The sequence below is a fragment of the Nonomuraea cypriaca genome (assembly GCF_015645445.1).
GTDB lineage: Bacteria > Actinomycetota > Actinomycetes > Streptosporangiales > Streptosporangiaceae > Nonomuraea > Nonomuraea cypriaca.
Genome location: NZ_JADOGI010000026.1, coordinates 1 through 55,660, shown reverse-complemented (window position 1 = coordinate 55,660; position 55,660 = coordinate 1). Strand labels below are relative to the sequence as shown.

General features: G+C 69.1%; 67 protein-coding genes and 1 tRNA gene (1 of these 68 cut by a window edge). 58 read left to right on the top strand and 10 right to left on the bottom strand.

Features of this window, described 5'->3' with window-relative positions; genetic code table 11:
• The 9 genes from ITP53_RS11565 to fxsT form a co-directional block, all read left to right on the top strand.
• Positions 1–597: the 3' end of a metallophosphoesterase gene (locus ITP53_RS11565; RefSeq protein WP_195895353.1), read on the top strand. The gene continues 651 nt to the left of window position 1, outside the view; only the last 597 of its 1,248 coding nucleotides appear in the window; its start codon lies off the left edge, out of view; it ends in the stop codon at positions 595–597.
• A 55-nt stretch (positions 598–652) separates the two neighbouring features.
• On the top strand, positions 653–1,207 hold the full coding sequence (locus tag ITP53_RS11560) for a helix-turn-helix transcriptional regulator (RefSeq protein WP_195895352.1): 555 nt from the start codon (positions 653–655) through the stop codon (positions 1,205–1,207).
• A gap of 141 nt (positions 1,208–1,348) precedes the next feature.
• Entirely contained in the window at positions 1,349–3,394 is a 2,046-nt protein-coding gene (tmk, locus tag ITP53_RS11555) for a dTMP kinase (RefSeq protein ID WP_195895351.1), read from the top strand.
• Between the two features lie 63 nt (positions 3,395–3,457).
• Positions 3,458–4,630: a DNA polymerase III subunit delta' gene (locus ITP53_RS11550; RefSeq protein WP_195895350.1), complete on the top strand. Its 1,173-nt coding sequence runs from the start codon at positions 3,458–3,460 to the stop codon at positions 4,628–4,630.
• A 220-nt stretch (positions 4,631–4,850) separates the two neighbouring features.
• Positions 4,851–5,675: a PSP1 domain-containing protein gene (locus ITP53_RS11545; protein WP_407941224.1), complete on the top strand. Its 825-nt coding sequence runs from the start codon at positions 4,851–4,853 to the stop codon at positions 5,673–5,675.
• Positions 5,676–5,943: 268 nt separating this feature from the next.
• Positions 5,944–6,120, top strand: a complete 177-nt coding sequence (locus ITP53_RS11540) for a hypothetical protein (RefSeq protein WP_195895348.1) — start codon at positions 5,944–5,946, stop codon at positions 6,118–6,120.
• A 25-nt stretch (positions 6,121–6,145) separates the two neighbouring features.
• Complete coding sequence (locus ITP53_RS11535; protein WP_328814370.1) at positions 6,146–8,530, top strand: FxsB family cyclophane-forming radical SAM/SPASM peptide maturase; 2,385 nt, start codon at positions 6,146–6,148, stop codon at positions 8,528–8,530.
• 230 nt (positions 8,531–8,760) lie between these two features.
• The gene (locus tag ITP53_RS11530; RefSeq protein WP_328814369.1) at positions 8,761–9,987 is read left to right on the top strand and encodes a TIR-like protein FxsC; all 1,227 of its coding nucleotides are present in this window, start codon (positions 8,761–8,763) and stop codon (positions 9,985–9,987) included.
• The gene (fxsT, locus tag ITP53_RS11525; protein ID WP_195895346.1) at positions 9,968–13,861 is read left to right on the top strand and encodes an FxSxx-COOH system tetratricopeptide repeat protein; all 3,894 of its coding nucleotides are present in this window, start codon (positions 9,968–9,970) and stop codon (positions 13,859–13,861) included. The genes ITP53_RS11530 and fxsT overlap by 20 nt, the downstream gene beginning before the upstream one ends.
• A 20-nt stretch (positions 13,862–13,881) precedes the next feature.
• On the opposite strand, the gene ITP53_RS11520 is transcribed toward fxsT, so the two are convergent.
• Positions 13,882–14,751, bottom strand: coding sequence for an alpha/beta fold hydrolase (locus ITP53_RS11520; RefSeq protein ID WP_195895345.1), 870 nt, complete (start codon positions 14,749–14,751; stop codon positions 13,882–13,884).
• A gap of 204 nt (positions 14,752–14,955) precedes the next feature.
• Here ITP53_RS11520 and ITP53_RS11515 point away from each other — a divergent pair.
• Positions 14,956–15,029: transfer RNA gene (locus ITP53_RS11515), tRNA-Thr, on the top strand.
• 23 nt (positions 15,030–15,052) lie between these two features.
• Here ITP53_RS11515 and ITP53_RS11510 read toward each other — a convergent pair.
• From ITP53_RS11510 to ITP53_RS11500, 3 genes are all read right to left on the bottom strand, one after another.
• Positions 15,053–16,633: a phage integrase central domain-containing protein gene (locus tag ITP53_RS11510; protein ID WP_195895344.1), complete on the bottom strand. Its 1,581-nt coding sequence runs from the start codon at positions 16,631–16,633 to the stop codon at positions 15,053–15,055.
• A gap of 24 nt (positions 16,634–16,657) precedes the next feature.
• The gene (locus ITP53_RS11505) at positions 16,658–17,062 is read right to left on the bottom strand and encodes a hypothetical protein (protein WP_195895343.1); all 405 of its coding nucleotides are present in this window, start codon (positions 17,060–17,062) and stop codon (positions 16,658–16,660) included.
• Positions 17,063–17,199: 137 nt separating this feature from the next.
• Positions 17,200–17,640, bottom strand: a complete 441-nt coding sequence (locus ITP53_RS11500) for a hypothetical protein (protein WP_195895342.1) — start codon at positions 17,638–17,640, stop codon at positions 17,200–17,202.
• A gap of 257 nt (positions 17,641–17,897) precedes the next feature.
• Between ITP53_RS11500 and ITP53_RS11495 the strand changes: the two genes are divergently transcribed.
• The 18 genes from ITP53_RS11495 to ITP53_RS11410 all read left to right on the top strand — a co-directional run bounded on the left by ITP53_RS11495 (position 17,898) and on the right by ITP53_RS11410 (position 29,746).
• Positions 17,898–18,482 carry a helix-turn-helix domain-containing protein gene (locus ITP53_RS11495; RefSeq protein WP_195895341.1) on the top strand — a complete coding sequence of 195 codons (585 nt, stop codon included), beginning with the start codon at positions 17,898–17,900 and terminating at the stop codon, positions 18,480–18,482.
• 73 nt (positions 18,483–18,555) lie between these two features.
• Positions 18,556–18,930 (top strand): hypothetical protein, encoded by a 375-nt coding sequence (locus ITP53_RS11490; RefSeq protein ID WP_195895340.1) that lies wholly within the window; start codon positions 18,556–18,558, stop codon positions 18,928–18,930.
• Complete coding sequence (locus tag ITP53_RS11485; protein ID WP_195895339.1) at positions 18,927–19,097, top strand: hypothetical protein; 171 nt, start codon at positions 18,927–18,929, stop codon at positions 19,095–19,097. The genes ITP53_RS11490 and ITP53_RS11485 overlap by 4 nt, the downstream gene beginning before the upstream one ends.
• Positions 19,094–19,735, top strand: coding sequence for a hypothetical protein (locus tag ITP53_RS11480; protein ID WP_195895338.1), 642 nt, complete (start codon positions 19,094–19,096; stop codon positions 19,733–19,735). Before ITP53_RS11485 ends, ITP53_RS11480 begins: the two co-directional genes overlap by 4 nt.
• On the top strand, positions 19,732–20,787 hold the full coding sequence (locus ITP53_RS11475; RefSeq protein ID WP_195895337.1) for a YqaJ viral recombinase family nuclease: 1,056 nt from the start codon (positions 19,732–19,734) through the stop codon (positions 20,785–20,787). Before ITP53_RS11480 ends, ITP53_RS11475 begins: the two co-directional genes overlap by 4 nt.
• Complete coding sequence (locus ITP53_RS11470; protein WP_207755852.1) at positions 20,787–21,572, top strand: ERF family protein; 786 nt, start codon at positions 20,787–20,789, stop codon at positions 21,570–21,572. The genes ITP53_RS11475 and ITP53_RS11470 overlap by 1 nt, the downstream gene beginning before the upstream one ends.
• Positions 21,573–21,693: 121 nt before the next feature.
• The gene (locus ITP53_RS11465; protein WP_195895336.1) at positions 21,694–22,206 is read left to right on the top strand and encodes a hypothetical protein; all 513 of its coding nucleotides are present in this window, start codon (positions 21,694–21,696) and stop codon (positions 22,204–22,206) included.
• A 40-nt stretch (positions 22,207–22,246) separates the two neighbouring features.
• Positions 22,247–22,510, top strand: coding sequence for a hypothetical protein (locus ITP53_RS11460; RefSeq protein WP_195895335.1), 264 nt, complete (start codon positions 22,247–22,249; stop codon positions 22,508–22,510).
• A complete protein-coding gene (locus tag ITP53_RS11455) occupies positions 22,507–23,052 on the top strand; it encodes a RusA family crossover junction endodeoxyribonuclease (RefSeq protein WP_195895334.1) in 546 nt (181 codons plus the stop codon). The genes ITP53_RS11460 and ITP53_RS11455 overlap by 4 nt, the downstream gene beginning before the upstream one ends.
• Positions 23,045–23,581 (top strand): hypothetical protein, encoded by a 537-nt coding sequence (locus ITP53_RS11450; protein WP_195895333.1) that lies wholly within the window; start codon positions 23,045–23,047, stop codon positions 23,579–23,581. Before ITP53_RS11455 ends, ITP53_RS11450 begins: the two co-directional genes overlap by 8 nt.
• A gap of 121 nt (positions 23,582–23,702) precedes the next feature.
• A complete protein-coding gene (locus ITP53_RS11445; RefSeq protein ID WP_195895332.1) occupies positions 23,703–24,848 on the top strand; it encodes a hypothetical protein in 1,146 nt (381 codons plus the stop codon).
• A gap of 264 nt (positions 24,849–25,112) precedes the next feature.
• Complete coding sequence (locus ITP53_RS11440; RefSeq protein WP_195895331.1) at positions 25,113–26,333, top strand: hypothetical protein; 1,221 nt, start codon at positions 25,113–25,115, stop codon at positions 26,331–26,333.
• Positions 26,334–26,338: 5 nt separating this feature from the next.
• Complete coding sequence (locus ITP53_RS11435) at positions 26,339–26,887, top strand: zinc finger domain-containing protein (protein WP_195895330.1); 549 nt, start codon at positions 26,339–26,341, stop codon at positions 26,885–26,887.
• A 153-nt stretch (positions 26,888–27,040) separates the two neighbouring features.
• Positions 27,041–27,259, top strand: coding sequence for a hypothetical protein (locus ITP53_RS11430; protein WP_195895329.1), 219 nt, complete (start codon positions 27,041–27,043; stop codon positions 27,257–27,259).
• Between the two features lie 131 nt (positions 27,260–27,390).
• Entirely contained in the window at positions 27,391–27,966 is a 576-nt protein-coding gene (locus tag ITP53_RS11425; RefSeq protein ID WP_195895328.1) for a hypothetical protein, read from the top strand.
• On the top strand, positions 27,963–28,790 hold the full coding sequence (locus ITP53_RS11420) for a hypothetical protein (protein ID WP_195895327.1): 828 nt from the start codon (positions 27,963–27,965) through the stop codon (positions 28,788–28,790). Before ITP53_RS11425 ends, ITP53_RS11420 begins: the two co-directional genes overlap by 4 nt.
• A 97-nt stretch (positions 28,791–28,887) precedes the next feature.
• Complete coding sequence (locus tag ITP53_RS11415; protein WP_195895326.1) at positions 28,888–29,274, top strand: hypothetical protein; 387 nt, start codon at positions 28,888–28,890, stop codon at positions 29,272–29,274.
• A 145-nt stretch (positions 29,275–29,419) separates the two neighbouring features.
• Positions 29,420–29,746, top strand: coding sequence for a hypothetical protein (locus tag ITP53_RS11410; protein WP_195895325.1), 327 nt, complete (start codon positions 29,420–29,422; stop codon positions 29,744–29,746).
• Positions 29,747–29,818: 72 nt separating this feature from the next.
• On the opposite strand, the gene ITP53_RS11405 is transcribed toward ITP53_RS11410, so the two are convergent.
• Positions 29,819–29,956 carry a hypothetical protein gene (locus ITP53_RS11405; protein WP_195895324.1) on the bottom strand — a complete coding sequence of 46 codons (138 nt, stop codon included), beginning with the start codon at positions 29,954–29,956 and terminating at the stop codon, positions 29,819–29,821.
• 260 nt (positions 29,957–30,216) lie between these two features.
• Here ITP53_RS11405 and ITP53_RS11400 point away from each other — a divergent pair, with 260 nt between their 5' ends.
• Both ITP53_RS11400 and ITP53_RS11395 read left to right on the top strand, forming a co-directional pair.
• Positions 30,217–30,999 (top strand): DUF4352 domain-containing protein, encoded by a 783-nt coding sequence (locus ITP53_RS11400; RefSeq protein ID WP_195895323.1) that lies wholly within the window; start codon positions 30,217–30,219, stop codon positions 30,997–30,999.
• Positions 31,000–31,265: 266 nt separating this feature from the next.
• Positions 31,266–32,234 (top strand): hypothetical protein, encoded by a 969-nt coding sequence (locus ITP53_RS11395; RefSeq protein WP_195895322.1) that lies wholly within the window; start codon positions 31,266–31,268, stop codon positions 32,232–32,234.
• A gap of 294 nt (positions 32,235–32,528) precedes the next feature.
• On the opposite strand, the gene ITP53_RS11390 is transcribed toward ITP53_RS11395, so the two are convergent.
• The 3 genes from ITP53_RS11390 to ITP53_RS11380 form a co-directional block, all read right to left on the bottom strand.
• The gene (locus ITP53_RS11390) at positions 32,529–33,161 is read right to left on the bottom strand and encodes a hypothetical protein (protein WP_195895321.1); all 633 of its coding nucleotides are present in this window, start codon (positions 33,159–33,161) and stop codon (positions 32,529–32,531) included.
• 265 nt (positions 33,162–33,426) lie between these two features.
• A complete protein-coding gene (locus ITP53_RS11385; RefSeq protein ID WP_195895320.1) occupies positions 33,427–33,819 on the bottom strand; it encodes a hypothetical protein in 393 nt (130 codons plus the stop codon).
• 130 nt (positions 33,820–33,949) lie between these two features.
• Positions 33,950–34,276: a hypothetical protein gene (locus ITP53_RS11380; RefSeq protein ID WP_195895319.1), complete on the bottom strand. Its 327-nt coding sequence runs from the start codon at positions 34,274–34,276 to the stop codon at positions 33,950–33,952.
• 195 nt (positions 34,277–34,471) lie between these two features.
• On the opposite strand from ITP53_RS11380, the gene ITP53_RS11375 reads away from it, so the two are divergent.
• From ITP53_RS11375 to ITP53_RS11360, 4 genes are read left to right on the top strand one after another with little or no spacing between them, the layout of a single operon-like run.
• Complete coding sequence (locus tag ITP53_RS11375; protein ID WP_195895318.1) at positions 34,472–34,705, top strand: hypothetical protein; 234 nt, start codon at positions 34,472–34,474, stop codon at positions 34,703–34,705.
• A 15-nt stretch (positions 34,706–34,720) separates the two neighbouring features.
• Entirely contained in the window at positions 34,721–34,873 is a 153-nt protein-coding gene (locus ITP53_RS11370; protein WP_195895317.1) for a hypothetical protein, read from the top strand.
• A complete protein-coding gene (locus ITP53_RS11365; RefSeq protein ID WP_207755851.1) occupies positions 34,870–35,949 on the top strand; it encodes a DNA cytosine methyltransferase in 1,080 nt (359 codons plus the stop codon). The genes ITP53_RS11370 and ITP53_RS11365 overlap by 4 nt, the downstream gene beginning before the upstream one ends.
• Entirely contained in the window at positions 35,946–36,674 is a 729-nt protein-coding gene (locus tag ITP53_RS11360; RefSeq protein WP_195895316.1) for a methyltransferase domain-containing protein, read from the top strand. The genes ITP53_RS11365 and ITP53_RS11360 overlap by 4 nt, the downstream gene beginning before the upstream one ends.
• Positions 36,675–36,721: 47 nt before the next feature.
• Here ITP53_RS11360 and ITP53_RS11355 read toward each other — a convergent pair whose 3' ends face one another.
• Together ITP53_RS11355 and ITP53_RS11350 are read right to left on the bottom strand one after the other, a co-directional pair.
• Entirely contained in the window at positions 36,722–37,024 is a 303-nt protein-coding gene (locus ITP53_RS11355; RefSeq protein ID WP_195895315.1) for a hypothetical protein, read from the bottom strand.
• An 80-nt stretch (positions 37,025–37,104) separates the two neighbouring features.
• Complete coding sequence (locus ITP53_RS11350; RefSeq protein WP_207755850.1) at positions 37,105–37,380, bottom strand: hypothetical protein; 276 nt, start codon at positions 37,378–37,380, stop codon at positions 37,105–37,107.
• Between the two features lie 105 nt (positions 37,381–37,485).
• On the opposite strand from ITP53_RS11350, the gene ITP53_RS11345 reads away from it, so the two are divergent.
• The 24 genes from ITP53_RS11345 to ITP53_RS11230 form a co-directional block, all read left to right on the top strand.
• Positions 37,486–38,016 (top strand): helix-turn-helix domain-containing protein, encoded by a 531-nt coding sequence (locus tag ITP53_RS11345; RefSeq protein WP_207755849.1) that lies wholly within the window; start codon positions 37,486–37,488, stop codon positions 38,014–38,016.
• Positions 38,013–39,302 carry a PBSX family phage terminase large subunit gene (locus ITP53_RS11340; RefSeq protein ID WP_195895313.1) on the top strand — a complete coding sequence of 430 codons (1,290 nt, stop codon included), beginning with the start codon at positions 38,013–38,015 and terminating at the stop codon, positions 39,300–39,302. Before ITP53_RS11345 ends, ITP53_RS11340 begins: the two co-directional genes overlap by 4 nt.
• Entirely contained in the window at positions 39,299–39,574 is a 276-nt protein-coding gene (locus tag ITP53_RS11335; RefSeq protein WP_195895312.1) for a hypothetical protein, read from the top strand. Before ITP53_RS11340 ends, ITP53_RS11335 begins: the two co-directional genes overlap by 4 nt.
• Positions 39,571–39,855 (top strand): hypothetical protein, encoded by a 285-nt coding sequence (locus tag ITP53_RS11330; protein WP_195895311.1) that lies wholly within the window; start codon positions 39,571–39,573, stop codon positions 39,853–39,855. The genes ITP53_RS11335 and ITP53_RS11330 overlap by 4 nt, the downstream gene beginning before the upstream one ends.
• 12 nt (positions 39,856–39,867) lie before the next feature.
• A complete protein-coding gene (locus ITP53_RS11325) occupies positions 39,868–40,017 on the top strand; it encodes a hypothetical protein (protein WP_195895310.1) in 150 nt (49 codons plus the stop codon).
• Positions 40,018–40,033: 16 nt separating this feature from the next.
• Complete coding sequence (locus ITP53_RS11320) at positions 40,034–41,644, top strand: phage portal protein (protein ID WP_195895309.1); 1,611 nt, start codon at positions 40,034–40,036, stop codon at positions 41,642–41,644.
• 43 nt (positions 41,645–41,687) lie between these two features.
• Positions 41,688–43,991, top strand: coding sequence for a phage minor capsid protein (locus tag ITP53_RS60220; protein ID WP_195895308.1), 2,304 nt, complete (start codon positions 41,688–41,690; stop codon positions 43,989–43,991).
• A gap of 44 nt (positions 43,992–44,035) precedes the next feature.
• The gene (locus ITP53_RS11310) at positions 44,036–44,374 is read left to right on the top strand and encodes a hypothetical protein (RefSeq protein WP_195895307.1); all 339 of its coding nucleotides are present in this window, start codon (positions 44,036–44,038) and stop codon (positions 44,372–44,374) included.
• 330 nt (positions 44,375–44,704) lie between these two features.
• The gene (locus tag ITP53_RS11305) at positions 44,705–45,454 is read left to right on the top strand and encodes a hypothetical protein (protein WP_195895306.1); all 750 of its coding nucleotides are present in this window, start codon (positions 44,705–44,707) and stop codon (positions 45,452–45,454) included.
• A gap of 8 nt (positions 45,455–45,462) precedes the next feature.
• Positions 45,463–46,509, top strand: coding sequence for a major capsid protein (locus ITP53_RS11300; protein ID WP_195895305.1), 1,047 nt, complete (start codon positions 45,463–45,465; stop codon positions 46,507–46,509).
• 2 nt (positions 46,510–46,511) lie between these two features.
• Entirely contained in the window at positions 46,512–46,742 is a 231-nt protein-coding gene (locus tag ITP53_RS11295; protein WP_195895304.1) for a hypothetical protein, read from the top strand.
• 64 nt (positions 46,743–46,806) lie between these two features.
• Positions 46,807–47,211: a head-tail connector protein gene (locus ITP53_RS11290; protein WP_195895303.1), complete on the top strand. Its 405-nt coding sequence runs from the start codon at positions 46,807–46,809 to the stop codon at positions 47,209–47,211.
• The gene (locus ITP53_RS11285) at positions 47,211–47,543 is read left to right on the top strand and encodes a hypothetical protein (RefSeq protein ID WP_195895302.1); all 333 of its coding nucleotides are present in this window, start codon (positions 47,211–47,213) and stop codon (positions 47,541–47,543) included. The genes ITP53_RS11290 and ITP53_RS11285 overlap by 1 nt, the downstream gene beginning before the upstream one ends.
• Positions 47,544–47,560: 17 nt before the next feature.
• A complete protein-coding gene (locus ITP53_RS11280; protein ID WP_195895301.1) occupies positions 47,561–47,911 on the top strand; it encodes a hypothetical protein in 351 nt (116 codons plus the stop codon).
• Positions 47,908–48,333: a minor capsid protein gene (locus ITP53_RS11275; RefSeq protein WP_195895300.1), complete on the top strand. Its 426-nt coding sequence runs from the start codon at positions 47,908–47,910 to the stop codon at positions 48,331–48,333. Before ITP53_RS11280 ends, ITP53_RS11275 begins: the two co-directional genes overlap by 4 nt.
• A gap of 8 nt (positions 48,334–48,341) precedes the next feature.
• Positions 48,342–48,818: a phage tail tube protein gene (locus ITP53_RS11270; protein ID WP_195895299.1), complete on the top strand. Its 477-nt coding sequence runs from the start codon at positions 48,342–48,344 to the stop codon at positions 48,816–48,818.
• On the top strand, positions 48,815–49,240 hold the full coding sequence (locus tag ITP53_RS11265; RefSeq protein WP_195895298.1) for a hypothetical protein: 426 nt from the start codon (positions 48,815–48,817) through the stop codon (positions 49,238–49,240). The genes ITP53_RS11270 and ITP53_RS11265 overlap by 4 nt, the downstream gene beginning before the upstream one ends.
• A 20-nt stretch (positions 49,241–49,260) precedes the next feature.
• On the top strand, positions 49,261–49,449 hold the full coding sequence (locus ITP53_RS11260) for a hypothetical protein (protein ID WP_195895297.1): 189 nt from the start codon (positions 49,261–49,263) through the stop codon (positions 49,447–49,449).
• Between the two features lie 19 nt (positions 49,450–49,468).
• Positions 49,469–51,982 (top strand): phage tail protein, encoded by a 2,514-nt coding sequence (locus ITP53_RS11255; RefSeq protein ID WP_195895296.1) that lies wholly within the window; start codon positions 49,469–49,471, stop codon positions 51,980–51,982.
• A 12-nt stretch (positions 51,983–51,994) separates the two neighbouring features.
• Positions 51,995–52,255: a hypothetical protein gene (locus ITP53_RS11250; RefSeq protein ID WP_195895295.1), complete on the top strand. Its 261-nt coding sequence runs from the start codon at positions 51,995–51,997 to the stop codon at positions 52,253–52,255.
• Positions 52,256–52,804, top strand: a complete 549-nt coding sequence (locus tag ITP53_RS11245; protein ID WP_195895294.1) for a hypothetical protein — start codon at positions 52,256–52,258, stop codon at positions 52,802–52,804.
• Positions 52,804–53,238 carry a hypothetical protein gene (locus tag ITP53_RS11240; RefSeq protein ID WP_195895293.1) on the top strand — a complete coding sequence of 145 codons (435 nt, stop codon included), beginning with the start codon at positions 52,804–52,806 and terminating at the stop codon, positions 53,236–53,238. The genes ITP53_RS11245 and ITP53_RS11240 overlap by 1 nt, the downstream gene beginning before the upstream one ends.
• 66 nt (positions 53,239–53,304) lie before the next feature.
• Positions 53,305–55,146: a LamG-like jellyroll fold domain-containing protein gene (locus tag ITP53_RS11235; protein WP_195895292.1), complete on the top strand. Its 1,842-nt coding sequence runs from the start codon at positions 53,305–53,307 to the stop codon at positions 55,144–55,146.
• Positions 55,147–55,165: 19 nt separating this feature from the next.
• Positions 55,166–55,660: hypothetical protein (locus tag ITP53_RS11230; RefSeq protein ID WP_195895291.1), on the top strand; the 495-nt coding region annotated here is incomplete at its 3' end.

The following is a 55,660-nucleotide window of genomic DNA, read 5'->3' as shown; positions in this document are numbered from 1 at the left end:
GAGGCCGACGTCGTGGCGATCGTGGGCGACCTGGTGGACGGGTCGGTGGCGGACCTGGGGCCGCTGGCGCGGCCGCTGCGGAGCCTCGAATCCCGTTACGGTGCCTATTTCGTGACCGGTAACCACGAATACTTCGCGTCAGGCGGGCACCTCGAATGGATCGAGGAGTTGCGCGAACTCGGCGTACGCCCCTTGCGAAACGAACGCGTGGAGATCAGGCATCAGGGCGCCGTACTCGACCTGGCCGGGGTGAACGACCTCAACGGCGAGTCCGTGGGCGACGGCCCCGACTTCGGCAAGGCGCTCGGCGGCCGCGACACCAGCAGGTCCACGGTGCTGCTCGCGCACCAGCCGGTCCAGGTCGACCAGGCCGCGCGCCACGGTGTCGACCTGCAGCTCTCCGGACACACGCACGGCGGGCAGATCGCGCCGTTCAACTTGGTGGTGGGGTTGCAGCAGCCGGTCGTGGCCGGGCTGGCCACCATCGGCGGGGTGCGGGTCTACGTGACGAGGGGCGCCGGGTTCTGGGGTCCGCCGGTACGCGTCGGGGCTCCGCCGGAGATCACGATCCTGGAGTTGCATTCCGCGATCCGGTAGTCACGCAACGCCATCTGGGCGTAGTATCCCTCTGGATACCTTTGGAGGTGGGGGCATGGTCTCTTCGCCGGCGGAGCGGGTGCTGCGGGCGGACGTCGCCTTCTGGGCCAAGCGCGGCGGGCTGCTGTTCAAGCAGGCCAGGCATGCCGCGAGTCTCAACCAGAAGGCCCTGGCCAGTGTGAGCGGCACGTCCAGGACGACCTTGTCGGCCTATGAGCACGGCAGGAAGTCGCCGACGCTGGAGACCGCGGGGCGCATTCTGGACGCGGCGGGGTTCCGGCTGGTGCTGGAGCCGAAGGTCCAGTTCACCGCCCTGGTGCGGGACGGCAGGACCTTCCACGTGCCAGACCGCCTGCCCCGGCTGCCGGTCGCCGCCGCGCTGAGGGCCGTGCGGCTGCGCGAGCGGAGCTACGACCTGGGCGATCGGGCCGAACGAAGGGCGGCGTACGCGTTACTGCTCATCGAGGGCGGCCCCGAGGAGTTGCTCGGCCACGTCGACGGCGTGCTGCTGGCGGAGCTGTGGGACGAGCTGGAGCTGCCGCCGGACATCCGTGCCGAGTGGGAGCCATTGGTGGAAGAAGCCCGGCATGGGGCTGGAGTTGGGAATTGATGATGTTTTCTGGGGCCTATTCGAGGTCGCTAACCTGCGCGCGAGGCCACGGACGTAATACCCTCAGCGGCGAGCAGCCGGGAATATCCGGCTCGTCGCTTGTCTACCCGCTTCTGGCCGACACCTGGATACGCTGAAAACATGACTGCCCTTGGCCGACGCCGACCCACCCATGTGCTGGCCAACGCGCCGTTTCGACGGCTCTGGACGGCCATGTCGGTGTGCAGTCTGGGTGACTGGCTCAACATCCTGGCGCTGACCGCCCTCGCGGGAAATCTCACCCGGGGCGACGACTATCGGGTGCAGTCGCTGGCCATCGGTGGTGTCTTCATCGCCAAGATGCTGCCCGCCGTGCTGCTCGGGCCGCTCGCGGGCGTGTTCGCCGACCGGTTCGACCGGCGGCTGACGATGTTCGTCTCCGACCTCGCCAGATTCGCCGTGGTGCTGTCGATTCCGCTGGTCAACAGTTACCAGTGGGTGATCGTCGCGACCATCCTGGTCGAGTGCGTCAACCTGTTCTGGGTCCCGGCCAAGGACGCCACGGTGCCCAACCTGGTGCCCAAGTCGCAGCTGGAGTCGGCCAACCAGCTCAACCTGATGGTGACGTACGGCAGCGCGCCGATCGCGGCCATGCTGTTCGCGGCGCTGTCCGTGGCGGGCGACCTGGCCACGGGCATGGTGCCGTTCCTGTCCGGCTGGGACGCCACGGGGCTGGCCCTTGTCGTCAACGCCTGCGCCTACCTGGTGTCGGCCTTCCTGATCTTCACGCTGCGTGACATCCCGAAGCGAAACGGCGCGATCTCGACGCCCTCGGTGCTCAAGCAGGTCGTCGAGGGCTGGCGGTTCGTCGGCGGCAACCGGCTGGTGCGCGGCCTGGTGATCGGCATGCTGGGGGCTTTCGCCGCCGGCGGCGCCGTGGTGGGCGTGGCGAAGATCTACGTACAGGCGCTCGGCGGTGGCGACGCGGCCTACGGCGTCGTGTTCGGCGCGGTGTTCGTCGGCATGGCGCTCGGCATGTTCTTCGGGCTGAGGCTGCTGCGGGAGCTGTCGCGGCGGCGGCTGTTCGGCCTGGCCATCACCGTCGCGGGGCTGGTGCTCGTGGCGACCGCGCTGGTGCACAACCTGGTGATCGTGGTCATGCTGACCGTGTTGCTGGGCGCGTGCGCGGGGATCGCCTGGATCATCGGCTACACGCTGATCGGGCTCGAGGTCGAGGACGCGCTGCGCGGGCGGACGTTCTCGTTCCTGCAGTCGACCGCGCGGGTGACGCTGCTGTTCGTGGTCGCCGCGGCCAACCCGGTGGCGGCGATCTTCGGCATGCACGTCCTGGAGTTCGGCGAGTTCGCCTACCGGTTCGACGGCTCCAACCTGGTGCTCCTGATCGGCGGGGTGCTGGCGATGTCGGTCGGCGTGCTGGCGCTGCGCCACATGGACGACAGGAAGGGCGTCTCGCTGTCCGCGGACCTGATCGCGGCGGTGCGCGGGGAGCGGTTCCCCAGGCAGGCGGCCGAGCACGTGCCTGGGTTGTTCGTGGCGTTCGAGGGCGGCGAGGGGTCGGGCAAGACGACCCAGTCGCGGCTGATCGCCATCTGGCTGCGCGACCAGGGCTTCGACGTGGTCCAGACGCGCGAGCCGGGCTCGACCAAGGTCGGCATGCGGTTGCGCGCCATCCTTCTCGACGCGGCCGAGCGCGGGCTGACGGCGCGCGCCGAGGCGCTGCTCTACGCCGCCGACCGGGCCGAGCACGTGGAGAAGGTGATCCGGCCGGCGCTCTACCGAGGCTCGCTCGTGGTCACCGACCGCTATGTCGACTCGTCGCTGGCCTACCAGGGCGCCGGGCGGGCGCTCGACCCCGGCGACGTGTCCAAGGTCAACGCGTGGGCGACGGGTGGGCTGGTGCCGCACCTGACCGTGCTCATCGACACGCCGCCCGAGGTGGGGCTGACCCGGCTGGGCGGGGCTGCCGACCGGATCGAGGCCGAGCCGCTGGAGTTCCACGAGCGCGTACGCAAGGAGTTCCGCGCGCTGGCGGCCGCCGCGCCCGAGCGCTACTTCGTGGTCGACGGCACGCTGCCGTCCGACGAGATCACCCGGCGCATCCAGGACCGCATCCGCGAGATCCTGCCCGACCCGGTGCCCCGCGAGTCCGAGGACGCCACGGGCACGATGCCCGCCATCCGCGACTAGTTGTCGTGCTGGTTGCCGCCGCCCCTGTGCGTCGTTGGGCCGAGTGCAACTAGCCTTGGGCTCGTGACGGTTTTCGATGACCTCGTGGGGCAGGACCAGGCGACGGCCGTGCTGTCGCGGGCCGCTGCGGCGGCGGGCGAGGTCGTCGCGGGCGGGCGCGGCGCCGGGATGACGCACGCGTGGCTGTTCACCGGTCCGCCGGGCTCGGGCCGGGAGGAGGCCGCCCGCGCCTTCGCCGCGGCGCTGATGTGCCCGGACGGCGGCTGCGGCCACTGTGACCAGTGCCACCAGGTGCTGATCGGCTCCCACCCCGATCTGGAGTCCGTACGCCCTGAGGGGCTGTCCTACAGTGTCCGGCAGACCCGTCAGCTGATCCTCAGAGCGGCCGGGGCGCCGACGCAGGGCCGGTGGCGGGTGATCCTCTTCGAGGACGCCGACCGGGCCACGGAGTCCGCCGCGAACGCCCTGCTCAAGGCCATCGAGGAGCCGCCGCCACGTACGGTGTGGCTGCTGTGCTCGCCCGCCCCCGACGATCTGGTGACCACCATCAGGTCCCGCTGCCGCCTGGTCACCCTGACCACGCCGAACACGGAGGCGGTCGCCCACGTGCTCGCCACGAGGGACAGCGTGCCGTGGGAGATGGCCAGGTTCGCCGCCCAGGCCGCTCAGGGGCACATCGGGCGCGCCCGCGCGCTGGCCATGGACGAGGGCGTCAGACGGCGGCGGGAGGCCGTGCTGGGCATCCCACGCTCGCTGACCGGGGTGGGCGAGTGCGTCTTCGCCGCCGAGCGTCTGGTGAAGACGGCCGAGGAGGAGGCCGCCGCCGCGACGGCCACGCTCAATGAGAGCGAGACCTCGGACCTGCGCAAACTGTACGGCGAGGGGTCCACGGGGAAGGGCCTCAACCGGGGGCTCGTACGTGGTGGGGCCGGGGCGCTGAAGGAGTTGGAGGACCGGCAGAAGTCGCGGGCCACCCGGATCAAGCGGGACTCGCTGGACGCGGCGTTGCTGGAGTTGGTGTCGTTCTATCGGGACGTGCTGGCTCTGCAGTTCGGAGCGGTGGTCGAGTTGGCCAACGACAACATCCGGTTCGATCTCGACCAGCTGGCCAAACGGTCGACGCCCGAGGACACCTTGCGGCGGATCGATGCGATCATGCAGTGCAGGGAGCGGCTGGCGGTGAGCGTCAACCCACAGATCGCGGTTGAGGCGATGATGCTGGCGTTGCGTTCCTGACTTCGCTCGGTGCGAACACGGCCACGAGCACACTGGCCACCCGCTATGGGTTGTCGTCCCTCGACGAGGGCAAGGTGTGCCTGGCGAGCATGTGTTTCGGCGTCAACATCCGCACCCGCACCCCCTGACCTTGGGTGGGTGAAGGCACGTAATGTGGCAAACGAAGGCCGTAAGACCCCCTACGCCGTCAGGAGGCGAGCTCGAGCCCATGGGAATGATCATGGCCGTGAGCTTCACCCGCTACGGAAGGCTTTACTACCTCGATCCCGGCGCGCACAGCCCGAAGGTGGGCGACAAGGTGCTTGTCCCGACCGACTCGGGGCCGGAGGTGGCCGAGTGTGTGTGGGCGCCGCAATATACGAGTGAGGACATCGATGGGCTGCCGGTGTGTGCGGGGCCGGTGTCTGAGGAGCAACTCGCGCGCGACGAGACCAACAAGCGCCGCCGGGCGGAGGCCCGTAGCGTGTCCAAACGTTTGATCAAGCGACATACGCTGCCGATGAAGGTGGTCGGAATCGACTACCTTGACCAGGAAAATGTCTATACGGTCTATTTCTCCGCACCGCATCGGGTCGACTTTCGCTCCCTGGTCCGCGACCTGGCCCGCAATCTCCGGGCCAGGGTGGAGTTGCGGCAGATCGGGCCCAGGGACGAGGCGCGACTCCAGGGTGGCATCGGGCCCTGTGGGCGCGACCTGTGCTGCGCCACCTTCCTGAAGGATTTCGAGCCGGTCTCCGTGCGGATGGCCAAGGATCAGGACCTGCCGGTCAACCCACTGCGGATCGCCGGGGCGTGTGGGCGGCTCATGTGCTGCCTGAAGTACGAGCACCCGCTCTACCAGGAGTTCCGGGCCTCGGCGCCGCGCGTGGGAGCGAACGTGGACACTCCGCAGGGGGCCGGGACCGTGGTCGGTCACAACGTGCCGTCCGACTCGGTGGTGGTCCGGCTGAATGACGGCGGGCGCAGGTGCGCTTGTCCTTCGGCGTCCGTGTGCTCCCCGCGCAAACAGCACGATGCACGGTACGGTGGCGAGGCAGGAAGCTAATTGCAAAATCGACGCATATAGCGGGCGTCCAGTTTACCGGGTTCCGCCATTTTGAGGTGTCGGTTGCGTCACGATAGCGTAACTGGGCTATCTCATTTCGAGACAGCCTGGCACTGTGATTGACATAATGAGGCGCTTCATGGCAACGGTCTCGCCAGGGGTCTTGGCAATGGCTCGAAGACATCATCGATAATGCGGGGACGTTTCGTGTTGCGCGCCAAGGCCTTGTCCGCCTTGCCGTCATTCAACGCGAATTAGGAACGATCCGATGATCATTGCTGAGGGCGAGGAGCTGGCCTCTGAGGTCAGGGACCTTCGCGACGTTTCTTTTGGGGATATTCATACCCAGGAGAGCAAGGTGATGGCAGATGTTTTGCGGCGGATGATGCCGCAGAGCTCTGACGCGCCTGCTGTGCCCATCGCGGCCTTCGGTAATTACATCTAATCGCGGACAGGGATGGCTGAGTGGGGTGATCACTCCTTTCCAGCAGTTCGTGCTCAAAGTGCACAGCCGATGCGATCTATCGTGTGACCATTGTTATGTATACGAGCATGCCGATCAGAGCTGGCGCAGTCGTCCCCGTGGCATAAGCCTGCAAATCGTCGACCAGGTGGCGGCCCGCATCGCGGAGCACGTGAAACAGCACGACGTGCGTGACATCCACGTCGTGCTGCACGGTGGGGAGCCGCTCCTGGCGGGTCACGAACGGCTGGCGGGCATCGCCGACGCCTTGCGTGGCGCGCTCGACGGGATCTGCCGCCTCCATCTGCACATCCAGACCAACGGCGTGCGCCTGGACGACCGGTTCTGCGATCTGTTCGCCGAGCGCGAGATCTCCGTCGGGATCTCACTGGACGGCGACCGGGCGGCCAACGACCGCCATCGCCGCTACGCGTCGGGCAAGAGCTCGTACGACCAGGTCATCCGGGCGGTCGAGCGGTTGCGGGCGCGGCCGGAGATCTACGGTGGGTTGTTGTGCACCATCGACGTGGCCAACGACCCGATCGCGGTCTACGAGGCGTTGCTGGAGTTGGGGCCGCCCCGCATCGACTTCCTCCTGCCGTACGCGACCTGGGACACGCCGCCCGCGCGCCCGTCCCCGACGGCCTACGCCGACTGGCTGATCGCGATCTTCGACCGCTGGGACGCCGACGGGCGGCCCATGCCGATCCGGCTGTTCGAGTCCATCGCGCGAACGGTCAAGGGCGGGGCGAGCCTGTCCGAGTCGATCGGCTTGGAGCCCAGCTCGATGGTCGTGATCGACACCGATGGCTCGTACGAGCTGGTCGACTCGCTGAAGGTGACCTACGACGGGGCGCCGGCGACCGGTTACGACGTCTTCCTGCACACCCTCGACGACGTGGCGGTCCATCCCAAGACGCGCGAGCAGCAGCGCGGGCTGGAGGGACTGTCGGACACGTGCCGGCGCTGCCCGGTCGTACGCAGCTGTGGCGGCGGCCTCTACACCCACCGCTACCGGGATGGTTCGTTCGACAATCCCAGCGTTTACTGTGAAGACCTGTTCAAGCTGGTGACTCATCTCGGGAATGCGACCAAGATGTCCACGCACGCGATTCCGTACGCCAGCCTGGACGCGCTCGCCACCGGGTTCGGTGATGCCGCCGACATCGAGCTGCTGGCGGACGCGCAGCGCAGCCTGCGCCGCGCGCTGATCGCGGCGCTGCGCCCGCTCGCCCCGGCGGGGGTGTGGGAGCTGCTGACCGACCTCGACACCCACCACCGCGACGTGCTGGAGTCCGTGCTGGCCCACCCCTATGTCCGCTCCTGGGCGGTGGACTGCCTACAGGGTGAGCGCCAGGCCGGGCCAGGTGGCCGCACGGAGCCCCGGTCCTCCGAGCGCCAGGCCGGGCTGGATGCGGGCCACGCCGGGCAGGGGCCGGTCAGGCGGGGCATGGGTCACGTCGAGCGGGGTGCAGATCTGGCCGGGCGGGGCGTTGAGCAGGCTGGGCTGGGGGTTGAGCGGGGGCGTTATTTGGCGAACGTGGTTGCCGCTGCGGCGGTGCGTGCCGGGCGGGATCTGACGTTGCCCGTGGTGGTCGTCGATGGGGCGGCGTACCTGCCGACCGTGGGGACGTTGCGCGGGCTCGATGGCGACAGTGTGACGCTCGTGGTGCGGGCGGGGCGGATCGTGGCGGACGCCGGGGCGGAGTGGCAGCCGGTCAGGACCTTGGCCAGCGGCGACTACTCCGTCGTGCTCGAGGATTCCGATCCGCATCGCGACAGCCACCAGTGGCCGGCCGCCGGGCGGCTGGACGAGGCGGTCGTCGCCGCGTGGCAGGCGTCGTTCGAGCAGGCGTGGCGGCTCATCGAGAAGGAATATCCGCAGTACGCGCCCGGCCTGCGCGGCGGGCTCAGCACGCTCACGCCCCTCGCCCAGGCCCCGCCTGGCCAGGACGTGAGCTCGACAGCGCGGCACGCCTTCGGAGCCGTCGCGGCGGCCCTGCCCGACGGCCCCGCGACGCTCGCCCTGCTGATCATGCACGAGTTCCAGCACGTCAAGCTGGGTGCCGTCTTCGACCTGTTCGACCTGTACGACCGCGCCGACACGCGGCTCTACCACGCTCCCTGGCGGCAGGATCCGAGGCCGTTGGAAGGGCTGTTGCAAGGCACGTACGCGCACATCGCCGTGACGGACTTCTGGCGGACGCGGCGGCACACCGTCGAGGGTGCCGAGCTGGAGAAGGCGCAGGAGGAATACCTCCGCTGGCGCGGGCACACGCTGGCCGCCACGGAGACCCTGGTCGGCTCGAAGGCCCTGACCGCGCTGGGCGAGCGATTCGTCGGCCGGATGCGGGAGACGCTGGCCTCCTGGCCGGTCGACGCACGCCGTTAGGCAGGCGCCAGGTGCACACGCGCCGTGCACACGCGCCGCCACGTCGGTCGTGCGTGGCTCAGGTTGGGCGTGCGTGGCTAACGGGCTGGGATTTGCCATTGCTGGAAATGTCTTTATAAGCGACCGAAAACAAGGGTCCGGCCGATGTGGCAATGGCGGGAATCACCTATGGAGCACTTCCTCTGACTTGTTCGGATGTATAGTGAATCGTCCCGGAGGGGAGGAGGTCGATGCCGGAAATGTCGGCTTCCGGAGGAAGTGGTCAGGTTCCGTATTTCTTCCTGAGCTATGCGCATACCCCTGCGGACGAGACCATAGGCGGCGGCGACCCCAACAAGTGGGTATACCGATTCTTCGACGCCTTGTGCCACGACCTCATCCAAATAACGAGCCTGCCAAAAGCCTCGGATGTGGGATTCGTCGACCGCGAATTACGTTTGGGAAATCAGTGGCCGGGCGAGGTGTCCAGGGCGCTCGCCACCTGCCGCGTCTTCGTGCCGCTCTACTCCCCGCGCTATTTCGGCAGCGAGCATTGCGGCCGCGAATGGTCGGCCATCCAGATGCGGCTGGCCGCCCACATGTCCGACCCGCCGCCGGTCATCATGCCCGTCGTGTGGTTCCCCGTCGGGGACGACGACCTGCCGGAATGCGCCAGCAGGATCCAGTACAGCCAGGACGGCCTGTGGTCGAGGAACCACAGCACCGGCCTGTACGGCCTGATCAAGGTCCAGTCGCGGCGGGACGCGTACCGGAAGGCGATACTCGAGCTCGCGCGGCGCATCAAGGCGGTCGCCGAGTCGTCTCCGTTGCTCGAGGCGCATGATCTGCCCGACTACACCACGCTCTCCAACGCCTTCGCCGACTACAAGGTGTCCAGGAGGATAAAGGTGACGGTGGTGGCGCCGCACCTCGGTAATCTTCCTGAAGGGCGAAATCCGTACTACTACGGGATGACGGCCCAGGAATGGAATCCGTACCGGCACGAGGACAATCCGCGGTCGGTCGTCTCGCATGTCGCGGAGTTCGCTCGCGGGCAGGGATTCGCGACCGAGACGGCCGCTCTCGGCTTACCGGGCGAGCCGCCTGACGCGCCGGGCATGGTGCTGGTGGATCCGTGGGCCGCCGACCGGCCCGAGACGTACGAGACGTTGCGGAAGTTCGGTGACGAGGGGGCGCGCTGGTTCCCCGTCGTCGTGCCGTGGAATATGGCGGACGCGCAGACGAGCGACGCCGAGCCCCGCCTGCGGCGCTCGCTGGGCGAGGCCATGACGGGCGGTGAGGGCGACCCGGCCATCCACGACGTCACCTCGCTCCGCGCCCTGCGACACGACATGCCGAAGATGCTGGCGGTGGCGTCCAAGCGCTTCCTGCAGACGGCCCAGGTGTACCCGCCGCCGGGGCCTGTGGTCAGACGACCTCGATTGATGGAGCCTGGCGATGACAACCGACCGGAATGACGGCCAGATCATCACGTTCTACTCCTACAAGGGCGGCACCGGGCGCACCATGACGCTGGCGAACGTCGCCTGGATCATGGCGAGCAACGGTCAGCGTGTGCTGACCATGGACTGGGACCTCGAATCGCCCGGACTGCACCGCTTCTTCCGCCCCTTCCTGGACGACAGCGTGATCAGCGCGACGACCGGGGTGATCGACATCGTCAACGAGTACCGATGGGCCGCCACGGTCTCGCGGCAGCGGGACCGCGACTGGCATCTGGAGTACGCCAGCGTGATCCCGCACGCGGTGTCTCTGGAGTGGACGTTCCCCAAGAGCGGCACGCTCGACTTCGTCTCCGCCGGTCAGCAGAACCGCGACTACTCCTCGCTCGTGTCCGCCTTCGACTGGGACACCTTCTACGACCGGCTCGGCGGCGGCCGCTTCCTGGACGCCCTGCGCGAGGACATCAAGCGCAACTACGACTACTGCCTGATCGACAGCAGGACCGGTCTCAGCGACATCGCCGACATCTGCACCATTCAGATGCCGGACGTCCTGGTCGACTGCTTCACGATGAGCGACCAGAGCATCGACGGCGCCTCGAAGGTCGCGTGGTCGATCAGTGAGCGGCACGGCGACCGCGACATCCGCATCCTGCCGGTGCCGATGCGGGTGGACGACGGGGAGAAGAAGAAGGTCGACGCCGGGCGCAGTTACGCCCGTGCCCGGTTCGAGAGTTTTCCTGTGGGGATGACCCCGGATGAGCGTGATCAGTACTGGGCGGCGACGGAGGTCCCGTACAAGCGCTTCTATGCCTTTGAGGAGACGCTGGCCACGTTCGGGGACACGCCGGGGTCGCCGGGGTCGATGCTGGCCGCGTACGAACGGCTGACCGGCGCGATCACGCAGGGCGAGGTCACCGGGCTGCCGGCGATGGCGGAGCCGGTCCGGCTGCGCTGGCTGGAGGCGTTCACCCGCAAGGAGACGGTGCTCCGGCAGGAGGTCCTGCTCAGCTACGCGCCCGAGGACCGCATGTGGGCGGACTGGATCGCGGCCATCCTGCGGCTCGCGAACTTCTACGTCACCCCCCAGGCGCTGTCCGCGGCGAACGAGGCCGGCGACCGCCGGCTCGGCGACGCCTCCCCCATCGTCATCGTGCTGTCCGCGGCCTACCTACAGGACTTCCGCGCCGAGAACCTGGCCGACGACCTGAGCGCGCTCCCCGACATGACCGCGTTGCGGGTGGCGGGCGACCTGCGGCTCATCCCGCCCTTCAGCGAGCAGCAGACCGTCGATCTCATGCGGCTCGGCCCGGCGCAGGCCGTGGACGCGGTCCTGCGCGCGGTCGGCAAGCCCGGATACGTGCTCGACGCCACCGCCGTCGCGGGCGCCCGCTTCCCCGGCGGCGCCCCCGCCGTCTGGAACGTCCCGCCGCGCAACGCCGCCTTCACCGGGCGTGACAAGGCGCTGGAAACGCTCAGGGACCAGCTCGTCGGCAGCAGCCAGGCGGTGGTGCTCCCGCAGGCACTGTACGGGCTCGGCGGCGTCGGCAAGACGCAGGTGGCGCTGGAGTACGCGCACCGGTTCATGGCCGACTACGACGTGGTCTGGTGGGTGCCCGCGGAGCAGCCCGAGCTGATCAACCCGACGCTGGCCGAGCTGGCCCGCCGCCTGGGGCTCCCGGTCGGCGACAGCGTGGTCGAGGCGGCCGAGGCGGCCCGCGAGGCGCTGCGCAGGGGGCAGCCGTACGGGCGCTGGCTGTTGATCTTCGACAACGCCGACGAGCCCGACGACCTGCGCGACTACGTGCCGAGCGGCGGCGGCCACGTCATCGTCACCTCGCGCAATCCCACCTGGTCCAGCGTGGCGGCCCCGCTGGAGGTCGACGTGTTCAGCCGGGAGGAGAGCCTGGAGCACCTGCTGAGGAGGGTGCCCAGGCTGGACCCGCACGACGCCCTGCACGTCGCGGAGGAGCTCGGCTACCTGCCGCTCGCGGTCGAGCAGGCGGCGGCCTGGCTGGGGGAGACCGGTCAGTCGGCGGCCAGCTATGTCGAGGAGTTGCACCACCAGACGGCCGCGGTGTTGTCCGTCAACCAGCCCGCCGACTACCCGAGCCCGGTCGCCGCGACATGGAACGTCTCCCTGAGCCAGCTCAAGCAGCGCTCCCCGGCCGCCGAACGGCTGCTGCAACTGTGCGCCTTCTTCTCACCAGAGCCGATCTCGCTCTCGCTCCTCTACAGCGACGAGACCATGAAGGTGCTGCTGCCGTTCGACGAGGCGCTACGCGGCGAGAAGCTGGTACTCGGCCGGGTCATCAGGGAGATCAGCAGGTTCGCGCTCGCCAAGATCGACCAGGGCAGCAACACCCTGCAGGTCCACCGCCTCGTCCAGGCCGTGATCCGCGGCCACATGACGGAGGAGGAGCGGGTCACCGTCGCGCACGAGGTGCACCGCATTCTGGTCGGCGCCCGGCCGCGGCAGGGTGAGGTGGACGATCCGGAGAACTGGGAGCGTTACGACCTGATCTGGCCGCACCTGCTGCCCTCGGGGGCCGAGAACTGCGGCGAGGAGGAGGTCAGGCAGCTCCTCACCGAACGCGTGCGGTACTGGTGGAAACGCGGCGAGTACGACAACGCCCTGCAACTCGGTCAGCGACTGGCGGACTTCTGGGAGCAGGAGTTCGACCAGTTGGAGCGGCAGCGGCTGCACCTGCTGACGAACATCGCGAACGTCCAGCGGTCGCTCGGGCGGTTGCAGGAGGCGTACGAGCTGGAGCAGTGGGTCTGGACCCGGCAGCGCGACCTGCTCGGCGACAACCACCCGCACACCCTGATGACCGCCGGCGGGATCGCCGCCGACCTGCGGGTCCTCGGCATGTACGCCGAGGCGCTGGCGCAGGAGAGACAGGTGTACGAGCGCTGGCAGGAGATGTACGGCGAGGACCATCCGCGTACGCTGCGGGCGGCGAACAACCTGGCCGTGTCGTACCGGCTCGTCGGTGACTGGCGCAACGCGAAGGACTTCGACGACGACATCTACCGTCGCATGATCACCGTGCTCGGCCCCGCCCACCCCTCGACCCTGCTCTCCGCCCAGAACCTCGGCCGTGACATGCGCGAGGCCGGCGATCTCGAGGGCTCGATCGAGCTGCTCCGCCAGACCCTCAAGCAGTACTCCGACCTGAGCTTCGACGACTATCCCGAGGCGTTGCGCGCCACGAAGAGCCTCGCCGTGTCGCTGCGCAGGGCCGGGCAGCACGAGGAGGCCATCCTGCTGGCCCGCGACATCTACGGGCGCTACCGCCGGCTGTACCCGTCCGACCCCGAGGGCAAGGCCGCCGCGCTTGAGCTGGCCTGCTGCATGTCCGCGATGGACGATCTGGCGGGCGCCAGGGACATGACGGCCGTCGTGCTGGCCGGCTACGAGGAACTGCTCAGCGCGGAGCATCCTTACGCGTCAGCCGCGGCGAACAACCTGTCCGTGTACGTGCGCGGGCTCGGAAGTGTGGACGAGGCGCTGGAGCTGAGTGAACGTAGTTTCAGCGCGATGTGCAACTCACTCGGGCGGGATCATCCGTTCACGCTGTCCTGCGCGATCAACCTGGCGAACTGCACCGCCGAGGTGGGCGACCTGGAGACGGCTGAGCGCATGGAGCGCGATGCCCTGGCGAAGCTGGTGGCCACTCTGGGGCCGGTGCATCCGGACACGCTGGCCTGCCAGGCGAACCTGGCCGTCACCGTACGGGGGCTGGGGCAGGAGTCGCAGGCCGGCGAGTTGCGGAAGAACACGCTCGTGGCCGTCGCGGGCAAGCTGGGGGAGGAGCACCCGTGCACCAGGGCGTTGCGGGACTGGCAGCGCGTCAGTCGCGACGTCGAGCCGCAGACGTCCTGATTCCTTTATGGCGCGTTTCTTTATGACGCGCGCATGAGCCAGGGCAGCACGCTGGGCAGGATGCTCAGCGCGTCCAGGTGCGCGCCTCCGCGCTGGATGCTGACGGTGGCGTTGGGGATGCGCCGGCCCAGCCACCGGGCGTGTTCCACGGGCGCGAACACGTCGTTCTCGCCGTGCCACACCAGCGTGGGCGCGTGGATGACCGCCGGATCGAACCCCCATTCTGAGTTGAACGCCAGGACGTCGTCCACCCAGCCGTCCGCCGAGTGACGCAGGGCCTCGGCGAAGTTGCGTACCATCATCCAGCGCAGTCCGTGATCCGAGAAGACCCGGCGATCCGACGCTCCGCCCTCCATCACGATCGAGAGCACCTTGCCCGCCGGATCCCGCCGGATCTGCTCGGCCTGCGACGACAGGCGCGTGGCGGCGAGATGCGGCCCCGCCCGCGCCACCAGATACTCGAACACGTTGGACGCCGCCATGCCCGCGAACCAGTCGAGCCCCTCGGCGCTGTGCGGCGCGAGACTGACCAGCGCCGCCACCCTCGTCACCCGCTCTGGCAGCAGCGCCGCGCACGCCAGCGCGTGCGGCGCCCCACCCGAACGCCCGACGACCGCGAACCGCTCCAGCCCCAGCTCATCGGCGATCGCGGCCACGTCGGCGGCGATGTCCGCGACCGTCCTCTCTGGCATCCGATCGGACAGTCCGTAGCCCGGCCGGTCGAACGTGACCAGCCTGACCCCCAGCCGATAGAGCACCTGAGCGCGAGGCGAGGGACCCAGCCGGCTGCCGGGGGTGCCGTGCAGGAGGAAGATCGCACTCCCGTCGGGCTTGCCCCGCTCTTCGACCGCCAGCTTTCTGCCGTCAGGTGCGATCACGATGCGGCTCAAGAGGCCTCCGTATGATGTGCGAAAAGCCCGCCGCGCGGTCGCCGGGAGGGTTGTCTCCGGCGACAGTGAAAGGGCCCCCGACCACCTCAGGCAGCATGTTCACGGTACTCCTGCGCGGCGGATCGGTGAATAGGCGGTGGTCGCCCCATTGGTGGGAGCGAGAACCCCTTGAGCTCCTGTAGACTCGTCCACGCCGCAAGGCACGCCGCCTTAGCTCAGTCGGCCAGAGCACTTCACTCGTAATGAAGGGGTCTGGGGTTCGAATCCCCAAGGCGGCTCCCAGCTCAGAGCCCGTTTCACCTCACCCGGTGAGACGGGCTCTCTGCGTTTTGGGAGAATTCTGGGAGAACAGGGGAGCGACAACAGGGCTCCCGATACCCGCCAGCGCGTCATCCAAGACGCGCACCGACGAGCGCGGCGACAGCTCCCAGCGCCGCCGCAGCGCCTCATCACGTAGCGCGGTGAGCAGATCGAGCAACTCGCCCCGCATCGTGTCGGTCACATGTCCGTAACGAGCCGAGATCGTGTAATCGGTGTGACCCATCCGCTCGACCTTGAGCGCCGTCTTAATCGCGCCGTCGTCCATCCACGTCTGATGCGCGTGCCTCAGACCGTGCATGGTCAAGTCCGGCAGGATCGGCAGCCACGACACCAGCCCATCGGCGCGCGGCCGCAGGTAGGCGTCCATCAGCGCCTCACGCGACATGCGCGCGACGAGCTGCTCGTCCGCGCCCTGCTCGATCGCGTACGCCACCAGCTCGGCCCGCTGAGACCTCGCGTTCACCTGCCCCGGCGTCTGGCGGGCGATCCGCCGCAGCAGCGGCGGCTCGTACGCGACGCCGGGCACGGCCGCCGGCCAAGACGCCAGCGGTTCGCCCGGCCAGCTCGTCGCCGCGTCGGCGAGCACCGGGGCGTTGCCCTTGGTCGGATAGACGCCCTCGGCGGCCGGGCGCAGGTAGAGGCGCGAGAACGCCGAGCGGCGGTGGTGCGTGCGCTCGCCGAGGAACAGCACCTCGCGCCCCTGACAGAACGGGGCGGCGGCATCCTTCGGGCAGCCGCACCGGCGCGGCCGGATCGCCCGCACCATCTCCCACAGCCACTCGGGCAGGTCGATGATGCGCATGCTGCCGTCCTTGGGACGGCCCCAGTACCAGCGGCCGTCATCCTCGTACAGCTTCCAATGCACCTTGAGCCGCCCGCGCTCGTCCAGCGAGGACGGGGTGAGCGCGAGCAGCTCGGACCAGCGCAGGCCCGTCCAGGCGGCGAGCAAGACCATCACGAAATCGCGTTCGCGCCCGGACAGCAGCGCGATTCGCTCGCCGATCAGGATCGCCTCGAACGGCGACGGCCACACCTTCGCCGCCTGCTCGAACACCTCGATCCTGCGGTCTGCCTTGCGGCCCTTCCCGCGCGGCTTCTCGGCCGGGTTGGAGGCGATGCGCCCCGCCCGCCTGGCGTCGTCGAGCACGCTCGATAACACCGCGCGGGCAGTCCTGGCCGTGCTGATCGCGTACCCGGCCGCGACGACCGAGCGCTCCCACCGGTTCACGATGTCGGGCGTGATGTTCACCAGGGCGAGATGCCCGAACGCCGCCATGATGTGCCCGCGCAGCATGCGGCGGTAGCTCTGTGTCGTGGACCGCTCCAAGTCCAGGTTCCGATACCAGTCCTCGGCGTACTCGCGGAACGTGAGCTGTTCCGCTCGCGGGTCCTTGTAGATGCCTCGCCGGATGTCGGCCTCCATGTTGAGGCCGTAGGCGCGGGCGCTCTCCTCGTCGGGGAAGGGCGCGCCGTACTCGTCATAAGTAGCCGAGGCGTAGTTGCCGGCGGGGAGCCTCCATCTCACCCGCCATCGGCCGTTGCGTTCTTCGGTAAACGGCATGTTGTCCTCTCTGTGGGCTGAGGGCTAGCTGGCCGTGCGTGCCAGCAGGTCGTGCGCGATCACGGGGGCGACCTGCGGGAGCACGTAGTACCGCATGACGTCGTTGGCGAGCAGCGTTGCCTCGTGGAGCAGCCGCGGGCTTGCCACGTCGCGCGGGACATATCTAATGATCGCCTGCTGCGTAAGCTGCACGTGCAGACCGTCAGCGGGGACGAAACACACGGACAGGAAGGGCCTAGGCATGGGGCGCGCCAGCCGGCGCGCCCCGCCGAACTGCTCGCGCACGAAAGCCTCATACCTGGGTACGTACGAGCGATCCACCAGGTCGCGATCCACGATCCCGGTCAGGTCGTGCTCTCCCATGTGGATCGCGCAGGCGCGTCCGTCCAGCGTCTCCGAGGACGCCAGGACGATACGGAAGGTCTTCACGGGGCGTTCCTTAGCTGCGCCATATGCGCGCAGGTCAATGCAGCCGATAAGAGCTAATCCGGTATACACTGCGCGACCGTGCAGCGCTAGAGGGCTCGAAGGCTAGAGCGAAACACCCTGCCTACCTGTGATTATCCCTACAACTCGCCGTCACGGTCCGTAGTCTGTCTGAGACGGACAATATCGGCGGCCATCCGCGCCGCCCACTCCTGAACACGCTGACGCTCCGCCTCTGTCATGTCCGCCGGCACCGGCACCAACAGCATGCCATCGGCTGCGGAGATCTCGGCGACGCGCATCTCGGGCTGCTCGACGCGCAGGGCCTCGGCCGGCCCTTGCTCGATCGCCTCGGCGATCGCGCCTCGCTCCAGGCGGTAGGCAACCTCGATCGCGCGCAGCATGGGAGCGCCGAAGTTGTCGCGTCTCGCTGCCTCTATGTCGCTGATCACGCGGTAGTTCACGCCGCGTTCCCCGGCGAACAGGCGCTTGTTGGTGTATCTCGGGTCGATCTCGACGCGGCGCGCCGTCAGTAGCTCGCCTAGGCGTATCCACGCCTGACGCCGGTCCTGAGCGGTCATCACCGGTAATCCTTGGTGTGCATGAGTCATGGGGATGAGTCTTTCGTTTCTCGTTAACCATAGTGGTCCTACCTGAAAGCCCAGGTCAAAGGCACCTCGACGCACACACCCACCCACACGAGTCACGCTCGCGACTCTGTGAGTCCCCGCGCTCATTCTGAGCCCAGCACCCGCCGATGGCAACAGCCAGTTGACCCGAGCTGCCCTCAGATGACCTCGGTTGACCTTGAGTCCACTTGAGTCCTATTGTGGTCAACGTGAATCCACACACCACGCCCCACCAGGGGCAGGGCTCGCCCATGCGCTCCCTGCGTGAGACGGCCGGGCTTACCGTCCGTGGCCTGGCGGAACGAGTCGGGCTGCACCCGCAGTCGCTCCGCAACATCGAGCTAGGCCGACGCCCCGCGAGCACGGAAGTGCTGGAGCGGATCGCCGCCGAACTGCGCTCGTCTGTCGCGGATCTCGCCCCGGCGACGACTCACGAGGAGACGCCCGCCGAGCACGAGCAGCCGCCCGCGCAGGTGATCGAGATCGCCGACTTCCGGCTCTACACCTGCGAGCAAGCGGCCGAGATCATCGGCGGCGGCGTCACGGCCAACCTGCTGCGCCGCCTCGCTACGGCCGGGGTCGAGCACACCCGCATCGGTGGCAAGGTCCGCTGGACGCTCGCCCAGCTCCGCGCCGCCGTCGCCGAGCACGCCGTGACCGGCCCGGTCACCCGCACGCGCCAGCAGGACAGCGCGACGAGCCGCCGCGTCAACACCGGCCGCCGCTCGCGCACCACCGCCCGCGACGAGGGCGACCTGCTCGCGGCCAAGCCCGGCCGCCGCTACAGCGCCTAACACGCAAAAGGGGGCGTCCGGTCCCGCTACGGCCGAACGCCCCATGTCCCGCAACCACCGAGAGGCAGGACCAATGACCACTATCGCACCCGAGGCCCCGACGCGCAGCAGCGAACTCGCTCTGGCCGCCGACGCGCTGGCCACTCTCGCCCGCGTCCCCGGCCTGACGCCGCCGTGCCTGTGGGAGATCGCCGCCCGCACCGGCATGCCCGTCGAGATCCGCGCCCAGATCTCGCCCACCTCGCTGCCCGAGCTGATCGAGCGCATGCGCCTCTACGCCGACGTGCTCGACGGCGTGATGTGGGACGTCGAGAACTACCACCCGCACCAGCGCGGCGGTCAGCTCAACATCGCCGGCACCTACGGCGGTGTGCACGTCAACGTCTGGGCCGGGCTCAAGTGCTGCGACCTGGACGAGGCGGTTCGGCTCGTGGCGGCCGCCACGTGAGGCGACTGCTCGACCGGCTGAGGGGCCACGACGAGTGGCCCCAGGTCGCCGACTACCCCGCCGAGCTGTGGCTTGACCACGCCCGGCCCGGCGGGGCCGACCCCGGCATCAAGGCCAAGACCGGCCCCCTCTACCGCACTCCCTACACCTCCCGGAGCAGCAAATGAGCACGTACATCCCCTCTCTCGACGGCGACACGATGCGGATCGCGCCCTCTGACACGTTCCCCAAGGCCGTGTTCATCGACGGCGGGGCCGTGCACATCAAGCACGACGACCTGCCCAAGCTCGTCGCCGCCCTGTACGAGGCGGCCGGGATGCCCCAGCCCGTCGAGCACAAGCACACCGACAGCGACGGCGACCACATGAACATCCAACCGTCGAAGGCGCACCCCAACACCGCCATGCTTAGCAGCCCCACCCTCAGCGTCTACGTCACCGCCGACGAGCTGCCCGAGTTCGTGGGCAAGCTGTACGAGGCCGCCGGCCAGCAGCCGCCCGTGATTCTGCCCCGCCCGGCCGAGGCTGACGCGCTCGGCATGCTCTCCGGCACCCGCGTTCACTCGCTCGTCGGGGACGTGGACGGCGGCGACTACCTCAGCCCGGAAAGGGCGCGCGAGATCGCCGCCCTGTACGCGGCTGCCGCCGAGATGCTCGACAACCCCGAGGCCAAGGCCAAGGCCGAGGCCGTCGAGTCGTTGACGCGCATGCTCTGGGAGGGCAGCAGCCTCGGGCGGCACGAGTCCCGGCACCTCGCCGAGCACCTCGCGGAGGCCGGTTACCGCCACGTCGGGGTGGCCGAGTGACCGCGATCGCGATCGAGCCCGCCGCCCCCATCGTGGGGCGGCGGGTCACCCCCACCGCCCGCCTGGTCCTGCCCGCCACCGCCGGGCGCGCCGAGTGGCTCGCCGCCCGGCGCGGCGACCACCGCGACGGCTCGACCCGCATCGGCTCGTCGGACGTCGCCGACATTCTCGGCGTCGGCTACAACGTGCCCCTGCGCGTCTTTCACGAGAAGCGCGGCGAGCTGCCCGAGGACGACAACGCGGGCGAGGCCGCCCTGTGGGGCAACCTGCACGAGGAGACGATCGCCCGCGAATGGGCCAGGCGTAACCGCTCGGTGGTGCGCCGGGTCGGCCTGGTCGGCAACGACGAGCGCCCGTGGATGACCTGCACGCTCGACCGCCGCGTGACCGAGTGCCCGCTGAACCGCGAGCAGCGCGAGACGTGCGCCCTGGAGATCAAGACCCGCTCGGCGTGGCTGGCCGGCAAGTGGCTGCGCTCGACGCCTGACGACGTGCTCGCCCAGGTGCTCTGGCAGATGGCCGTCACCGGCTATGACCACGTGCATGTCGCCGTCCTGATCGGCGGCAACGACTACCGCCAGTACGTGATCAGGCGCAACGACCACGAGGCGATCATCGAGAACCTGATCGCCGCCGCCGACCTGATGCGTCAGCGCATCATCGCCGGGGACACGCCCGCGCCCTCGGGCGACCCCGATCGGCTCGTCGAGCTGTACGGCGACCTCTACCCCGAGCGGGCCGGCGGGCTGGACGTCGGCCCCGAGGTGCTCGACCTGCTCGACCGGTACGAGACGCACCGGCTCGCCGAGAAGCGTGAGAAGCGTGGCAAGGACGAGGCCAAGGCCGACTTGATCGCCCTGCTCGGCGGCCACGAGCGCGCCCAGTTCGCCGAGGAAGACGCCTATTCGTACACCGCCCGGCGCGGGCGTCCGGCTGTCGCCCTGGCGCTGATGGCCGAGCAGTACCCCGACGCCTACGAGGCGTGCGTGACCGAGACCACCGTGCGGGCGATCAACGTCGGCCGCAACTTCCGCAAGACCGAGGAGAGCTGATGTCGTCCACCCTCGCGCAGGCCGCCGCCCAGGCTGCCGCCCCCGCCGCCCCCGCCGCGCAGGTCGTCGAGACCGCCGCCGCGCCGCAGGCGGGTTGGCCCCAGATCGTCGGGCCGTCGCCCGAGCTGATCGCCTACGAGGAGGAGACCGGCAGCGACGACCCGCCGCAGGTGCCCGTCGTCGTCGCCTGGAACCGCGTGATGAAGGACGTGCGCGCCATCGCCAAGGCCAGCCAGGTCGAGAGCGGCCCGGCCAAGTTCTGGTACCGAGGCGTTGACGCCGCCATGGAGGCGTTCGCCCCCGTCATCCGCCGTCACGGCGTGCTCGTGATCCCCCACAAGGTCATCGCCGGCCACGCCCCGGCCACCACCTCGGGGGGCAAGGCCGCCCGCGAGTGCACCGTGACCATCCAGTACCGCATCTACGGGCCGATGGGTGACTACATCGAGGCCGAGGCCGCCGGTGAGTCTCTCGACAACGGCGACAAGGGCACGGCTAAGGCCCAGTCGGTCGCCCTGCGCACGCTCTTGTTCCACGCAGGCATGGTGCCGTTGCGCGACACGGACCCGGACGCGCACAACCTGGAACGCGGTGAGGCCCCGCTGCGCCCGGCGACGAGCTACCGCGATGAGGCGCTCAACCCGGCCACCAGCAAGCAGCGGCTCTACCAGGCCCATTACGAGCTGAAGAGCATGAACCGGCTCGGCGAGCTGATCGAGAACGAGACGGGCGAGTCCGAGGCGATCGGCGACCTGATCGTCCGCATCGGCAAGACCCGCTCCTAGCCCGTCGAGAGCGCCGCCCGGATCCTTCCCCGCCGGGCGGCGCTCCCATGGCCGTAGCGCCTGCTACGGCCCCGCACGCAGCCCTTTCTACGCCACCCAATCGGAGGAACAACCCGTGACCATGACGACTCTTGAGGCCGAGAGCGCCGTCGCGTCGCTGCTCGCCGGCAAGCGCGACGAGGCCAAGCATGACGCCGCCGCCGCTGCCGCCGAGCTGGCCGATGTCGGCCCGCGCATGGAGCGCGTCGCCGCTGAGCTGGAGTCGCTCGCCAAGCGGCGCGAGTCGCTGCGGGAGACGCGCGCCCGCTGTGAGGCGCTCGCCGCCGCCTACCAGGCCGCGATCGATCGCTACACCCCGGCGGCCATCCCGAGCGAGAGCGCGAGCGCGTCCGCCAAGACGCCCGCGGATTCGCCCGCGCCGGATCTGTTCCGCCCTTTCGTCTCGGTGCCGAGCCCGGTCGCGCCCCCGGCCGAGAGCCCGGCGACGACCCCGGCCCGCGCCGTGACGCTCGACCCTCGCGAGACGTGCGCCAACTGCGGCGCCCGCGTGCTCTGGGACGAGCAGAACGGGTTCAGCCACGCCGAGGACGGCACGCCCGCCGGCGGCCTGTGCGAGCGGCGGTGGGCCGCGTGATCGTCGCCCTGGTCCGCCTGCTCACGTTCGGGGGTATCCGATGAGCGACCCCTACGCCTACGGCGGCATGTCCGCCATGGCCGCCGCCGCGCTCGGCGGCGCGCTCGCCGTGGTGCGTCGCCGTCGTGTCCGCGTGGACGCCGCCGCTGCGGAGCTGCTGCGCGACCTGGAGCCGCTCGCCGAGCTGCGCGCCGTCCCGGACGTTGACGGCGACGATCCCGAGCTGGTCGCGATCGAGCGTGGCCTGCTCGCCGAGTCCGCCTATCGCGAGTCCCTGTGGGGCGCGAGCGAGGGGGCGGCGTGACGATCGTCGAGACCGCGCCGTGGCTGGAGTTCGTCGCCTACGGCGAGCCCGGCCCGCAGGGCAGCAAGAACGGCCGGCCGGTCTACAAGGGGCGCGGCAAGGCTCGAGTGTTCACGGGCAAGGTTGCTCAGGTCGAGTCGAGCGCCAAGGTCAAGCCCTGGCGCGCGGCGGTGGCCGAGGCCGCCCGGCAGGCGATGGCCGACGCCGGGCACGCCGAGCTGCTCGACGGCCAGATCGTCGCCCAGATGGTGTTCACCGTCCGGACCAAGCCCAAGTCTCGGCCTGACTGGTGGCCCGCCGGCCTGGCGTGGTCACGTCACCTGTGGTGGCTGTGCGCGTCCACGCCGGACCTGTCCAAGCTGATCCGCTCGACCGAGGACGCGATGACCGGCGTCGTCTGGGCCGATGACGCCCGCGTGGTGCGCTACCGCGAGACGGCCAAGACCTACGCGCTCGATCCTCGCGAGCCCGACTCTCTGCCCGAGCCCGGCGCGGTCGTGCGCGTCTGGGCGATCCCCGCCCTGGAGCGCGTTGATGACTAAGAAGGTTGCTGATCGCGAGTTCGTGCCGCGCTGGGGCACTCAGCGCCGGATCGAGGCGCTGATCGCGATCGGCTGGCACGTCGAAGAGATCGAGCGGCGGCTGTCCTCCAAGGAGATGGTGCGCCGCATGCGCCAGCGCGAGCGCGTCGAGTCCGCGACGGCGCGCAAGGTGGCCGCGCTCTATGAGCAGCTCTGGAACGTCGCGCCGCCCGAGTCCACGGCCGCTCTGCGGGCGCGTAAGCGTGCCGAGCGCAAGGGGTGGCCGCGCCCGATGGAGTGGGATGACGACTGGCTCGATCTCTCGCCCGACGAGCTGGAACGTGCCATCGCGGCCGAGGTGGCGCTGATGGATCGCGACGAGCTGCTCGCGTGCAATCGGGCGCGCCTCACGTACGGGGATCGCTCGCCGCTGGCGCTCGCGGCGTCGCGTGAGTTCATGCGGCGCAAGTCGGCGGCCAGGCGTGAGCAGGAGCGCCGGCATCTCGCGCGCCGGCGTGCCGAGCGTGAGCAGTTGGCGCAGGCTGCCTGACCTGCACGGAAATCCTAGTCGTATGTGTTGACTCGGTTCCGGTGTCCCGCCTAACGTTGTCGTCAACACCGACGAGGTTTCGGGGGCAGGGCCGCTACCCCGCCCCCCACGAAAGGACAACATGAGCAAGCAGATCAAGCCGGGCAAGGAAGTCAAGCCCCTGCTCGACCAGGCTCGCGCCGCCGATCTCAACGTCGACCACCGCAAGGGCACCTGGATCATCACCGCCCCCGAGGGCGGCCACCCGCCGATCTTCATCGGCAACAACGTCGCCGCCCCGCACAGCCTCAACAACTACAAGGCAGCGATCCGCCGCATGGCCCAGGCCACCGAGCCCGCCGACGAGCAGCCCGCCAACACGTGGGGCATGCCGAACCGCTGGACGATCGCCGACCTGCTCACCTACGCCAGCGGGCAGGGGATCGACGTTCAGGCCGTGCCCGGCGGGCTGCGCATCGTCGCCGCGAGCAACGGCCACGCCCAGGCCGTCGCCGAGGTCCTGCGCCTCAACGAAACCTCAATCCTTCGCCACCTGGAGAACCCCGACATGCACAACCCCGCCGAGGTCGTCGAGCTGCCCTCGGACATGTTCGTAGACGACGCCTACACCGTGTGGGCGTGCCTGCGCGACGAGGCCCGCGCCCAGGGCGACAAGCCCGCGATCCTCAACCGGATCAGCGGCGTCCTCTGGGCAGGCGCTCGCGACAACACCATCGCGACGCTCTCGCCCGAGTGGTCGCCCGCCTACCGCATCACCCTCGCCCGCTTCCTGGCCGACTGCGGCGCGATGGGCGCGATCCGCCGTGGCCGCGCCCCGCTCTGGTGGCTCTCGATCGAGTGGCCCGCCGAGCGCGCGCAGGAGATCCGCCAGAGCGGCCTGCCCGTCGCCGTCCTGGTCGAGACCGACCCCGAGCCCGAGATCGAGATCGAGCCCGTGATCGAGCGCCCGGCCAGCGACCTGGACCCGATCGCCGCGCTCACCCGCATCAAGGCCCGCATCGAGCAGGCCGAGGAGACCGCCGCCGCCGAGAGCGAGCGCGCCGACGAGTGGCAGCGCCGCGCCGGTGCCGAGAGCGAGCGCGCCAACAACGCCGAGATCCGGGCCGAGGACGCCGAGGCGCGCGCCGACAAGGCCGAGACCCGCGTCTCCGAGCTGGAGGCCGAGAACGACGACCTGCGCGACCAGCTCGACCAGGTACAGCCCAAGCTCGCCGAGCTGACCCAGATCAAGACCCTGTTCCGCGACCTGACCGGCGGCAGCCACTAGTGCAGTGCGGCCACCGGCCAACACCCCGAGGGCGTCACTGCGACGCCCTCGGGGCGCGCTACTACCTGATCGGGTGGCGTTGCGCCGAGCACACCCCGGCCGCCCTCGCCGGGAAGCCCGAGCCAGGCGCCACCGCCTACTGCGCGCCGGCCCGCTGCTACTGCGGCGGCTGTCCTAGCTCGCGACCCGCTCGATCGAACAACGGCTCGACCACCTACACCACGCCCCCGGCGAGGGGCGACACGCGAACGGAGCACAACCGCAATGGCTCGTGACGAGGCGCGCGTCTTCACGTCGATCTGGCGTGACGAGCAGTTCCGCGCCTACTCGGCGAACGCCCAGCGTCTGTTTCTCTTCCTGCTCTCGCAGCCGGATCTCTCCTACTGCGGGACGTTGGCGCTGCGCGAGCGCAAGTGGGCGGGCACGGCGTCTGATCTCACCCCGGCCGACGTTCGCGCCGGGCTCGCCGAGCTGACGAACCCTTCCCCGAACCCTTCCGAGAACGGTTCGGCCAACCCTTCGGCTAACCCCTCTGGCGGTGCGCTCGTCGTCGTGGACGAGGACACCGAGGAGTTGCTGATCAGGTCGCTCGTGCGACTCGACGGCGTGTGGAAGATCCCCAACCTGATGCGGTCGGCCCGCAACGCCGCCGCGCTGATCGAGTCGCCGCACCTGCCCCCCGTGCTGCTCGCCGAGCTGCTGCGCATCCGCGACCTCGGCGAGTTCCAGGACAAGACGCAGGAAAAACCGCACGTTGCGGCCGAGCTGGCGCTGTTCGTGGAGCAGCTCGGCGGCCCGGCGGCGGATCCGCAGCTCAGGGCGGTTGCCGAGGGCCGATGGACTGGATCACGGAAGGGTAACGCTAAGGGTTCCCCGAAGGGTCCCGCTAACCCTTCGGCTAAGGGATCTAGGGGTAGGGGGAAGGTAGTTAGTAGTAGTACTCCACGTACTACTACAGGTAGTAAAAACACGTCTGCGACGCCCGACGCGGAGGACGAGCAGCCCCAGCAGGCCGCACCCGAGCAGACCGAGATCGTGCCCGCCCTGCCCCCAGACGTGCGACGGCTCGACGTCGAGCGCATCTGCGCCCGCCTCGCCGACCGCATCGCCGCCCACGGCGTCAAGCGACCCGTCATCACCCAGCGCTGGCGCGACGCCGCCCGCCTGATGCTCGACCGCGACGCGATCCCCGAGGGCCACATCAACGCCGCGATCGACTGGGCCCACGACAGCGACTTCTGGCGCGCCAACGTGCTGAGCCTGCCCAAGCTGCGCAAGCACTACGAGCAAATGCACCTCCAGGCCAAGCGCGACGCCGCCAAGAGCAGCCCAGCCAAGCCCACCGGCAAGGCCGCCGCCCAAGAGGCCGCCTACGAGGCCGCCATGCACGCCGCGCTCGCCGCCGAGGCCGCCGCTACCGGCACCGGCGATTACGCGAGCACAACCACCGCCCACCGCATCGTCATCACTGGAGAGCTGGAGTAACACCGATGACGCCCACCGAGACAGTCACCTTCCTGCGCTACCTGTCGAGCCTGTTCCCGACGTTCACGTGGCAGCCCGACACCCCGGCCGCCTGGCACAACGCCGGGCTGCACAAGGTCACCCCGCGCGACGCCAAGGCCGCCTCCCTGGCGCTCGCCACGCGCGCCGCGTTCGTGTCGCTCGACAAGCTGCTCGCCGAGGTCACCCGCATCCGTGACGAGCGCCTCGCCGCCCACCAGGTGCCCGCCCCGAACACCGACGACCCGAGCGAGTACCGGCAGCAGCTCCTCAGCTCGATCGCCGCCGCCGCCGATGGTCTCCACATCGACACCCCGCGCGCCCTCCCGGCCGGGCAGCGCCGCATCGGGCCGCCGCCGATCGCGTGGCAGCAGGCGCGCGGCATCAGCCCCAGCGAGTCGCAGGCGCGCGCCATCGAGTGCCCGTGGCCGCCCTGCCAGGCGCAGCCGAACAGCTCATGCGTGAACGGGATCGGCCGCCCGCTCGCGCGCTCCCACGAGGCCCGGCACCATCTCGCCGCACAGCTCGCCGGGTAGAGCCCTCAGCTCTCACACCGATCTAGACGGCGCCGTAGGGGGCCTAGGAGCGGATAACACCCCGCCCTAGGTCTCCTAGGCACCACCCGCACCTCTACGCCCGCGAGAGACCCCCTCTAGCCCCGCGAGCCACAGCAGCCCCAGGAGACACCCATGCTCGCCCGCATCGCCCTCCACCGCGCCGAGCCCGAGCTGATCGACCTGCTCACCGCCCTACGCGCCGACTGGACACCCGCCGAGATCCGCCGAGCACTCGCCAACGCCACCGAGCGCGGCACCCCGTGGATCGTCGCCGCCCGCATCCTGCTCCGGCTCGCCGAATGGCCCAGCGCACAACCCGGCCACCTCACCACACGGCACAACCAGCCCTAGGCGGAGCCACAAGCGGCCACACACCCGCGAACACGGGCAACTCGGAACCCACAGACCACACCGGCCACAAAGCCGCTCACAAGCCACCACAGAGCCGCAAGCGCCACGCGGCACACAAACCAGAGGGAAGCATGAACCACACCCCGCACGCGGCAACGATCCCCGCCGACGCCGCGCGTAAGACGCCTATCGCGCCGATCTCTCGCTACATCGCGCGCAGGATCGAGGCCGCGCACGCCACCCTCGCTCGACCTGGCGTCGGGCGCGCTGCCCGCAACGGTGCCCGCGCCGTGCTCGACGAGCTGGCCATGCTCGTGGATCTGCTCGACCTGGCCGAGCGCGCCGAGCAGCGCGCCGAGTCCGTCGCCGGTTCGGTCGGGATCGAGCAGGCCCGCAGCTACTACCGCAAGCAGGCCGACGAGTTCGCGCGGCTGGCCGGCGACTTGTCCGGCTCGTACCTGCGTCGCGCGTACGCCATCGCGGCGGCCGAGATGGACGTGCTCGCCGAGCTGCTCGACCAGCGCGAGAGCGCCAAGCCGCGCCCCGCGTACGTCAACCGCGACGACGCCTATCCGATCCTCCGCTGCACCGACTGCGATGGGCTGATCGAGTTCATCGACGCCGGGGACGACCTCGACGAGCTGATCGCCAAGCGCGACGCGCACACCTGCGAGACCGGCGGGGACCACCTCGCGAGCAGCTCGTGACCGGCTTCCCCCCGCTCGACACGTCGGCGCCGCTCTACATGACGCCGCCGAGCACCGAGGCGATCCAGCACCACATCAGCGCTGGCCGCCTCGGCGCGATCACCACCCCGGCCCAGGGCAACCGGATGCGCGAGGGCTGGTGGTGGTGCGCCGACAACGGCGTGTTCGGCGGCGCGTACCCCGGCCACGAGGCGTTCCTGACGTGGCTGCGCTCGATGCGTCACCTCGCGCCCTGGTGCCTGTTCGTCGTCGCCCCCGATGTCGTCGGCGACGCTTTCCGCTCGATCTCGCGCTCGTACGAGATGCTCGGCCGGATCCGCGATCTCGGGTTCCCGGTCGCTCTGGTCGCGCAGGATCGGATGGAGTTCTGCGACTTCTGGGACTGGGACGATTTCGACGCCCTGTTCGTCGGCGGCAGCACGGCGTGGAAACTGTCGGACGCCGCCGGCAACCTGGCGCGAGTCGCGCGCTCGATCGGCAAGCACGTCCACGTTGGGCGCGTCTCGTCGCTGCTGCGCTCGCGTATCGCTCGCGACCTGCACCACGCTCACACCATTGACGGGACGTACATCACGCGCGCCCCGGACAAGAACCTCGCGCGGGTGCTCGCGTGGCGTCGGGCGATGCTCGCCGAGCTGCGCGCCGGGTTGCCGGCGGGGGCGTTGCCGCTTGATCTCCGCCCGGCCGTTGCTCGCGATCTCGACCCGTACGACGGCGCGTATCAAGCCGGGTGGGATGCGGAGGCGGCGGCGCGGATCGCGTCGCTTAGGCGGGCTGCGCTGACGGTGCCCGAGCAGCTCGATCTGCTCTCGCCGGTGGCGTGACCCTTCCCCTTGTCGCATGTGTTGACACGGTTTTCCGCCCCTCTTAACGTCGTCGTATAAGACAACAACGTTGGTTCGCAACCACCGAGGAGAGACCATGACCACCATCGCCGCCCAGGCCGCCCGCGCCATCAGCATGACCGCCGTCGCCCTCACGCACACGGCCGGCCCGAACGGCACGACCTGGCTCGCCAGCGCCGACACCCTCTCGGCCACCGCCCACCGCGACGGCAAGCTCGGCCGCGTGACCCTCTGGCACGTGCAGAACAACACCGCCCAGCGTGTGCAGGTCGGCGAGTACGCGCCCGGCCTACTCGCCGCGCTCGACGAGGTGTGCGACCTGCTGAACGACAGCTACCGCACCGACAGCGCCCGCTGGCACTACAGCGGCATTGCGCGCGAGCGCGGCGTGTCGTCGGTGATCGGGCGTGCCGAGTTCTGGCTGCTGACGCCCGAGGCTGCGGCGGCCAACAACATGGCCTGACCTGCTTAGACGATCGGCCCTCGGCATCGCGCCGGGGGCCGTTCTTGTGCCTACGCGTAACCGTGTCGCATGAGTTGACATGATCCCTGGCCTCCTCTTAACGTTGTCGTATCAAGCAACAATGTTTCCGATCCGAGGAGAAACAATGACGCACACGACCGCCGACGATGCCAAGGCCCGACTCGCCGCGATGCATGCTCGTGGCCGCGCCATGCTCGGAGCACGCACTACCCGCGAACTGTGTGACATGTACGTGCTCGCCACAGCTCAGCGAGACAAGAGCGCCGGCGACGAGGCCAGAGCCGCCATCATCACTCTCAGCTGGATCGCCGAGATCCTTGAGCAGCGCGACCCCGCCGCCTCTGACCGCTGGTACGAGGCGGCATATGCCATCGAGATCGACATGATCGCCCGCGATGAGTGGATCGACGGCGCGTCCGACCTCGCTCCGCATGCGTTCTTTGGCTGCTGACCGGCGCACTTCCCCACACAACGAAAGAGCCCGCCCCATCACCGGGGGCGGGCTCTTTCGTTGTGTGCGCGATCAGCGCCGCTCGGGCTGGTCGAATCCCCAATCAGCCACGTCCCAGGGCTCAGGCTCGTCCCACCGCGCGAGCGAGTCGAGAGCGCCCACGAGCCGCCGCCACAGACGGACCAGAGGGTTCGTACGGGGGCGCGTCACGCAGCCTCCAACGCGAGATAGAGAGCCGTGCGGGCGGGGTAGAGAAGGCGTGCGAATCGGTAGTGATGCACGGACCCCGCCCGCGCGTCACACCATCCCAGCTCGCCGGCCAGCCCCAGGAGTCACGATCACGGCCGCCACCGCTGCTCGATCTCCCACACGATCCGCCACGTGTCCGGATGTGGACATGTATGACAGGTAAACCCAGGGGATGCTTGGAACGTCCCACAGCGTTCCCGCCTCTTCCCTGGAGCCGCTCTATGGGTTACCCGTCGCAGCCGAACGGGCCGTACGACCAGCAGCCACCGCAGCAGCCCTACGGCAGTGGCCCGCAGCCGCAGCATCCTGGGTACGGGTATCAGCCGCCCACAAGCCCCCCGCCTCCGCCGCCGCGCCGGAACCTCGGTCTGATCCTGGCGCTCGCGATCGGCATCCCACTGATGCTGTTAGGCGGGTGCGCTGCTGTAGTGCTGGTTCTCTCCGACACCGGCGGCCGCGAGAGCATCGTGACGGAGGCCGACTCGCCTAACGTGGCCGCGCCCACCCGAGCGCCCGACTCCAGCGCCCCGGCCGCCGAAGAGGATAGGGCGGCGGCGACAGAGCAGCCGGCACAGCAAGAGCAGTCGATTGCCGCTGTCGGCGGGTCGATCACCCTTGAGGGGATGGACCCCGGCTTGAAGATGAAGGTGACGTTGAACCAGGTGTTCAACCCTGCGACCCCGGCTGAGGACTACATGAAGCCGGACACCGGCACCAAGCTGGTCGCCCTGCAGCTGACGTTGTCGAATGTGGGGCAGGCGGTCTATGACGGTGCCCCGTCGAACGGCGCTAACGTGATCGACTCGGAGGGGCAGCAGTACCAGTCGACTTATGCCCGGATTCGGGAAGGTCAGGGGTTTGACGGGGCGGCGAGGATCAATGCGGGTGACGCCCGGAAGGGTGTGATCTTGTTCGCGGTGCCGGAGTCGGCGAAGCTGGTGAAGTTCCAGTACGGCCTGAACAGCGGGTTCGCGAATCAGAAGGGCGAGTGGACGCTCTCCTGAGGCTGCTCGGTAGTCGCGTCGGCGCGGAGCTTCTCCAGCTCAGCGTTCGCCTGGTCGAGTTCGGCCTTGAATCCCATGGCGAGCGCTTTCATCTGCGTGGCCTTCGATGCCGGCGTGTGGACTCCTGCGGACCTGTTCAGCGGGGAGATTGACCGGGTGTTGCTGGAGGGCGCCCGCCGCCGCTGATAGCGCAAGAATCCCGGAGGCGCTTCCGGCGTTTCTTCCCCAATCTTGTGCAATGATCCCCAGGCGGCCGTCGTGAACGCATGGCTGAGATTAACGGGGCGAATGGGCTTATTAGCGGCAAGGGGATCCGACTACATGCTCGATCTCCCTTTCGTGATGGTCACTTCGTTCTCTCACCCCCGAAGAAAGAGGCACCATTGAACATCAAGACCGTCCTCGCCGCTGCCGCTTCGGCGGCCATCGCCGCAGGAATGCTCGCGGCGGCTTCACCAGCCGCCGCGCAGGCGCCCTTAACGCACTCCGCGCAGATCACGAACTACTTGGACAACGGGTCGCACGGCTACTGGGCAACCACCGCGTTCACGCGCACGGTCACGATCGCGACGTGGAACACGAAGACGTCGTGGAAGGTCACCGTCCGCGACGCTGGAACGTTCCGCACCCTGAAGGACCGCAAGTCCCCGGGCGCTGGCGTTCCGATCACCACGCCTACCGAGGGCACCTTCAAGGGCTCGATGGAGATCTTCGTGCAGTCGGCGACCAAGCCGGACGCCAGCAAGGTCAAGGCCGCCTACAACTACCGCTGCGACAAGAACGGCACGGCCGACCGGAGCGTGATCTGCCCCGGCATGCCCGCCGAGACCGGCGACTGGGGCAAGCTCTTCTTCGCGGCCGGTTCCGGTGCGACGTTCCGGACCGGGAACTACTCGTTCGACTACCGGGGGCAGTGCGGCCAGCGCTGGATCGATGTCAACGGCAGCTACAGCGGCGACATCACCAACGGTTGCGCGACCCCGGCCACGCCGATCAAGCCGACCGTGACCGCGCAGAGCTGCAAGGCCAACGGAAAGGTCCGCCCGGCCTCGATGCTCATTCCGCGCGTGCGTGGCGTGAAGTACGAGATCGCCGGTAACGCGGTCCAGCCCGGTCGCGTGACGGTCGAGCCCGGCCGCCACCTCGTCAAGACCACGGCCGAGGCCGGTTACGTGCTGAAGAAGGGCGTCAAGCCCAGCTGGGTGATCCCGGTCAAGGCCGTTCGCTGCAAGTAGTCCGCTGAACAGAAGCGCCCCCGGAGAGATCTGCCGGGGGCGTTTCTATCTACTGGGCTTGGCGCCTGGTCGCACCGACCCGAGGGGGCTGGGATGGACGCCGGCGGACCTCGGGTACGTCCGGACCCCCGGCCCAGTACCGCGCGTGGAAAGCGTCGAATAGCTGCGCCACCTGACGCCCGACCTCGGCGAACGCTGCGGCGAGCTGCTCGGACGCTCGCGCCAGCGGCGCCGCAAGCCCGGCGCTGAATTGCCCGAGCGCTCGCCGCGCTGCCTCGGCCTGCTCCTCATTGATCACGCGTGCGCTCCCCTCTGTGCCCCGGCTCGTCGCTGGGCCTGTGCGAGCGCGTCGGCCCGCCGCGTGGCGAGCCCCTCCGCGTCGTACTCGTGGCCGCAGTTGCGGCAGCGCGCCCCGTCCAGGTAGCCGAGCGCGTCGAGCAGCTCCATCAGCGTCCGCCACCCGCAGCCACCACACGGGATCGAGATCGGCCGAGAGTCCCCGCGGCTTTCCGGCAGGGCCCGCGACGCCCGCCGGCGCATGTCGAGAATCTCCAGACCGGCCGCCGCGCCGTCGAGATCGAGCAGCTCCCCGCCGCGCGCCATTGTGGCGGCGGGTAGCGCCAGCAGCGCGTCAATCCGAGGCGCGAGTACGCGCACCGCCTGAGACAGCGCTACGCCCTGCCTACGGGCTCGCGACGCGGCGGTGTCGAGCGGGACGAGCCGCGCCACGTCGCGCACGCGCTCCTCCCACGAGACGACGATCTCGACCATCTCGCGCGCCAGCTCGTCGGCGTGCAAGTCGAGCGGCACAGGCGGCGACTTGGACACGGCCACGCGCACGTCATCACGCACGGCCGGGGAGCGCGGCGCGACGAGCAGATCAGATAGCGCCGCGTACAACATCGGCATGCCACGCAGGGCCGCCACGATCGCGTCTCTGTCGCCATCGCAGAACGCCCGCCACGTCCAGGCGGGCTGTGGTCCATCCGGGGTTACGACGCGATTCGTGCAGCGGGCATCTCTCGCGCATGGGCGCATCTCGTCGGACATCCGCCCCAGTATGGGCGATGACGTGCGCATTCGCGGAGAATAGGGAAAGGCCCCCGGCGGTGTGCCGAGGGCCTTTCGAGTGTGTGGCGCTGGTGTTGTGAGAGTCCCGGCCTGTAGCGGCGGCCGGGGCTCTCGCGGGTGGCTACTTGAGGAGGTCGAGCAGCGGGCCGACCGTGGAGACGAACTTGCGCGCACCCTCGTGCTTGTAGTGCGCGGCGACGTTCGTCAGGGGGTCACTGCTGAACGCGGCCAGGACGATCTGCACCAGGTCGGCGAGGTGCTTGTCATACGCGACGCTCGCGCCCTTGATGATGTCGCCCTCTTCGCCGCTGGTGAGCTTGGCCCAGTGCCAGGGGGCGGCGTCGGCCTCGGCGACGAGCACGCGGGTCATGTAGTCGACGATCGGCCACGAGGTGCCCTCGGTGAGCGCCTCGGCGAGATTGTCGCGAGCGGTGGTCTCGTTCTTGATGGCGGTCTTGGCGTACTCGTAGAGCGCCCAGGTCACGGCCTGGCGGTTGTTGTCGGTGGTGGTCACTGTGACTCCCTTGCGTTGTTGGCTGATACGACTACGTTAGGAGGAGCCAGAAACCTTGTCAACACATACGACATAGCAGCTCAGGCGCAGGAAGGCCCCGACCGAATGGCCGGGGCCGGCAAGGGGGCGGTCAGAGGGCGCGGGCGCGACCCATCAGCTCGGCGATCTCGGCGACGTACGGCTCGCGAGCGTTCATCCACTCGGCGCCGTCCAGCCGCTCGTTCAGGTACGCCTCAAGCACGTCGGCGGTGCACGGGAAGAGGTCCTCTCGGGTCACGGCGTCGTGCGCCAATATCCCCTCAAAGTCGCAGTCGTCGGCGAAGTAAAGCTGGCCGATGGCGTCGTCACGCCACACGCCGGTCACGTCGGCCTCGGTGGGTCCGTCGTAGAAGTCGATCTGGCCGACGAGCGTTAGGCCGGACAGCTCGGGGAGCACGACGTTGGGTGTGTACGACATGTGTTTTCCTCTCGGAACGTTGTTGCTTGATACGACTACGTTAGGCGGAGGCTGGAAACCTAGCCAACACACACAACAAGGATTCCGCGATTTGCATCATCGCTGGTCAGCCGTAATACTTTGCGATCAAGCTGCAACACCCATCCTTCGACGCCACCCGGCGGCCGAGGGATTTTCGCGTTTCTGGGGGCTGTCATGCGCCACCCCATCGAGCCCATCACGCTCGCCGACGCAGCCGAACGACTCGACGTGAACCGCTCGACGCTCGGCGTCTGGGCGCACCGCTACCGAGCGCGCCGGCTCCTACGCACAGGCCGCAGCGCCTACTACGACTTTTGGGACCTCGCCGCCATCGAGCTGTGCCTACGCACTGGCCGGCGCGTCCCCACCACCGCGCACGAGCGCGACGAGCTGCGCCAAGCCGCCTAACCGAAGGGAGGGGACGTGACCGCAACCAGCGGCGATCCCGAGAACCACCAGAAGAACCCCGCCGCCCCGGACACGCCCCCGGCCGAGTTCCCCATCTACGACGAGACGATCCCGGTGCAGTACCGCTGCCCCTACTGTCTCTACTGCTGGTCGGGAGCCGCCCAGTGAAGCCCGCCTACCGCGTGCCCAGCATGGGCGAGATCAACGCGATCCCATGGAACGGCTACACCGCCGTCAGCACCTTCAGCGGGTGTGGGGGCAGTTCGCTCGGCTACCGCATGGCAGGGTTCCGCGTCGCCTGGGCGAGCGAGTTCATCCCCGCCGCCGCCGACACGTACCGCGCCAACGCGAGCGCATACACCCAGCTCGACACCCGCGACATTCGCGAGGTCGCCCCAGGCGACATCCTGAACGCGACCGGGCTCGACGTCGGCGAGATCGACCTGTTCGACGGCTCGCCGCCGTGCGCGTCGTTCTCGACCGCCGGCAAGCGCGAGGCCGGGTGGGGCCAGGTCAAGGCGTACAGCTCGACCAAGCAGCGCACCGACGATCTGTTCTTCGAGTACGCGCGCCTGCTCAAGGGGTTGCAGCCGCGCACGTTCGTCGCCGAGAACGTCAGCGGGCTCGTCATCGGCAAGGCCAAGGGCTACTTCCTGATGATCCTCGCCGCCCTGCGCGACGCCGGCTACAAGGTGACGGCCCGGCTGCTCGACGCGAGTTGGCTCGGCGTCCCCCAGGCCCGGAAGCGCATCATCTTCGTAGGCGTTCGCAACGACCTTGCTGCGGACCCCGCGCACCCGACGCCGTTGCCGTATCGCTACACGCTGCGCGACGCGATCGGCGACCTGCCCGGCGCGTTCGACCTGATCGAGCACGACCCCGAGACGGGGCAACGCCTCCCGCTCGCTGGCTACTCGATCGAGCCGTATTGGCACGAGCTGGAGCCCGGCAAGTGCCACCCCAAGCGAACGAGCCTCACGCGCATGGCCTGGGATCGACCTGCGGCGACGATCGTCGCCAGGGGCGGCGGTGACGGCACTGCCACGATCACGATGCCCGACCAGCCGCGATATCTGACGCTGGCCGAGCTGCGCCGCATCGGTGGGTTCCCTGACGATTTCGAGCTGACGGGGCTCTACCGCCACAGGTGGGAGCGCATCGGCCGCGCCGTGCCGCCCGTGATGATGGCGCACGTCGCCGCCACGGTGCGCGACGAGATTCTCGCCAAGGTGGTGAGCGCGTGAGCGTGGACATCGCCGAGCAGTTCGATACCGGCGGCTGGGAGTTCACCCCGGATGTGGTGCAGGTGTTCGACGAGCACGTGCGCGCGTCGGTGCCGTTCTATGACGACATACAGAACCTTGTCGCCGAGGCTGCGGACTGGCTCGTGCCGGCGGGTGGCCTTGTCGCTGACCTGGGCGCGTCCACGGGGACGACCGCCCGGCGCATCCTTGAGCGCCAGCGTGAGCGGCGTATCAGGTTCGCCCTATACGACGATCAGGCGGCGATGCTTGATCGCGCTCGCGTCGATCTAGAGCCGCTCGCGGGCGGTTCTATCGGCTACCACGTGGCGCGCATCCAAGACGCGCCGCTCGCGCACGAGAACGCCGATCTGACGATCAGCTTGTTTACGCTCCAGTTCTTGCCGCTGCACGAGCGGCTCGACGCGCTGCGGCTCGCTCGCGCGCACTCGCACGACTCCGGGGCGCTGATCGTCGCCGAGAAAGTCCGGGCGCGTGATTCGCGTTGGGCCGAGATCGCGAACGACGCCTCGCACGACGTGAAGGCGGCGCACGGGATCAGCGATTCGGCGATCAGGGCCAAGGCTCGATCGCTGCGCGGCGTCCTGCGGCCGCAGTCGCCACAGTCGCTCGTCGACACGATCGAGGCGGCGGGCTGGCAGTCGCCCGAGGTGCTGTTCCGCTGGCACTCGTGGACGGTCGTCGGCGCGTTCGCGTCGCAGGCATGAGAAAGGCCCCTCACCCTGATAGGGGAGGGGCCTTGCTCGTCGCGCTGCTAGTCGCGGGTGTCGAGCTGCTCGCGTAGCTCGTGCCGCCAGCTCGTGATGTTGAGTTCGCGCATGAGCGAGTAGGCGTCGCGGGCGGCGTTCTGCCAGCTCTCGACGTGCTCGCGCATGCTCTCGGGGATCTCGTCGCCGTCCACCAGGCCGGCAAGCGTGCTGTTGGCGGCGCGCAGTTCCTTGCGTACGTCGTCGACCTGGGCGGCGATCTTGGTCATGGTGCGCCAGTCTGCGGTGCGCTCGCGCCAGGCGGCGAACGTCTCGTCGCGCTGCTTGTCCTCGGGGCGGGTCGGGGGCATGGGTTCCTCCCGGAAACGTTGTTTGGTGATTAGACAACGTTACGCGGGGCCGGGAAACGTCGTCAATACACGCAACAACGTTAGGCAGTGGTCGCCGCCTTACCCTTGCCGGCGGGAGTCTTCGGCGGGCGACCGCCACCGACGCCAGGCCCGACGCGCGTACGCGCCCACTCGCGCCACTCCTCCTCGCGCTCCGGCAGCCAGCCCGGCACCTCTCGCCCCGCCTCGATCTGCACGATCACGTCAGGCTCTGGGCACGGGTGATCCGTCTCCGCGTACCGATTGCGGTAGATGCTCACCGAGGCCGGCGAGATCTCGATCCACCTCGCAACCGCCGCCGCGCCGACATACCTCACTGGCCTCTGCTGCTGCTTTTTCGCGGCCATGACTGCGCCACCTCCCGAATCCTTGTCTATTGAACCTACAAGGTATCAGCTCCAGGGGGAGGTGCAAAAGGCCCCGTGAGCAGCCCAATCAGCGACGACGAGATCGCCCAGATCCGCCGCATGCACGCCGATGGCGCGAGCTGCAACGAGGTCGCCCGCGCGCTCGGCCGCGCCCCATCGACCATCAGCCGCGTCTCAGCCCGGCTCGGTCTCACCTGGGATCGCGCCGCGCAGACGGCAGCCGCCACCGCCGCCGCCCAGGCCGACGCACGCACTCGACGGCTCGGCATCATCGCCCGCCTATACGGCCAGATCGAGACGATCCTTGACCGGCTAGAGGCCCCCGTCTACTCGTGGACGACGACGACGGGCAACGGCATCGAGACCGCCCAGCTCGACCAGCCGCCCGCCCAAGAGGTCAAGGCACTAATCCAGTCCGTCAGCTCGGCCGCGACCACCGCCGCCAAGCTGGAGGCCGTCGACAGCGACCACGGCGCAGACGGCGCTAAGAGCATGATTGCCGGGCTCGCCGAGGGGCTACGCGCCGTCGCCGCCCACCTCGGCAACGACGACGAGCACCAGGCCGCCGAGGACGAGAGCGGATGATCAGCCTCGACGCTGTGACTGCCGTGCTCTCGCCCAAGCAGATCCGCTCGATCGTTGGCGCGATGGATACGCCACAGCTCGCGCTCTGGTCTGGGGCGGTGTCGTCCGGCAAGACGATCGCCAGCCTGTTGGCGTTCCTGATCGCCGTCGCTGCCGCCCCAGACTCGGGGCTGATCGTCGTCGTTGGCAGAACGTTGCAGACGATCGAGCGCAACCTGATCGACCCGCTCCAGTCGCCGGCACTCTTCGGCCCGCTCGCCGCCCAGGTGCATCACACCACCGGCAGCACGACTGCGGTCATTCTCGGCCGCACGGTGCACCTGGTGGGCGCGTCCGACACCCGCGCGGAGGGCCGCATCCGAGGCGCAACCGTGGCGTTGGCGTACGTCGACGAGGCCACGCTGGTGCCGCATTCGTTCTGGATGATGCTGCTCTCGCGTCTGCGCGTCGCTGGCGCCAAGCTGCTGGCCACCACCAACCCGGACGGCCCCGGCCATTGGATGCGGCGCGAGTTCATCTTGCGCGCCCCCGAGGTGGGGATGCGTCACTGGCATTTCACGCTCGACGACAACCCGAGCCTCACCGCGGATTACGTCGATCGGCTCAAAGCGCAGTACACCGGCCTCTGGTATCGGCGTTTCGTGGCCGGCGAATGGTGTCTCGCCGAGGGCGTCGTCTACGACTCGTGGGACCCAGACACGCATGTCGTCGCCGAGCTGCCGCGCATCGACCAGTGGATCAGCACCGGGATTGACTACGGCACGACGAACCCTTTCCACGCGACGATCCTCGGACTCGGCGCGGACAGCCGCCTCTACCTGACGCACGAATACCGTTACGACAGCAAGATCGGCCGCCGCCAACTCACCGATGTCGAGTACAGCGAACGCCTACGCACCTGGCTCTCGACCGCGCCCGTCTACGGCACCGACCTGACCGGCATCTCGCCGCGCTACACGGTGGTAGACCCCAGCGCGGCGAGCTTCCGCATCCAGCTCCACGGCGACGGCGTCCGATCAGTGCTCGGCGAGAACACCGTGCTGCCCGGCATTCGCACCGTCGCGTCGCTGCTCGCGACTCGCCGCCTGTTCGTCCACGAGTCGTGCACGGCGCTCATCAACGAGTTCCCCGGCTACTCGTGGGATGAGAAAGCCGCCGAGCGCGGTGAGGATTCCCCGATCAAGGCCGATGACCACGGGCTCGACGCCATGCGCTACGCCATCCAGACCACGCAGCAGGTATGGCGCTCACGGCTCGCCCAAGCGCGATTGGAGCCCGCAGCATGACGCCAACCCCGAGCGTGGGCCGCATCGTCCACTACGTCTCGTACGGCACCCCCGGCGGCGAGTACCCGAGCGTGTGCCGGGCGGCGGTGGTGACCGAGGTGGACACCTATCAGCACGGGCCGGGCGGCCAGTTCGTCGGGCACGTCAACCTCGCCGTCTTCAACCCGGAGGGCCTGCACTTCAACCGGGCCATTCTCCAGAGCGAGGACGAGCACCGCGGCGGCACCTGGCACTGGCCCGAGCGCACAGGCAGCACGGGGGCGCCGACATGACGACGCTCTACGTCGTTGCCGGCGACCCAGACCGGCAACTCTCCCCCGACATGTGGCGCGAGTACCTGACCGCTCTACGGCGCGCGATCGAAAAGCACGCCACGCGCATACAAGGGTCCTGGCAGTCGGACCCGGCCGACGCCTGGCCGTCCGTGTGCCTGGCGGTGCGCGTCCAGCTCGACGCGCTCCCCGGCCTGCGCGCGTCGCTCTCGTCCGTGCGCGCGTTCTACGGGCTGCCCTCGATCGCGCTCGCCGTCGCTGACACCCACCTGTTCCTGTAGGAGGCCCAGCCCGTGAGCATCACCGCAGACGAGGCGCTCGACAACGCCGCGCGCATCCTGCGCAACGCCGAGGGCGAAACGAATCTCGCCACGATGGAGCGCCTTGAGTCGCTCGCCGATTCGTGGCTGGCGATGGCGAACCTGATCAGCGATCGCACGTGACCGGAGGGAGATAGCCATGCCGTTGCCAGACGGCGGCGCTTGGCCGCCCACCGCACAAGGCCCGATTCTCGACAAGATCACCGAGTGGTCCGCCTGGTATTCGGGCGACGCCGACCAGCTCAGCGTGTTCTACGGCGGCGAACGCGCGGACGGCTTCGACGACACGTCACGCCGGCGGCTCGTGAACCGCCCCTCGCAGTACAGGGGCGGCGTCGTTGGCCGTGTCGCTCGCTGGTGGTGGGGTGAGCCCGTCGCGCACGGGGACCGCCGCAGCAAACTGCACCTGCCGCTGGCCGGCGACATCGCGAGCACGAGCGCGGACTTGCTGTTCAGCGAGCCGCCGACGCTCACCGTCGAGCACGCGGCCACACAGGAGCGGCTCGACGCGCTCGCCGACAACGGTTTGCGCGCCGACCTGCTGGAAGCCGCCGAGGTGTGCGCGGCGCTCGGCGGTGTCTACCTGCGCACCTGCTGGGATCGCGAGATCCGCCCCGAGGGGCCGTGGCTGTCCGCCGTCCACCCGGACGCGGCGGTGCCCGAGTGGCGTTGGGGCGTCCTGACGGCGGTCACGTTCTGGCGCGTCATCGCGGCGGACGGCAAGACCGTCATCCGGCATCTGGAGCGGCACGAGCCGGGCGCCATCCATCACGCGCTCTACGAGGGCACGCAGGAGGATCTCGGCCGCAGCATCCCGCTCACGGAGCACCACGAGACCGCGCCGATCGCCGACGAGTTGACGGACGGCGACGTGATCGAGACCGGCGTGCCCAGTCTGACGGCGGGCTACATTCCGAACATGCGCCCGAACAGGGTGTGGCGTGCGATCCCGGCCGCCGCGCCGCTCGGCCGCTCCGACTTTGCGGGCGCTGAACCGCTGATGGACGCGCTCGACGAGGTGTACTCGTCGCTGATGCGCGACGTGCGCATCGGCAAGGGCCGCTTGGTCGTGCCGTCCGCGTACCTGGAGAATCTCGGCGCGGGCCAGGGCGCGACGTTCATCGATCGCGAGGCGTACGAGGCCGTTGACGCGCTGGCCGGCGCGGATCGCATGGAGCTGCAAGCGCACCAGTTCGCGATCAGGGTCAACGACCACCTGACCGCCGCCGAGCACCTGATGACGCAGATCGTGCGCACCGCCGGATATAGCGCGCAGTCGTTCGGCCAAACCGGCGACGTCGCTGCTACGGCGACCGAGGTCAAGGCGCGCGAGCGGCGCAGCATGATCACCCGCGACAAGAAGACGGGCTATTGGCAGCCTGGCGTGGCCGCCCGCATCGAAAACCTGCTCGCGATCGACCGCGAGATGTTCGGCACGCCCGTCGAGCCGTCCCGGCCGCGTGTCCAGTTCGGCGATTCCGTGTCCGAGGACATGCTGTCGCTGGCGAACACCGCCGACGTGCTGCGCCGCGCCGAGGCGGCGAGCACCGAGGTCATCGTCGCTCTGCTCCACCCGGACTGGGACGAGACCCAGGTGACGGAGGAAGTCAAGCGGATCAAGGCCGAGCGCGGCTCGCCCGTGGGCGACCCTCTGGCGATTCGGCCTGTCTCTGACGCTCTGGCCAGCGGCGACATCTTCGCCGACGAGGGCCAGGACGACGAGCAGCCCGACGAGGACACCGCAGCGTAACCCGCGGCGTCACCCCGCGTAAGCGCATGGCGGGGGGTGCGCCGTGGCGATCGATCAGCTCTATCTCGACTCGATCGCCGCCACGGTGGCCGACCTGTACCGGGGTGTCGAGTCGGCCGTAAACCGGGCGATCGCCGCGCGGCTCAAGGACGGGCTCGGCACGACCTACCAGCAGGACAAGAGCGACGCGCTCGCCAAACTACGCAGGTCAGCGCAAACGATCCTGGGCGTCCTCAACGCCAACGCCGCGACGACGATCCGGCAGGCGATCGCCGGCGCCTACGCGGACGGGTTCGGCAACGCGCTCGCCGACCTGCCCAAGTCATGGTTCCCCAAGTCGGGCATCGGCCAAGGTGCCGGCGCGGCCAAGGAAGTGCTGCCGAACGCGGCCACGATCGAGGCCATCGCCAAGGCGGTGCATCAGGATCTCGGCGCGGTGTCGGCCAACATCCTGCGCGACGTGCAGGACGCCTACCGGGCGGTGCAGGCGGAATCGGCGGCGCGTATCGCGTCGGGTGCGTTCACGCGCAGGCAGGCCGCACAGGCGGTGTGGCAGCGGCTCGTCGACCAGGGCGTTACGAGTTTCACGGACAAGGCCAATCGGCGTTGGCAGCTCTCCAGCTACGCCGAGATGGTCACGCGCACCAACGCCGCGCGGGCGGCGATCGAGGCGCAGAATCACCGCTTGCTCGGGACGGGCATCAACCTCGTTTACGTCTCCGACGTGACGCAGGAATGCCCCCTGTGTCGCCCGTTCGAGGGCCGCGTGCTCTCGATCGACGGCGTGACCACGGGCCAGGTGCAGATGCAGCACGCGACCCGCGACGAGGAGATGGTCACCGTTGATGTGGTGGCCACGCTGCGCGCCGCGCAGGAGGCGGGGCTGCATCACCCGAACTGTCGTCACTCGGTGTCGGCGTACCTGCCGGGCGTGACCAGGTTGCCCAAGCAGCCGACCGCCGACCCGGACGGCGACAAGGCACGCCAGAGGCAGCGCGAGATCGAGCGCAACATACGCCGGTACAAGGCCCGCGCCGAGGCCGCCCTGACGCCCGAGGCGCGCAAGCAGGCCGAGGCGCGGGCGCGTGAGTGGCAGCGCGAGATGCGCGACCACCTGGCCGCGAATCCGCAGCTCAAGCGGTTGCGCTATCGCGAGGCGATCGGCGCGGGCAACGTCCCGAACTCGCGCGGCCCGGCCGGCGGGCCGGTGTCGAATCTCGCGCCCGCCGGCCAGCTCGACATCGCGGGCGACGCCACGCCGCTGCTGTCCAACCCGCCGACGCTCGACGGCGAGAGCCGCGCCGAGCAGGTGGTGCCCGGTCAGCTCACGCTCGCCGACATCACGCCCGAGCGGCCCAAGCCCGCACCCGAGCCCGAGCCGCCCCCGCCCGCGCCGGGCGAGGTCACGCTGGCGCGACTGCTCGACCACCACGACGCGCTGTCGTACGCCCCGCTGTACGAGCGGCTCGTCAACCTGGAGGGCAGCGACGACGAGCGCGCCGAATGGGCGGCCGCCGTCAAGCTGTTCGACGAGCTGGCCGACAAGGGCGAGACCAGCAAGTCACACCAGAAGTTCGCCGGCAAGCTCGCGCTGTCCGACGACCCGCAGGCGACGACGAATCGCCGTCTGGGGCAGGTCAAGGACCCGGCGCTGCGGGCGGCGGCGCTGCGGGCGCTCGAACGCGAGCTAGCGGCGCGTGCCGCCCGGCCGAGGCCGCCCGGCATGCGGCAGGGCGTGCGCCACTACGCCAACGATGAGGGTGTCGCGTGGATTCACAGCGAGATGCCCTTGCCGAAGTTCAACCGGGGCGAAGAGTACGACGCGATCAAGACGTACTCAAGCAACGCATACGACCGGATCAACACCGCCCTACGTAACCCGCCGCCGACCGGCAGCACCAAGGACCTGATCGACCTGATCGACGCCGGCATGCAGCAGACGCACGTGCCAGAGGCGGTGATCGTGCATCGCGGCGTCGGCGGGCCGTACAAGCACACGCTTGGCGTCGAGCCGAACGACGAGGCCGGGATGCGTGCGCTCGTCGGCCAGGTGCGCAAGGAGTCGGGTTACCTCTCGACCAGCGTCGGCGAGCGGGCGGCGTTCAGCGGCCTGTACTACCTGATGTTGCGTGTGCCGGCCGGGCACGAGGCGGTCAACATGATCCCGCTGTCGCACTATCCGCACGAGCGCGAGCTGATGCTGCGTCGAGATACCGAGTACGTGATTCACGACGTGTACCGCCGTGACGGCGCTTGGTACATCGAAGCCGAGGTTGTGCCGGACGGGTGGACGCCGGGGCCGGATTGGACGCCTGACCCGTACGGCGACGCCTATCTCGGGTACTAGCTGCGCCAGGATGAGGGCACCACCGTCGACCAGGGGGAGGGCCCATGTCGGAGCAGCCGCCCGAGGGCATGTCGCAGCGGTTCGCCGACACGCCGGAATCGGCGCTCGTGTCCGCGCCTGCCACGTACTCGGCGCAGGCCGAGGGGCCGGTGCGTCGTCGCGCGCTGCGTGACGAGCCCGGCGGCCGGGTGCTCGGGCACGTGTGGACGGACGACCAGCGGGCGGCCGGGTGGCTGCACGCCGACCCGCCGAACCGCGAGACCTCGCGCGCCGGGGCGTACGTGTGGGCGGTGCATCGCCGCGCGTACAGCCTTGGGCGTCCGGCGTCGTCGCTGCTCGATCCGTCGCTGTACGCGCCCATGTACTACCTCGATAGCGAGTAGCTCGGCGCGGGCGGCGTCATTGGGGGATGCGCCGCCGCCTGCGTCTTGAGGCAGAACGCCCCGCCGGTGTTATCCGCTGGTGGGGCGTTCTGCATTCTGCGCCCCCTTCACGCCACAACGCGCTCAAGTCGCCGTAGAGACGCATTCGCCGCCATCTAAGGCACTCGTGCCTGGAGTGGCTCGTGAGGCTGCTGTGGCCGCCTTAGAGCCCCGCACATGGCTGCTCCCGGCCCGCCGGTAGAGCGCCGCACCCAACGACTTCTCACGCCCGCAACGGGCGGAGCCATGCCCGCAACGGGCAATCCAACCAACCCGCAACGGGAGATCCACATGCACATCCCTGCCACCATGCCCGGCGAGATCATCGGCTACCGCAAGGATGGCCGCCCGATCCGCCTGATCGCTGGCGGCTCCTCGGAGAACGACACGCCGCCCGCCAACGACGGGACCGAAACGGACCCGCAGGGCGACGGCAGCCAGCAGCAGGACCCGCCCGCCGACGACGACGCCGGCACGGGCGACGACGCCAGCAAGGGCGACGGCGACGCCAGCAAGGGCAAGAGCGGCGACGACCTGGAGTTCTGGAAGCGCAAGTCGCGCGAGAACGAGAACCGCGCCAAGCAGAACAAGCAGGCGGCGGACAAGGCCCAGGCCGAGGCCAAGACGCAGCTCGACAAGATCGCCGAGCTGCTCGGGCTCAAGTCCAAGAGCGAGGACCCCAAGCAGCTCGCCGACCAGCTCACGGCCAAGCTCGGCGGCGCCGAGACGGCGCTGCGCGAAAAGACGGTCGAGCTGGAGGTCTACCGGGCCGCCGGCAATCACGGCGGCGACGCCTCGGCGCTGCTCGATTCGCGCTCGTTTCTCAAGGCCGTGGCCGCGCTCGACCCGGACGACGACGGGTTCGCCGATGCGGTGGCAGACGCGATCAAGACGGCGGTCAAGGCGAATCCCAAGCTGGCCGCCGCCGAGACCAAGACGCCCCCGAAGCGGTCGGGCGTCGAGAACCCCGGTGCCCCAGGCGGCGGCGGTAAGCGCGCCGCCGGGCTGGCCGGGGCCATCAGCAATCACTACGGACGTTAGGAGCCGCAATGGCTATCACTCTTGCGATGGCGCAGATCAACGCCCGCGACGACATCGATCACGCGGTGATCGACACGCTGCGCCGGTACTCGTGGCTGGCCGATCAGATGGTCTGGGACGACGCCGTGACGCCCGGCGCGGGCGGCGGGACTCTCACCTACGGTTACACCCTGCTCAAGACGGCGCGGGGTGGCGCGTTCCGTGCGATCAACGCCGAGTACGCGCGCACCCAGGCCGAGCGCGAGCACCGGACGGTGCAGCTCAAGCCGTTCGGTGGCTCGTTCGACGTGGACCGCGTGATCTCGGACCTCGGCCCGGCCGCGACGAACGAGGTTTCGTTCCAGATGTCGCAGCTGCTCGTCGGTGTGACCACCGACCTGCAGAACAAGATCATCAACGGTGACGTGGCCGTGGACACCAACGGCTGGGACGGACTCGACAAGCTGCTCGTCGGCAGCTCCACCGAGTACGTCCCGGACGAGGGTGAAACCGGTTACGCCGACTGGAGCACGGCCAGCGTCGGCACGCAGGACGAGGCGAACAAGCGACTGGACCAGCTCGACGAGTGGCTGTCCAGCATCATCCCGTCGCGGGTCGGCTCGGGCGACGCCGCCGCACCGGGCGCTGTCCCGGCCGGTACCAAGGCGATCGTCGGTAACACGCGCTCGATCGCTCGCCTGCGTGCTCTCGCGCGCTGGGCGTCGATGCACACGAGCACCAAGGACGACCTTGGCCGCAAGATCGAGACGTACGGCGATTGGGTGCTGATCGACGCCGGCGACACCGCGACCGGCATGGGTCCGATCGTCCCGGTCGAGCAGCGCACCATCGGCGCTGCCCCGGTCGAGAACGTCACCGACCTGTACGCGATCACGTTCGGCCTGGATGCGTTCCACGGCGCGACGGTCGCGGGTCGGCCGTTCGTGCGCACGTGGCTGCCCGACTTCACGACCGCTGGCGCGGTCAAGGTCGGCGAGCTGGAGATGGGCCCGGCTGCCGTCGTGCTCAAGAACTCCAAGGCGTGCGGCGTCATGCGAAACGTGAAGGTGGGCTGATCGTGGCGCACTACAAGATCACCGCCCCTGAGCGGTCATACAACGGCGTCGTGGGCAACGTCGCGTTCAATCGCGGCGTGGCCCGCGTCGGCGACGACGAGATCACCAGCCGCGAGCTGGCGTATCTCACCCGGCGCGGCTACACGGTCGAGCGGGTCGAAGAGACGCCGGCCAAGACGGACGACGACGCCAAGCAGGCGGCGGCCAAGCCCGCCGCCAAGCCTCGCTCCTAGCCCCGTGCGGGGGCGGCTCTCCGCTGCCCCCGCGCGGCGCCCCACGAGAGAAAAGGGGTGATCAATGGCTCGCGTCTACGCCACCGCCGACGATCTCACCGACTGGACCGGCGACGACCCACCCGCCGACGCTGACCGGCTGCTCGCTCGCGCCTCACGCCTAATCGACAACCGGCTGTTGCTCACCGCCGTCTACCCCGTGGACCCGGCCGGGATGCCGACCGAGCCCGAGCACGCCGACGCTCTACGCGACGCCGCGTGTGCGCTCGTCGAGTGGTGGGACGACCACGGCGACGACGGCACCGGAGCAGGCGGCGACTACACGAACGTGTCCGCCGGCGGCATCAGCTTCTCTCGGGCGACAGGCAGCTCGGGCACGCCGAGCGACCCGCGGATCGCCCCCGAGGCCGTCGAGATCCTCGGCGGGGCCGGGCTGCTACGCCACGGCGTCGGCACCTGGCGGCCGTGATGGCAGGGCGTGGAATCCCGCGCTGGCTGCTCGATCGCATGGGCCACGACGTGCAGATAGAGCCCTACATGGGGTCGGGCGCGTACGGCCCGGTGTATGCGGCGCCCGTCACCGTGCGGGCGCTCGTCGATGGCCGGCGTCGGCTCGTGCGCTCCGCTGAGGGTTCCGAGGTCGTCTCCGAGACGACGCTGCGCGTCCGGCTCGGCGTGACGTGTCCGCCGTTGTCGCGGGTCACGCTCCCGGACGGCACTCAGGCGCAGGCGATCACGACGACGACGCATGACGGCGGCAAGCTCCCGGTGCCCTCGCACCTCGAAATCGCCCTGACCTGATCGAGAGGAGGGCGGACGTGCCGCAGTCTTTCAAGCTCAAATGGACGGGCAACCTGGCCAACGCCGCCGCTCGCAAAGCGGCTGTGCGTGGTCTGCAAAAGGCCGCAGACGAGCTGCTCGGCAGGTCGCGTCAGCTCGTGCCGATCGAGGAGCACACCCTCGAAATCTCGGGCACGGCGAGCGTTGACGAGTCCCGCATGACCGGCGTCGTCTCGTATGACACGCCGTACGCCGTGCGCCAGCACGAGGACCTGACCTACAAGCACGACGCAGGCCGGCAAGCGAAATACCTGGAGCAGCCCTTGACCGAGGGCCGAGACGAGCTGCTCGACATCGTGGCCGCCGAGATCAGGCGGGCGCTCGCATGACGCTCGTCGGCGAGATCTGCGCGCTGCTCGATGACCTCGGACTCGGCACCTACCGCGAGGACGGGCTGCCGGGCGGCGACATCTTCCACACGTTCCTACCGCCGTCGCCTGACTCGGCGCTCGCCGTCGCGCAGTACGTCGGCCGCGAGTCCGACGCCGGCAACCCGTGGGACGAGCCATACATCCAGGTGCGCGTGCGTGGCCCGGCTGTTGACGTGCGCGTGGCCGAGCAGCGCGCCCAAGACGTTTACGACCGACTCCACGGAGTCGGCCGCCGCGCGCTGGCCGGCGGGACGTGGTTGCAGCTCGCAATCGGCACTCAGTCAGGGCCGTACCCGATCGGCCCGGACGAGCAGGGCCGCCCTGAATTCACCGTGAACTTTCGCGTGGACGTTGATCGTCCTACGCCCAATCGCGTTTAGGAGGCGTAATGGCTCAGCGGCGCATCAACGCCCGAGACATCATCATGGAGATCGAGAACGAGGCCCCCGAGGCGTGGCTGCGCGTCGAGCGGCTGACCTCGGTGACCGTGAACCCTGGCGAGAACGAGGAGACGGCCGAGACGACCGATTTCGAGTCGGGCGGCTCGTACGAGCAGGAGATCATGCAGCGCGGCGCGAGCATGGAGCTTGAGGGCCTCATGCTCAAGGACGACTTGACGGGCGCGCTGCCGCCCGGCCGCGCCAGGGTCGAGGCGATGGCCGGCGAGGACGCCGTTGGGTCCGACTCCCTGACCCGCGTGCGCTTCCGTCACCCGATCGATCCGAACTGGAAGATCTGGACCTGCACCGTCACGCTCGGCGAGCAGGGCGGCGGCAACAACGACAAGACCTCATGGTCCGCGACGATCACCAAGAGCGGCAAGTCCGAGACCGAGCCTGTCGAGACCGAGGGAGCGGGCGCGTGACGTACACCTACCCCGAGAACGAGCACGACGAGCCGCAGGCCGAGACCTACGACTCGTGGGATGAGTTCTGGTCCGAGGTCGAGGCGGCCGAGGAGCGGCGCACCGAGACGATCAAGGGCGTCGAGGTGGAGGTGCCGCGCGAGCTGACCGTGCGATTCGCTCGCCGCGCCGAGCTGCTCCAGGACTCGTCCCGCATGGAGGACGTGACGAGCCTGCTCGCCGACCTCTACAGCAAGGAGATCGTCGAGCAGTGGATCGACGGCGGCATGGGGCTGCCCGAGTTCCAGACCGTGCTCGCCTGGTCGATCGCGCACGCCTCGGGTAAGCCGATGAGCTTCCGTGAGGCGCTCGCCTCGGTGAAGAACCTGCACCAGGCCAAGGCTGAGGCCGGGGGAAAAGCGCGCACGCGCCGGGGCCGCTAGACCAGATCAAACGGCGCTGGTTGATCATTCAGGCCGATTTCAGGCGCGAGTACCAGCTAGGCCCGCACGAGATCGTCGATCTTCCCCTGTGGGAGTTCCGCGTGCTGCTCGGCGGGCTCTCGACGCAAAGCCTCTACCGGCAGGTGACCGCTAACGAGCCGGTCGAACTGCACGGCGAGGCCGCTAGGTCGTTCCTTAACACGCTGTGACACGAGGGGGTGATCCCCCGTGTCGCTCACTATCGGCGAGCTGGTCGCATACATCACGGCCGACGACACTGCCCTGCGCAAGACGCTCAACGGTGCCCGTACGGCCATGGCAACGACCGCCAAGTCCGCAGCTCTCATCTCGGGGGCAGCGGTGGCAAGCGGCGGCGCTCTCATGGGCCTCGGCGCGACGGGCGTCGGCATCGCGGCCGGGCTCGCCAAGGCATACGTAAACGTCACCACCCAGATCGCCGAGATCGGCATCCGGGCCGCGATGGAGTCCGAGCGCGTCAAGAGCGCATTCGAGGGGCTCCAGAAGTCGGTCAAGAGCGATCTCGCCGACGCCGCATCGGTCCTGGAAGGGCCGCTCGTGCAGGTGGCGGGACGGGTCAAGGAGACGTTCTCTAGCACGATCGCACCCGCCCTCCAGGGCATGTTCGCCACGATCGCACCCCTGTTCGGGCAGTTCACGACGGGCGTGCAGGCCATGCTCGGCCCGCTGCTGCCTGCCGTACAAGGCATTGTCCGGGTCACCACGGAACAGCTCGGCGGTGTCGCGGGGAGCCTCGGCACGTTCGGCGGACAACTCGCCGGGGCTCTTGCCCCAGTGACGGCCGCGTTCGCGCAGAACGGGCACCTGCTGGGGGCACTAGTCACCGGAATCGGCGGTCTGCTCCAGGCGCTTGGCCCGCTGCTGGCGGCGTTCGTCAACTTCGCAGGCGTGCTCGTCGGCCCGCTGTTCGCGGGGTTGCAGACGATCGCGACCGCGCTATCGCAGTCGCTCGGCGGTGCCCTGACCGCCTTGGAGCCGGTCATTGGCCCGATCGTCACGTCATTCGCGCAGTTCATCGCAGCACTGCTGCCGATCATCCCGCCCGTTCTGCAACTCGCTGCCACGCTCGCGTCTGCCCTGCTGCCGGTGCTTACGCAGGTCGCGGGGGCGCTCGTCGGCGCGCTCTCGCAGGCGCTCACGGCGATCATGCCGTCGATCTCGACGATCGCAGGCGCGTTCGGGCAGTTCCTCACCGCCATCACGCCCCTGCTGGGGCCGATCGCGCAGCTCGCGAGCCAGATCATCAGCGCTCTCGTGCCAGCGATCGCGCCGCTGATCCCCGTGATCGGCGAGCTGATCGCCGCGCTCGGCGGCGCGCTCGCGTCGGCCCTGTCCACGCTCGTCACTGCCCTGTCGCCAGTGCTCGCTGCGGTCGGCCAGTTCGCGGCGGCGTTCGGCGGCGTGCTCGTGCAGGCCGTACAGGCGGTGGCGCCGCTCCTGACGATGGTCGCCGGGTTGATCGCGTCGCTGATGCCTGCACTCACGCCGATCATTCAGGTGTTGACGCAGGTCGCGACCGTGATCGGCGGGGCATTCGTGACCGTCCTCAAGGCGCTCGTCACGGCGATCGCGCCGCTGTTCCCGATCCTGACGCAGATCGTGACCATGATCGCGGGCGCGTTCGCGAGCGCGGTGCAGTCGGTGATGCCGCTGGTCACCCAGCTAGCGGGCGTCTTCACAAAGCTTGCGCCCGCGTTCACGCCGATCATCGGCGTCGTCGTTGAGATCGTCGGCGCGTTCCTGCCGTTGATCGAGGCGATCCTGCCCGTCCTCGTCGATCTGATCGGCGCGGTCGTGCCGATCCTGGCCGAGGTCGTCGGCGCGTTCGGCGAGATCCTCGGCGCGCTGTCGCCACTGCTGCCCGCCCTGGCTGAGATCGTCGGCGCGGTCACGCCGATCATCTCGATCCTGACCAGCCTGGTAGGCACGATCCTTGGCGCCGTCCTGCCGGTCTTCACAAAGCTGATCAGCATCATCACCACCGTGATCACGTGGATCGTCAAGCTCGCCGCCGAGATCATCAGCAAGATCGCCGAGGCGATCACGTGGCTGGTCAACAACCTTGGGAAGCTGCCCGACAAGATCAGCGAGTGGTTCGGTGCCGCCAAGGACTGGGCGATCAAGCGGTGGACCGAGTTGATCGACTGGATCAAGGGCTTCCCCGAAAAGATCGTTTCTGGGCTCGGGAACCTCGGCGACCTGCTACTTCAGGCCGGTAAGGATCTCGTCGAGGGTCTCATCAACGGCATCAAGAACATGGCCGGCGCTGTCGTGGACGCCGCCAAGGGCGTCGTGGATAGCGCCGTGGACGCGGCCAAGAGCCTGCTCGGGATCCAGAGCCCGAGCCGCGTTTTCATGGAGATCGGCTCCTACGCCATGGAGGGTCTCGCCAACGGCATCAGCTCCGCTAGCTCCGTGGCAGTCGACGCCGCTAAGAGAGCTGCGGTCCAGGTCGCCGAGGCGGCGAGGGGTGGCCTTGTCGACGGCATGCCGGCTCTCGCAGACATGCCGCCCGCTTTGGCTCTCGGAGCTGAATCGATCGCCCCTATGACCGGTTACACACCGCCCACGTCACAGCGGCCTGCCTCGGGCGGGGTGGTCGTGAACGTGGACATGTCCGGCTCGACCGTGCGGGAGGAACCGGACATCGACAAGATCGGCAGCAAGGTCGGTTTCAAGGTCCTGGCTCAGGGCCTGGCGTAAGGGAGGCAGCAGGTGGCTGTGCAGGGGTACAGCGAGGCCGACTTGAGGCGGCTCAAGTCGGTGCAGGCCAGGCCACGCGGCTGGACGCACCAGGTCAAGCCCGTGGTGCGGGAGTACCGGGACACCTTGACCGGCCACTGGGTGAAGGTGGTCACGGATCAGCTTGGCAACAAGATCCGCATGCGCTGGTCGGGGCAGGACGCGCACATTGTCTTGCCCCACTTCAGCGTCTCCCCGTGGACCGGGGTCACGATCAGCAAGGAGTACAGGTAGATGGCGAAGAGGATCGTCCGCCACGGCCAGCGCGCCCGCGCGGCGGTGCGGGCGCTGGAGGACGCGTGCACGCCGATCGAGGAGGCGCTCTATGCGGCCAAGGAGACGTATTGGGCGGCCCTGGAGGGCGGCAACCGGGCCACCATCTTGGAGGCCAAGGCGGTGAAACAGGCCGCGGCCGAGCGGTTGGAGGAGACCCGCACGTGGCTCCGTCGTGAGGCGGAGATCGTCAAACTGCAGACGCGGACGATCCCGCGTCTGCAGGAGATCCTCGCCGGGCCGATGCTGGTCAAGCACGGTGACAACGACGCCCGCGAGGACCCGCAAGCGCGGGCCGAGGTCGAGCAGGCGCTGAAGGCGGCCCGCCAGGAGCTGGAGACGCTCACCGCCGCCGCGATACCGCTCAGGCGGGACCTGGAGGCGCTCGGCGGGGTCGTGGCCGGCGATCCGGTCCCGGCCGACCTGCCGCCCGGTAGCGCGGACGTGACCGCCCCGAGCATCACCGTGGCGCCGCGGACGCGCGCCACCGCCAGGAAGGACAAGGGCTGATGGCTTCTGGTGTGTATCTGCCGACGTTCGAGGACATCCTCGAAACCGCGCTCACCCTTAGCTGGGATGCCGAAGACCACCAGGCCGCGTTGTACAACAGCACGCGGGCGTCCGCGGCCGACTACAACAACGACACCGCGTACTCGACGACGAACGAGATCGTCGGCACCGGCTATGACGCGGGCGGCGAGATCGTCGAGGGCACCGCGTTCACCAGGCCAGGCGCGGGCGTGATGCGGTTCTCCTCGAACGCGTTCCAGTGGGAGGAGAGCACCCTGTCGGGGGTCGCCCACATCGACGTGTACGCCGCCGCCGTCGCCGGCGACCCGCTCATGTTCGGGGTCACCATCAGCCCGGTGAACACTGCCGACGGCACCCTGCTCGTCACCCCGCACAGCAACGGGCTCGTCATGTTTGACCTCACCCCGCCGTAGAAGCCCCTGGTCCACGCCCGTTCACCGCCGCCTCCGGGGCGGTTTTTTCATGAAAGGGAGGTCGGCGTGGCGGTCAGGTTCAACGCTGCGGGCCAGCACTACACGCGCACCGTCACCCTCGGCGCAACCACGGCGTTCACGATCACCTGCTGGGTAAAGCTGGGCGCCAACAGGGAGAACTACTCCACCGTCTGGTGCGTGGACAACAACTCCACAACGTCTTACCAGGTGCTGCAGACCGACATCGATGGCACGACGCTGACCTTTTTTCCAGACGCCACCGTCCCGTTCGTCGACTTCGGCATGCTGGAGTTCGGCGTCTGGTATTTCGTCGGCATCAGCGTCAACGGGTCGACCGGCACAAGCCGAGTCCGCGCCTTCGGCGACGCGTCGTTCACCAAGCAGACGTTCACGACCGACGACTCCACGAACATCACCCGGATTCGGTTGGGCGAGTCGGTGTTCGGCGACGAGTGGTGGGACGGGTCCCTCTCCGCGGTGAAGATCTGGGATGCCGCCCTGACGGGCGCCCAGCTTGAGGCGGAATACGACCAGTACGCGCCCGCCCGGACGGCGGACCTGTTCGCTTACTACCGGTTCGCAGGACCGTCCACCACGGACGACAGCGGCAACGGCCAAACCCTCTCTGGCGGGGCGGGCGCAACCGCTGACACGGATCCGGTGCTGGGATTGGACGCCACCGCCACCCCCGACACGGTGGCAGCGCTCGCCTCCCTCCCCGCCCCGACCGTGGCAGTGTCCGTCGCCCCGGTCCCGGCGACCGTCCCGGCCGGTGCGGGTGTGCCCGGCCCGGCCCTCAACGCCGGCTCGCAGGCGCACCCCGACACGGTCACAGTCGCGGGCGCCGTCCCGGCCCCATCCGTAACGACCGAGGACGTCGAACTCGTCGCACCCGCCACCGTCGAGGCGGCGGCCGATGTTCCTGACCCGCTGATCAACGTCGGCGCCGACGTCACCCTCAACGCGATCGAAGCGATCGCGCAACTGTACGCGCCCAGCATCTCGGCCAGCGCGGAGGTCACCCTCGCACCCGTCCAGGTCCTGGCCGACGTGCCGACGCCAGCGGTGACCGTGCCGGTGCTGCCCGGCGACGCCATCACACGGCCGGGCCAGATCGAATGGAACGGCTTCCTCCTCGGGGCCGGAACCCCCTACAGCTGGCAGCAGCTGCAGGGCTGGGTCGACTCGGCGCCGTTCATCTCCGGGAACGTCGAACGCTCGGACTCCTCGGGCTCGTATCCGGGTCAGCCGTACACGGCCGAGCGGGCCATCAACTGGGCCACCCTGATCAAGGCGCCGCGCGGCCAGGTGGGGCAGGTCGTGCACGACCTGGTGATGGCCACCGGCCCCGCACAATCGGAGGAGGAGGGCTGGCTGGTCGTCTGGGATTGGGATGACGTGCAGCCGTGGCTGGTGCGCGCCCACCTGTCCGAGCGGCTGCCGGGCCCGATCAACCGGCAGGCCAGGCTCGGCCTGATGTCTGGCGCCCTGCAGTGGATCGCGTCCGACCCGCGCCGCTACGACCCCGTACGGTCCTCCCTCACCATCGCCAAGGACGTCGAGACGGCCATCCTCAACAACGGCAACGACAGCACGCCCGGCGAGCTCCGTTTTCCTGGCCCGGCATCCGGCGTCCAGGTCGAAAACCTCACCACAGACCGAGTGATCGCCTTCTCAACCGTCATCGGCGTCGGACAGACGCTGGTGATCGACGTCAAGGAAGGCACCGCCGCCATCGGCGACACCAACCACCTCAACGACCTGGTCGAGGGCAGCGCTTCCGTGCAGGATTTCGTGTTCGACCCAGGCCCCAACCGGCTGCTGTTCACCTGCGACTCGGGTGGCACGGCCGGCATGGAGACGTTCTGGCGGCACGCCGTCAGCTGACCCGAGAGGGGGTGGCAGTATGGCGGGCACCGCCCGACCACGATCCGTGTCGGTCACCCCCATCGGGGATTTCGACCTGATCGACGCCCCGGACGGCGTGCAGCCCGGAGACATCCTCCTGGCGTGGGTCACCTCGACCGGCGACGTGGACGACATCGACATCTCGGGCGGCGCCCCGTGGGTTGCGCTGGCCGAGGACACCAGCGTGTTCTCCACCCGCATGTACGCCCAGGTGGCCGGCCCCACGAACCCGAGCACGTACGCGATCGAGCTGGGCGACGACGCTCGCGGCCTGGTCAGTGTGGCGCATCTGCGCGGGGCCACACTCTCCTCGCTCGTGATCGCGGTTGATGCTGGCGACGTCGCGCCCGGAACGGGCATCCCCTGCCCGGACGCGTCCCCAGGCGTCGCCGGCGGCACCGAGGTTCGCTACGCCGCCGCCCAGCATTTCGTCGACATCGAGTTCGTCCCTCTCGGCTACCGGGAGGAGGACCAAGGCGGGGACCTGTCTCTT

Coding starts and splice junctions, on each gene's coding strand:
- ITP53_RS11560 (WP_195895352.1), top strand. CDS start 653: ATGGTCTCTTCGCCGGCGGAGCGGGTGCTGCGGGCGGACGTCGCCTTC.
- tmk (WP_195895351.1), top strand. CDS start 1,349: ATGACTGCCCTTGGCCGACGCCGACCCACCCATGTGCTGGCCAACGCG.
- ITP53_RS11545 (WP_407941224.1), top strand. CDS start 4,851: ATGGCCGTGAGCTTCACCCGCTACGGAAGGCTTTACTACCTCGATCCC.
- ITP53_RS11540 (WP_195895348.1), top strand. CDS start 5,944: ATGATCATTGCTGAGGGCGAGGAGCTGGCCTCTGAGGTCAGGGACCTT.
- ITP53_RS11530 (WP_328814369.1), top strand. CDS start 8,761: ATGCCGGAAATGTCGGCTTCCGGAGGAAGTGGTCAGGTTCCGTATTTC.
- fxsT (WP_195895346.1), top strand. CDS start 9,968: ATGACAACCGACCGGAATGACGGCCAGATCATCACGTTCTACTCCTAC.
- ITP53_RS11510 (WP_195895344.1), bottom strand. CDS start 16,633: ATGCCGTTTACCGAAGAACGCAACGGCCGATGGCGGGTGAGATGGAGG.
- ITP53_RS11500 (WP_195895342.1), bottom strand. CDS start 17,640: ATGACCGCTCAGGACCGGCGTCAGGCGTGGATACGCCTAGGCGAGCTA.
- ITP53_RS11490 (WP_195895340.1), top strand. CDS start 18,556: ATGACCACTATCGCACCCGAGGCCCCGACGCGCAGCAGCGAACTCGCT.
- ITP53_RS11480 (WP_195895338.1), top strand. CDS start 19,094: ATGAGCACGTACATCCCCTCTCTCGACGGCGACACGATGCGGATCGCG.
- ITP53_RS11470 (WP_207755852.1), top strand. CDS start 20,787: ATGTCGTCCACCCTCGCGCAGGCCGCCGCCCAGGCTGCCGCCCCCGCC.
- ITP53_RS11465 (WP_195895336.1), top strand. CDS start 21,694: ATGACGACTCTTGAGGCCGAGAGCGCCGTCGCGTCGCTGCTCGCCGGC.
- ITP53_RS11460 (WP_195895335.1), top strand. CDS start 22,247: ATGAGCGACCCCTACGCCTACGGCGGCATGTCCGCCATGGCCGCCGCC.
- ITP53_RS11450 (WP_195895333.1), top strand. CDS start 23,045: ATGACTAAGAAGGTTGCTGATCGCGAGTTCGTGCCGCGCTGGGGCACT.
- ITP53_RS11445 (WP_195895332.1), top strand. CDS start 23,703: ATGAGCAAGCAGATCAAGCCGGGCAAGGAAGTCAAGCCCCTGCTCGAC.
- ITP53_RS11440 (WP_195895331.1), top strand. CDS start 25,113: ATGGCTCGTGACGAGGCGCGCGTCTTCACGTCGATCTGGCGTGACGAG.
- ITP53_RS11435 (WP_195895330.1), top strand. CDS start 26,339: ATGACGCCCACCGAGACAGTCACCTTCCTGCGCTACCTGTCGAGCCTG.
- ITP53_RS11430 (WP_195895329.1), top strand. CDS start 27,041: ATGCTCGCCCGCATCGCCCTCCACCGCGCCGAGCCCGAGCTGATCGAC.
- ITP53_RS11425 (WP_195895328.1), top strand. CDS start 27,391: ATGAACCACACCCCGCACGCGGCAACGATCCCCGCCGACGCCGCGCGT.
- ITP53_RS11415 (WP_195895326.1), top strand. CDS start 28,888: ATGACCACCATCGCCGCCCAGGCCGCCCGCGCCATCAGCATGACCGCC.
- ITP53_RS11410 (WP_195895325.1), top strand. CDS start 29,420: ATGACGCACACGACCGCCGACGATGCCAAGGCCCGACTCGCCGCGATG.
- ITP53_RS11400 (WP_195895323.1), top strand. CDS start 30,217: ATGGGTTACCCGTCGCAGCCGAACGGGCCGTACGACCAGCAGCCACCG.
- ITP53_RS11395 (WP_195895322.1), top strand. CDS start 31,266: ATGGCTGAGATTAACGGGGCGAATGGGCTTATTAGCGGCAAGGGGATC.
- ITP53_RS11380 (WP_195895319.1), bottom strand. CDS start 34,276: ATGTCGTACACACCCAACGTCGTGCTCCCCGAGCTGTCCGGCCTAACG.
- ITP53_RS11375 (WP_195895318.1), top strand. CDS start 34,472: ATGCGCCACCCCATCGAGCCCATCACGCTCGCCGACGCAGCCGAACGA.
- ITP53_RS11355 (WP_195895315.1), bottom strand. CDS start 37,024: ATGCCCCCGACCCGCCCCGAGGACAAGCAGCGCGACGAGACGTTCGCC.
- ITP53_RS11340 (WP_195895313.1), top strand. CDS start 38,013: ATGATCAGCCTCGACGCTGTGACTGCCGTGCTCTCGCCCAAGCAGATC.
- ITP53_RS11335 (WP_195895312.1), top strand. CDS start 39,299: ATGACGCCAACCCCGAGCGTGGGCCGCATCGTCCACTACGTCTCGTAC.
- ITP53_RS11330 (WP_195895311.1), top strand. CDS start 39,571: ATGACGACGCTCTACGTCGTTGCCGGCGACCCAGACCGGCAACTCTCC.
- ITP53_RS11320 (WP_195895309.1), top strand. CDS start 40,034: ATGCCGTTGCCAGACGGCGGCGCTTGGCCGCCCACCGCACAAGGCCCG.
- ITP53_RS11310 (WP_195895307.1), top strand. CDS start 44,036: ATGTCGGAGCAGCCGCCCGAGGGCATGTCGCAGCGGTTCGCCGACACG.
- ITP53_RS11305 (WP_195895306.1), top strand. CDS start 44,705: ATGCACATCCCTGCCACCATGCCCGGCGAGATCATCGGCTACCGCAAG.
- ITP53_RS11300 (WP_195895305.1), top strand. CDS start 45,463: ATGGCTATCACTCTTGCGATGGCGCAGATCAACGCCCGCGACGACATC.
- ITP53_RS11290 (WP_195895303.1), top strand. CDS start 46,807: ATGGCTCGCGTCTACGCCACCGCCGACGATCTCACCGACTGGACCGGC.
- ITP53_RS11285 (WP_195895302.1), top strand. CDS start 47,211: ATGGCAGGGCGTGGAATCCCGCGCTGGCTGCTCGATCGCATGGGCCAC.
- ITP53_RS11275 (WP_195895300.1), top strand. CDS start 47,908: ATGACGCTCGTCGGCGAGATCTGCGCGCTGCTCGATGACCTCGGACTC.
- ITP53_RS11270 (WP_195895299.1), top strand. CDS start 48,342: ATGGCTCAGCGGCGCATCAACGCCCGAGACATCATCATGGAGATCGAG.
- ITP53_RS11245 (WP_195895294.1), top strand. CDS start 52,256: ATGGCGAAGAGGATCGTCCGCCACGGCCAGCGCGCCCGCGCGGCGGTG.
- ITP53_RS11240 (WP_195895293.1), top strand. CDS start 52,804: ATGGCTTCTGGTGTGTATCTGCCGACGTTCGAGGACATCCTCGAAACC.